Origin of the sequence: Sphingobacterium puteale, from assembly GCF_003627955.1 — a bacterium.
In the GTDB taxonomy this organism is placed as follows: Bacteria; Bacteroidota; Bacteroidia; order Sphingobacteriales; family Sphingobacteriaceae; genus Sphingobacterium; species Sphingobacterium puteale.
In genome coordinates this window covers 57,672-115,342 of record NZ_RBWS01000025.1, presented here as the reverse complement: position 1 = coordinate 115,342, position 57,671 = coordinate 57,672, and the positions used below count along the sequence as shown (strand labels likewise).

Genomic DNA, 57,671 nt, shown 5'->3' with positions numbered 1-57,671 from the left:
TTAACCAATATCGTTGGCATCATTCCGGCACCGCCGCCACTAACATTTACTGCGGCACCGCCATTAAATTTTAGTTCTGAAACATAATAGGCCATTATTTCACCATCGGCGAGCACTTCCGCAAAAGTTGGCCCCTGATCGTTTCCCTTCTGTATGCGATACATTTTTGGGCTTGTTCCGGGGACTACTTCCAATCCTTTTTCTACATAGGATGGTGCATATACTTTCTTTTTGGACTGCCAGTACGCACGATAAACTTGGTCAGGAGTAAATGCCACCTTTTCCTTTTGTTGATTTTCAAATTTAAGTTTATTGTCCTTTACAGATGAAATCTTCCCATACAAGGTGTCAGCATTCATCAACACCAGGTAATCTAGCTTCTTTTGATCCCCCTGAGCCCAAAGTGCCGTCGCTGAGCATAGAAAACACAAGGTGACAGCATTGGATAAAATTGAAATAATTTTCATTAGATATAATATATTAAATTATCTTTCGAAGTATAGGGAATCCTCCCCAATCATACAGATCGTCGGTATTCCCGCCGCCATCACAAAAATTTAACTGATCGCACAGGTTTTACACCAGCATTTTGTCGCATAAATCTACATAAAAATACGAGAATCAATGAAAAGTCCTTCAGCTTTAACATTTTATTTGCATCTCTTTTAATGCTTCAGTTCCAGACAAACGCTATACCCTTCCACAACAAAAAGAAGTCGCATCAAAATATGATACGACTCCTTTGTTGATTAAATGATATGGCGCTTATCCCTTATATTTATTTTCAAATTCCGTGGATGCTTTATTCACGCCATTACCCATGTTTTCAAAAGCCTTATTGATATTATCCAGCAGGGCGGATTCTGTGGCTGCATCTGGAGTCTTGTTTTTGCGCAACTCGATCAGCTTTGGATAGTCTTCGGTAACGATCTTTTTATAACCGTTGAGACCATCGAGTACCGCCTTCTGAAAATTGGCATCGCCTTTGAAATCACCGAGATCCTCCACTTTCTTGATATCTTCATTCAAGGATTTCTCCCAATCCGAACGGACCTGCTCCGCCTTTGCATAATCGGAGGCATTCATGGCAGCATTCATATCGGTGATATGCTTTTCACTTCCATTGATGACCGTGATAATTGAATTGTTGTAAGTTGCGGGATCTTTGGTTCCTGAACCACAACTTGACATCGTCAGTACCGCAGCGGTCAGGATGCCTGTCATAAATTGCTTCATCATTGTTGATATATTTTATAGTTTATTTGTTTTTCTATTTATAAACGCTCCATTCTGCTCATTACGTATTGACCTCGAAAAAACTGCCGCAGCAACCCGATAATCAGCTTACTCAAAGATAGTTGACCTACAGACTTCTTTTTATCGCTGATTTCAGGGATTTATTATCATACTCTTATTACGCAACACAGTTGCTTTTAAAATCTTTTTACCTATATTTGTTGCAACTTAATTGCAATATATAATTTACAAACAACTCAATAATTGATGAACAGGCGTACGGTTTTCACTCTATTACTCACCTATAGTATGTTACATTCCGCTTTTGCACAGGAGAAAGCGGTCAAAAACATTGGACTACGGGAGGTATATGTTGAGGGAAAACGTTATAAACACGCTGCGGAGGGCGTCCTATCTGTGGATGTCTTAAGCAGCGATTCCATACAGAAATACCAGGCAGGTAGTTTGATGCAAACCTTAAGCCGGTTACCCGGCGTCAATGCGATAGGTATAGGTGCCAGTCAATCCAAACCACAGATTCGGGGCCTGGGCTTTAATCGGGTAGCCACCGTAGAAAATGGGATTAAGCACGAAGGGCAGCAATGGGGTTTGGATCATGGATTGGAAATTGATCAATACAGCATCGGCACTGCTGAAATCATTAAGGGAGCCGGCTCATTTATGTACGGGTCGGATGCCATTGGCGGTGTCATCCGACTATCGCCACCAGCCGAACTACAAGGAAATGGACTGAAAGGTGTTGTCAATTTATTGACTAAATCAAACAATGCTACCTATGGTGGATCCCTGCAACTACAGGGCCGAAAAGGCAATTGGGTCTTTGGTGGCGGTGTCACCCATCTGGATTATGCCGACTATCGCGTACCAACTGACACAGTCTATGTGTACAATTATGCGGTCCGGTTAAAGGATCGTCAGGTGCGCAATACAGCCGGACGGGAGACCAGCTTTCAGCTAAGGGGTGGATATAACTCCGAACGATTTTCCTCCATTGTCTATCTAAGCAATTATCATACTAGAATAGGATTTTTTGCCAATGCACATGGTTTAGAGCCACGGGGAGTGAATACCGCCTTGTACGACCAATCCGACCGGGACATTCTCTACCCAAGCCAGCAGGTTAATCATTTTAAGCTCATCAATCGAAATTATATCGTACAGGGCAACCACAAGATCTGGGTGGATCTTGGCTATCAAAGAAATTATCGCCAAGAATTCAACAACTATACCGCACATGGGTATATGCCCCCCGTTTATCCTCAGGATATGAACACTCCCATACATCTTGAACGGCGCTATGATAAAGAGATTGTTAATATTACGCTGAAAGACCAGTTCACCCTGGGCAATCACCGGCTCACCGTCGGGGGGAATGCGGAATACCAGCATAATAAGATAGCTGGCTGGAGTTTCCTGATCCCATCGTACAAACAGCAAGCCCTGGGAGCTTTTATCCATGACCAATATCCGATCAACGATCAAACGATACTCTATGGTGCTTTACGCTATGACTATAGCCATATACATACCTCGCCCTATCAGGACTGGTTTGCATCCATGCTGGAAAACAATCAATCGGTTCATGTCGTCAGGGCAGATGAACTTCGCCGTAGTTTCAATAGCTTGGTCTGGTCGTTAGGGGCAACACGACAAATCGGCTCATGGGAAACCAAACTGAATGTTGGTAAAAGTTTCCGGGTTCCTATTGCACAGGAACTCGCCGCCAACGGGGTAAATTATCATTATTTCAGTTATGAAAAAGGTAACGCATCGCTTTCACCCGAGCAATCTTATCAAGCCGACTTTTCGCTGGCCCGGCGTTCGAGAAATATATACCTTGCTTTCACACCTTTTTTCAATTATTTTGCAAATTATATCTACCTCAATCCTACATCCGGTTATGATCAGTATTATGGAGCCGGTAATCAAATATTTGAGTATGCCGAAAGCAAAGTACGTCGTTATGGAGCTGAACTAAAAATGGAATATCGCCCCTTAACTCACTGGAAAGTAGAATTATTGGGTGAATATGTTCGATCCGAGCAATTATCCGGCAGCAAGAAAGGCTACACATTGCCCTTCTCACCTGCGCCTTCACTTTTGGTCGACCTCAGTTGGTTTCCCAAAAGCAGCACGCATTTTCAGGAGCCTTACATCTCTTTGGATTGTAAATGGACCACCGGGCAAGACCATATTGTCCCACCCGAAGAAAAAACAGCAGGTTACCAAGTCTTCAATTTCAGAGCGGGAACACAGTTGACATGGGGCAAATCAGCGCTGCAATTGCGCTTACAGGTCCAGAATATGTTTAACACCAAATATATGGATCATACCAGTTTTTACCGCCTGATATCGCTCCCGGAACAGGGACGAAATATCGTCCTATCGGTTGGCATACCATTCGGGAAGGAAAACCCAAGCTAATCAACATATTCATCCAATCACAGCACAACTAATTGATTAAAATCATGATAAAAATGAATACACAGACGCAGAAACTGAAACCTTATGCACTTATGGCCTTGATGCTGGCCTTTACCATCGCCTGTAAGAAGGATAAGGAAAATATTGACACCGAAAAACCAACCATTGATCTCAGTGCAGCAACAGCTTTTCCAAAGCAGTGTAGTCCCATCAAACGCGGATCCAGTTTTACCTTCCACGCAAAACTATCCGACAATGTCGCCCTGGGCAGTTATAGCATTGACGTGCATCATAATTTTGACCATCACTCCCACAGTACCGAGGTAGAGGAATGCACATTAGAACCCGTCAAAAAACCGGTCAAACCATTTGTTCTTGTCAAGTCCGTCAATATACCCGGGCACCCACAACAGTATGATGCCCAACTTCAGATCGACGTCCCTGCGGACATCGATCCCGGAAATTATCATTTTATGATTCAGGTGACGGATCAATCCGGCTGGAGCACACAACGTGGAATCAGCGTACGCATCGTTGAATAACGCTTTATTAACACGCAACTATACTTCAATTATTTTATATCATAAATTTTAAATCCAATGCAGATGAAAACTAGAAACATTAACTTCCTATTACTGTTTACAGCACTTTTCTTTGGCTTCCTGTCTTCCTGTAAGAAAGACGATGCTGATGTTCCTGTTTCAACGAAACCCGAGATCGGCACCATGGAAATCGGATCCGACAACAATAAAACCGTAAAAGCAGGCTCGGATCTCCACCTAGAAGGTGATATTATGGCAGAGGCACTCATCGACAAAATTGTTATCGAGATCCACCAGGAGGGCGGAGGTAACTTCAAGTTTGCTAAAGTTTATACCGACGAGAAATATGTGGGCAAAAGAAATGCGACTTTTCATGAGCACATGGACATCCCATCCGAAGCTCCTGCCGGTCAATATCATTTTCACTTTATGGTAACCGACAAAGCCGGAAATACGGCAACTTTGGAGTCGCCATTGACCATACAGGCCGCAGATGTTAAAGCAAGCTATAAACTGATTTTTACAGAAGTTAAAGGTGAAGCACATGGCAATCATTTTCATGACCTTGCTGACAAAGAAAACGTCGAACCTACGACCATCAGCTTCGATGGTACCGGCAAAGCGCTAGCTGGACACGCTCATCTTAAACCAGCAGGAATTTATAAAATCGAGTTCAAACAGTTTGATGCCAGCGGTAAAGAAATTCAGGGGCAGTACATCAAAGACAAAGCGACTGCAGATCATTACAAAGCATTCCTTTCTGGTGCAGCTTTTGTCTTGAATTCAAAAAGCACAAATGAAAGCGGAGCGATATTTCAGACCAGAGAAACAAAATATGAGGACGGCACAATCGTGAATGGCGCTACTGAAACCACGGGTATCATAACCTATTTTACTGCTGGGAAAGACAATGAAGGCGAGAAAGAAGTTTCCTATGTTCTTCGCAAATTCAGCGATTCAACGATAAAGTCAAAAATCACGCGTGACGATTGGAACCTCTCGGATTACGCCGCCAAATTTCCCGGTGATGATGTAGTGAAATTGTCTTTCGAACTCCATGCAGAAGAGGGCGAAGACTAATTTAAAGACAAGACGATTTTATAAAAAACACCTAGTTGCGAACTCTAACTAGGTGTTTTTTTTCTAAATTTTTTATATTCGCTACATACAATTCGTAGTTAACACAAATTAATAACAATTTATGAATGTTTTTTTAGCCCTATTTTTTACAATTCTGATAGGACTAATACTATTGATCTTCTACCAATTCACGAATAAATCAAAATGGGTAAGCTGGATCTTTTTGAGCCTCCTGATTCCTATTTTTATCTTTTGGTTATATCTATTCAATTGGAGAAAGCCTAGCAAAGAGCGTGTAGAAGCATTGCTTGGATTCTGCATTGAAGGTGATATACAAGTTTTACGCGATGATTACGATGACGAACTCCGGGACTACGATTTGATTTATAAAATCAAACTCAACAATAAAGCAATTCGTCAAATTGATAACCATCTACAACAAATAAGTACTTCCTCTCTAAATGATTCGATTTCGAAACCGAATTGGGTAAAAGAAAATCAGATTTATTATTACAACAAAACACAATCCAGACTGTTTTACAAGGTAAAAATTGACATCCGAGCCAAAACAATTGAATACCAGGAAACACAGATCTAAGGAAGATATTCCGTTACAATAAATCTTTCAATCATTAATCCCTTACCTTTCCTAATACATTCCCTTTGGGATCCACAACAAGTTTCCATTCGTTGGATCCACTTTTCACGTCGAATGCATAGGTAACCTTTTGCTCCTCCGTAATCTTTTTGACATCGTCGATACGATAGCCCGGAAATTCCTTTTTCACATGGGCAATCACAGCCTTTGGTAAATCATTTTTTGCAAGTTCTTCCTTATGGCGCACAATTTTACCGTTGCCCTGAATCCAGACTTCGTGGTCTGTTCCGAACAAACCTGTTTCAAATTCGGCTTCATAAAGACCCGCTTTCAGTTCCCAGTCAACCCCTTTTGCTTTCGGGAATTTTTGCTGAAAACTATTTACCACGACAGCAGGCACCTGACTTTGGGGAATATCCTGCGCAAAAGCTCCAATTGTTGAGAATGCAAGAATACCTGCACTTAATATCATTTTAACGTTCATGACTTTACTATTTTTAATGTATTACAAAGTAAAGCCCTGATTCTGTAAAGATTTTGGAATGAAAATTATGCCGAGGGAAAATTCAGTTTAAATATATGCTTGCTTTGGTCATAATGGTATGAAACCTCAAATCCATAGAGATGACAGATGGCCTGAACAATTGCAAGGCCCAGCCCCGTACCCTTTGAAGAAGCATCCGATTTATAAAATCTTGAAAATACCTGTTCAGCATCCAAAGGCCCCTCAACACCTGTATTTGCAACCAGCAGCGCATTTTCAGTGATCGTAATATCGACTTCCCCACCCTCTATATTATGGAACAAAGCATTGCGGATCAAATTTGACACCATGATATTGGCCAGGGAACTATCTAAGCTTAGATTAAGTTCCAGTTGTTGCTGCACCTGTATCGTGATATTTTTAAATGTGGCCATATCTTCAAGTTCCTCGACGATGTTTGTCACAAGCGTATTAAGCGAAAGATCCTCGTTGTTTAAAAATTGCCTGTTTTCAATCTTGGTAAGCAGCAATAGCGACTTATTCAATCGTACCAGCCGCTCCGCAGTGTTTAATACTTCGGCAATTGCATTTGCCTGTTCAGACTGCAGACCCTCTGTCTCAACCATCATTTCAAGTTTATTGATCATTATCGCCAAAGGTGTCTGCAATTCGTGCGAGGCATTTCCGATAAACTGTTTCTGCTGTTCGTAGATTTCCTCATTATGTCGGATTAATGTTGTTACGGCAAGCTGCAAGTCTTTAAATTCCACAATATTCGTATCCATGCTTGGCTTGTCATCCGATTTCCCAAGGCGAAATTTGGTCAGCTGATCTAAAAAATAATACAAGGGGCTCCATAATCGCTCAATAACTACCTTATTGATCAAGACAATACTGACCACCAACAGGACAAATAAAATCAGAACAGAGTAAAACAGGTTTTTGATCAGGTCACTCTCCTCGATCATCGAATTAATAATTGAAAGTTCGTAGTAATGCCCTTTATGCTCAAACGCCGTTGTCAGCATGCGCACGGGCTCCAGTTCTGGTTCGGGATCATCATCATCCTGCTTATACAACATGGTATCTTTGTATACATTCTGCATTTTGATCGCTTGCTGTTCGGGAATTTCACGTACCTTATAATTGTTAATTCCAAATTCCAGATCCGGAGATACAATTGCCTCGGAAGCCAGCTCCTGAATAATTAAGCGCTTTTGATTTTCCAATTCCTCATCAATATTATCGTGGATCGCTTCCAGCATAAACAAATAAAAAATGGTCGACCACAGTGCAATAACCACCAGCACGGAGACGGAGAGATATTTGAGCGTCTGATTAGCTAATTTCATTTTTCCACAAGTTTATAGCCTATTCCATAGACTGCTTCAAAATCCACATTCGCCTGTTTTGTCAAAAATTTCTTTCGAAGATTTTTAATCTGGGAATAGATAAAATCGAGGTTATCTGCCTGATCGGTATTATCTCCCCAAACATGCTCGGCCAATGCACTCTTACTGACCAGGCGGTTTTTATTCAGCAAAAAATAGTTAAGGATATCAAACTCCTTTCTATTCAGCGCGACAGGTTCACCGGCAATCGAAAGATTACGATCATTCAGATCCAGCAGCAGATTGCCCATTGCCAATGTATTTTTGCCATCGCGTTGTTTTCTGCGCAATACCGCTTTAATCCGGGCATTTAACTCGGCGATATGAAAGGGTTTGGTCAGATAGTCATCGGCTCCAAGTTCCAGCCCCCGCAGCTTGTCATCCAAGGAATCCTTCGCAGAAATGATAATGACATTGTCCGATTTACCCTCCTGTTTAAGCAGATCCAAGACCTGCAATCCACTCCCTCCCGGAAGCATGATATCCAGCAAAATGCAATCATAGTCATAGACAGAGACTTTATCCATCGCCGATCTAAAATCGCCTGCAGTCTCTACGATATAATCTTCTTTGACAAGAGAGCCTTTCAACGTTTCCCTCAATTCCGCTTCATCTTCAATTATAAGTACTTTCATTGGACAATTGTTTTTTTAACCAAATCTCACCTCTATCCCTGGTTCAACTTTTCCTTACCCATTACAAATGTATTCCGAATTTAGGAAAGAATTGGGAAAATGACTATTGTTGTTTGCTGCACCATGACGGTCGGTATCAACCGATTTATTTTAATCCATTGCTCCAAATGCTATGGGCTTTTCGTATTTTAGGTCTGAGACATTGTACTATGGATAAACGAAATGCTAATAGCCGGGCACCGGTCATTGGATTGGACGGTTTTCGCAAAGAACAGACCGCCGGCCGGGAAGAACTGCTCTTCAATGAATTACATGGCGAAAAGCTGATAGAAAAACCCCATAAGCACGATTTTTTTATTATCAATTTATTTGATACCGCATCTGGTGTACATACGATTGATTCGATTGACTACCCGATTAAAAATCATCAGGTACATGTGCTATTCCCGGGCCAAATGCATAAGTGGCACGTTTATGCCGGTACAATTGGCTACCAATTGATGATCGAACGCTCATTTTTTGAGCATTTCGCGCCTTTCTTTCGCTTTTCCTTTACCAACTACCAGAACCATCCAGTGATTGACCTTACTAAAGAAGCCTTCTTTCTGCTACATTACGAATTTGAATCGGTCAAAAAAGAGCTGGAGCGTGAGCATTCATTGATTCCCCTGATTACAGCACGTGCCGCCGTGATCGCCGCCATCGTCAGCAGGGAAGCAGAGCATGTATTTACCGAATTTAAAGTCTATCAATCCGTCCCCCGTCTTGCCAAATTTAATATGTTGATAGACGAATTTTTCAGGGAACATAAATTAGTTGCTTTTTATGCCGAGAAGCTACATATCTCCCCCAACTACCTCAATATTCTGTGCAAAAAACATTTGAAAATATCCGCCACCCAGCTCATCCATCAACGGATCTGTGTAGAAGCAAAACGCCTTCTTCAAAGTACGGAATCATCCATTAAAGAGATCACATTCGAATTGGGATTTGCGGATCAAGCCTATTTTTCGAATTTTTTTAAGCAGCAGACGGGTGTAAGTCCAAGTGATTTTCGGGAAAAAAGATAAATCGCACAAGAAATGGCAGAAATTACCCAGTAATACTAAAGGTTTCGATCTATAACTTTGTAGGAGGCGATCCATTGTATGGATCTGTTAGATTGTATCGTAAACAGGAAATAATGAAACCAATAGCGCTTACACGCAAAGATTTTATCCGGAATTCTGCTTTTGCACTTGCCGGAGCAACATTGATCCCAAACATGCTCCATGCAGAAGACCGTAGCCAGTTTACCCAGCAGGAAGTTATAGCTGGGCGTCAAGGCAAAAAAAGTTATACGCTAAAGAATGTTTTATTGGAAACAGGTTTTGAATATGATGGAACTGGCAATGTCATCGCAACAAAAACCGGTCTTTTTACTGTACAGATCGAAGGCAGAAAAATCAAAAAGATTGGCCCCAATAGTACCGATGCCAATGCCATAGATGCAAAAGGCCGTCTGATGCTCCCTTCGTTTAGCGATATGCACATCCATCTGGACAAAACATTTTATGGGGATAAATGGCAAGCTGTACGCCGCGGTGCCGGAGGTGTCAAAGGAATGATCGCACTAGAGCAGCAGCTGCTTCCGGAACTGCTGAAAAACTCGACTTATAAGGCAGAAAAGCTTATTGAACTACTGCAATCCAAAGGAACAGCCTTCGCACGCAGCCACGTCAATATAGAGCCTACATCAAAATTAGATTCCTTGCATCACCTACAACTTGCACTGGAAAATAAGAAAAACAGTTTCGGAGCCGAGTTGGTTGCCTTCCCCCAACATGGGGTATACTACACGGATTCTGTGCCCTACCTCAAAGAAGCTGCAAAAACCAATATTGATTTTATCGGTGGAGTGGACCCCTTTACCATTGACGGTGCCATCGAGAAAACCATGGATTTCACTGTTCAGTTGGCATTGGATCATAACAAGGGAATTGACATCCATTTGCATGAGTCTGGCGAATCCGGATTGAAGACAGTGGAGTATCTGATCAAAAAAGTAAATGAAAATCCTGCATTAAAAGGAAAGACCTACCTCAGTCACTGTTTTGTTTTAGGAAGGCTCGAGAAAGCCAAACAACAGAAAATCGCGGAACAGCTCGGTGCAGCGCAGATCGGCATTGTCTCTACAATTCCTTTTGCTGGCTTGATTATGCCTATCCCAACACTCTTGGAAAACAAGGTCACCGTGATGACCGGAAACGACAGCATTGTCGATCACTGGAACACCTTTGGGACAGGAAGTGTTCTGCAAAAAGCCAATATGGCGGCCCAAGTCTACGGACAGGTTACTGAGTATGGTCTGTCACGTATGTTGAAGTTGGCAACAGCAGGCCCGATTCCATTAGATGACAAAGGGCAACAGCAATGGCCAAAGCCCGGTGACGACGCAAATATCGTACTCATCGATGCAAGCTGTTCGGCCGAAGCTATTTCGCGTATTTCACCGGTGGAATCCCTTATCTATCAAGGAAATATTGTCTACTAGCCTTCTGGCAGATAACGCACTACCCAACAGATCTTCTTTCACCCAATGGGCGGTCAATTGTCTTTTACGGGCTCTTGATCGCTCCCTTGTAAAATATATTATTACTAAAATCGTACGTACGTCATTTCGACTCCATGTCTGGGGCACATGATACCATAAAAAACAGAAAAACCCGACGCTATTAAACGGCGAGCTTTATCCAGCTTATATAAAAAACGAAATTTTTAAACATAAGCAGCAGATGTACAGCGAAATAATTTCCATCAACCTTAAACATACTGTAAAAAAAATATTCCATACCATTTCAGATAAAGCTAGCATGAGATGAATTATCTAAATGAATAAAAAAAACAAATTTAATTTGGAAGTAAACATTTTCTGTTCTATCTTTAGTGTATCGGTGTTACGATACACTAAAACTAAATTATGATCATAGCAAAACAAATTAGCTTTGGCTATACAAAAAAAGATCAGGTCCTAAATAGTTTAAGCCTTGATCTGGAACGCCCGGGGATATACGGTCTTTTGGGCAAAAATGGAGCTGGGAAAACAACATTACTTAAACTATTGGCAGGTTCGCTATTTCCTGATCGAGGCCAGGTATACATAGACAACGTCTCTACACAGGAACGTCAGATCATAAGTCGTCAGCAGGTCTATTATTTAGCTGAACACCTTGAATCGCCTGACTGGTCTGCACACCGTCTGGGAAATATCTATGGCAGATTATACCCGAATTTTGATCATACACGATACTTGTACTACCTTGACATATTTGAAGTGAGCCCCGATACCTCGCACAAATCGCTTTCCATGGGTCAACAAAAAAAGGTCGAAATCGCCTTTGCCCTGGCAACTCAAGTCCCTTACCTATTTATGGATGAACCCACCAATGGATTGGATATTCTGTCCAAAAAGCAATTCCGGAGATTGATCAGTCAATATATCTCCGAAGAACAGTTGCTGATTATTTCCACCCATCAATTTCGTGAGATCGACCGGGTGATAGACCACCTTCTTATCGTTGATCATAAAAAGTTAGTGCTTAATCAATCTCTGTACGATATCGGCCAACAGTTTCTTTTTACCAATACGCCTATGGAAGATGAACAGCTGCTCTTTCAGGATGAAGGTATGTTGGGCAACTATGGGTTATATACCAATCCCTCGAAACGGGACTCTACATTGGATATCGAACTTTTGTTTACCGCAATCCATGGCTGTCCGGATCTTTTAAAAAATATGCAATACTATGAAAACAACGTTTAATTTTACCCGTTTGGGAATAGGTCTACGTGAATTCTATTACCTCTACCGCAAAGATTTCCGTACCATGGCACTTTTGGTATTTATACTCGCTATTCTTGGGAACCTCTATCCGACCAGTATTTTTTATGAACACATTATGCGCGACAGCAAGGAAACTCTCTCCATTGATACCGCCTTTAAACTTATCTCGGGCAAATCTGTCACTTTCAAACAGCTGATATTTATACCCGGACTGCTCGTTATCCCCGTCATATTTCAATATATCAAAAGAATACGGACTATCGTTTCCCGCAATTTGCTCCCTTTATCTGCATGGGAAAATACCATGGTTCCGATCCTAGGCACATTCGTTATGTTGTTGGTATTATTTTCCGAAATATACCTGCTCGATACCGCAATTGCCCAGATTTATCGTCAGATTTTTTTCAAAGATGCCATGGAGCTTTTAGCACAGAACGGGCAGTTATATCCCTATATAGATCCCTACGCTTACTTTAACCCCATACCACTGTCTTTTTATCTATTTTCCTTCAGCAAGCTTATTGTAATCAGCATTGTCGTCATGATTGGCTTGCTTAGCATCTGGAAGATAAATTTCCTGGGACTTGTCGGAATTTTTGCGCTCATTGGCGGCATCTATCTGGTGAATATGTGGCTTTCTGTTCGAACCTATAACTCGGATATTACAGCCCTGACGTACGGAAGCAGTATGATACAAATGATCTATCAGCTCTTTTTACTCATTATAGGTCTATATACTATTAAGCAGCTTTTTAAGGAGGGTCAGGTATAAGGATGCAGTTTAACTCAGAAAAACCGATCTACCAGCAGTTATTTGAACTTATCCAGCTCGATATCCTCGATGGCAAATGGCCCGAGGGCGGGCGGGTACCTTCGGTGCGTGAGCTGGCGGGCATCTTAGAGGTCAACCCCGGAACTGTGATGCGGGCTTATGAACAGCTCCAAGAAGAATTGATCCTGTTCAATCAGCGTGGCCGGGGACTATTTGTTGCTGAAAATGCGAAGGAGCTGATTTTAAAAAACCAACAGCAAGAAATGATTCAAAAGGAGATTCCGCAATTTGTCAAAAAAATGAAACAGCTCCAGATCAGTCTGGAAGATTTTGTAACCGTATTTAATAAATCCTAGATCATGAAAACATCAACAAAACTACTGTTCGGAGTATTTTTCCTGCTCCTGCTCGCGACCTGGTTTCCGCAACTTTTCGGTAAGATCAGATGGAATACAGATCTCGGTAAAACCGGAGACTTCATTTCCGCCCTTTGGGTAAATTCAAACTCGACCATGCAACTAATGGAACAGGTACCACAGCACATTAGATACGTTAAATTCCTAAAAGGTGCTGCTGATCAGAATAAAATGAACATTCTGTCAGCGGATAGGATTAAAATATATAATCCCAATCCCGACAACTTTCAGCTGTCACTTCGGCAGGACACCCTACTTGTCAAACTGATACCGACTGGACCACCACAGGCATTTTTCCTATGGATCCGGCCTGATGTCCAGCTTTTATTTGAAGACTGTAATGCAACCGTTCACCTGGGTAAATCTGCCGATCAAACCATGTACGCCACACGAAAGCCGATATTATTCCGTCAAAACTCACATGTACAGTTCTTTGCTGCCAAAGACAGTACAAAAATTCACCCTGATTTAAATCTTGACATGCAGGCAAGCGGGCATTCCTTTGCTATTCTATATGATTTTGTTATCCATCAGTTTAATGCAACACTCGACAACAGTCAGATCAGTTATGGTTACGTGCAGATTGACCAGATCAATGTGAAGTCCAAAGGGAAAAGCCTGCTCAATAGCATAATCAAAAATACAGACAAGAATATCATCGGAAGCACAAAAATCGAACACCTAAATTAACTTTTCCAATAGCCATCATTAGACCAAAAACAAGATTATGACCAGGATCAGATCAATTTTGAAACAGATTAGACGGGTAAGCATACTACCATTATTATGTATAGCACATTTTAACGGCATGGCACAGGTAAAACCGACCAAACCGCAGCTGAACCTAGATTTCGAGAAGGTCAAAAATGGCCGGCCAATAGGCTGGGGAATAACATCCAACAGTCAGTATGCCGGTCAATTGGACTCAGGTATTGTCCAGCATGGGAAATATTCTGTTTCTCTTACACATTTAGACGGTGAGGGCGGATTCGGCAATATCGGAATCACGATCCCCTACAGTTATCCCGGCAAAAAGATCACCTTGAGCGGGTATCTAAAGACCGAAAATGTAAGTGATGGATTTGCGGGGCTCTGGATGCGCATAGATCCGAAAGTCGCTTTCGACAATATGAATAAACAGCAGATAAAAGGCACTCAGGATTGGACAAAGTACGAAATTACCCTGGATTTAGATCCCACGAAAACCAAAGCCATTGTCTTTGGCGGCATCCTGATCGGAAAAGGAAAAATGTGGATCGACAATCTCAACATTCAGATTGATGGCAAAGATATTGCAACGCTGGAGCCCATCGCCCCAGCAAGAATCCCCGCAGAAGAGGATCACGAATTTGATCAAGGTTCCAACATAGGTACTTTCGAACTAGACCAGAACAAGCAAAAAGCCTTAAAAGATCTGGGACTGATCTGGGGTTTTCTTAAATATTATCATCCTCAGATTGCTGCCGGTAACTACAATTGGGATTATGCTCTTTTTCGCGTGCTTCCCAAAATACTTGCAGCCCATAATCAGCAACAACGCGATCAGGTGCTGACAGCATGGATTCGGTCTTTGGGAACATACGACACGCAGATAGACACTCAGGAGGAGCATAGAGAAATCAAATTAAGGCCTGATCTCAGCTGGATCAGCAGTTCTGGTTTCTCAGCTACGCTTCAACTGGAACTGCAAAAAGTACGCAAAGCCAAAAGAAATGGCAGCAACTATTATATTGAACTTGCAAGTGGCATTGGAAACCCTGTCATCAATAATGAAAACCCATATGCCGGTATGGATATGAAAGATCCCGGCTATCGTATTTTGAGCCTATATCGCTATTGGAATCTTATTCAATACTATTTTCCTTACAAAGAGCAGATCAGAAAGGACTGGAAAACAGTATTGGATGAATTTATTCCAAAAATGGTTGCGGCAGATAACACAAAAGCCTACACCCTAACAACCTTAGAACTGATCGGCAATATTCATGACACACATGCCAATATCTGGAGCAAGAATAAAATTATAGACGAATTCAGAGGTGAACGTATTGCAGCATGTTATGCGGACTTTATTCAGGATAAGGCTGTTATTACAGGATTTCATGATAAGGAAAGGGGAAATATCGCCGGATTAAAAGTCGGCGATATCCTGACCAGCATCAACGGAAAACCCATAGAAAGTATCGTTGCTGAGCAATTAAAATACTATCCGGCATCCAATTTGCCGACGCAACGCAGAGATATTGCCAACAATCTGTTGCGTTCCAACGACAGTACCCTACAACTTACCATTCAGGATGGTAAAAAAGTTTACAACCGATCGGTACCAACCTATCCCATGGACAAAATGCCACTATACAGCAAGTACCGGAATACAGATACCTGTTTCAAAATGCTTGATCGGGATATTGCCTATTTCAATAACGGCAATGCCAAACGGAACTATCTTTCCGACTTAGTTGAGCATGTTAAAAATACCAAAGGATTGATTATTGATTGCCGCAATTATCCATCAGAATTTATTGTACACGATGTCTGCAGCTATTTACTACCTAGGGCCACTACATTTACAAAAATCACCGTAGGTGATATTTCCACACCTGGCCTGTTTTATACGTTGGTTGATCAAAAAACCGGGAACACAAATCCCGATTACTATAAAGGAAAAGTGGTGATCCTGGTCAATGAAATTACCCAAAGTAGCGCCGAATTCCATGCTATGGCCTATTCTACCCATCCTAACGCCCAAGTTATCGGTTCGACTACAGCGGCAGCAGATGGCAACGTGTCACCTTTTTTCTTGCCCGGCGGAATACGGACTATGTTTAGTGGTATCGGGATATATTACCCAAATGGAGATGATACACAGCGAGTGGGAGTTAAATTGGACGTGGATGTAAGTCCAACGATAGACGGGATTAAAGCCGGCAAAGATGAAGTGCTGGAAAAAGCGATCGCACTCATCCGACAGCCATAGCCGTTATCAAGGTTGTATCGCTAACGCTTAAAGAGCCTCATTATACGAGGCTCTACCCAATCGCTGAGGATGTAGGCAACACCCAACATCAGTAGCGTAACTGCAGAAACAAGCGCATATTTATTGACGTAGCCATGGAGCTGGTTGAAAATAATAAAACCGATATGCTGATGGATAAGATATAAGGGATAGGTCAGCATCCCAATTTTGATAAATTTGGGCGAGTTGAGACATTGTAGTTTCTTACAGGACACGAGTAACATGACCATATAAAACACAATGATGGTTACCGCAATTATATAGGGTGAAAAATCGCTATGAAAGGTCCTTGCCAGCCAATGAATACGGCCAATAGCGCCATCGATCGACAAGTACAGGCACCAGGACAATACAATTAAGTGCTTTACAGCCGGTCCCTGCAGAAAAATTTGGCAAAATATGATTCCTGCAATAAAATAAGCGCTCCAGTCCAGAATGAAAAGATGATGGACAGTATCATAAATTTCTGATGGCCCAACAAACAGCCGCAAGCTTGACAATAACAACCAGAAGTAGACAAGATAGTCGAGACTCACCTGTCTAAATTTACTTATGACAAGAAACACCGCGATAATAAGGTAAAATCTCAATTCAACATAGAGAGACCAATACGCCCCATCGATATTTCCCTGTCCAAACAGTTCCTGAATCATGGTCAGGTTGGCCAGGAGCTGTTTGAATGTCACAAGATAGCGCGGCGCCCCAAAAAAATAAACGGTCATAAATGTAATGATCAAACAGATCCAGTACATTGGATACAAGCGTTTAAAACGAGAATAGCAAAATTTGGGCAGCGAACGATGTTTGATGGAAAAGGCGATCACAAAACCGCTGATGATAAAAAAAAGGTCAACACCAAGATACCCATATTTAAAATATTCACCGATCTCATCGAAATGCAGCAGGGACATGTTGCCACCTTTATATCCCCGATATAAATAATGGTACAATACCACCGCAGATGCTGCAATAAAGCGAAACAGATCTATTTGATAGATTCTCCTGGATTCAGACATTTGAGCGCAAATATAGGCTGTTTCATTTATAGTTTCTGCTGACTGCCAAAAAGAACGCCATTAATTTCCTTGTTCACTAGCGCCAACATGGGTTGAAATAGCTGACGGACCAATGAATTTATAACATCATCATGTGACTGCCCCACATTGTATTTCCATCACATCGTGATTAACTTTACTTACGTTACATATCCCTAAAACGAGGAAATTATGAAAAAGAACCTATTCATCGTCTTTATTGCCGTCGCCGCCATATGCTTCGGTCATCAAGCAAAAGCACAAGTAAAACCTACAGCAACTTCTGGTCCAGTTACCGTCAACATCAATCTTACCGATGCGATCTCCATTACTTTGGGCGCAGACCCAACTGTAAATTTTGATTATTTAACAGCTGCCGATTATGCCGCATCCAAAACGGTCACTAAAGCCAGTCATTTTACGGTGATCAGTAATAAGCCTTATAATCTTTCTGTAACCGCAATGGGCACATTTCAACCGGCTGGAGGACCGGATCTAGATATTGTTACAGTTAATGTACCGGCTTCAACGGCCAATGGCGGCACACCCGTTCCCAATGTACCGCTTAGCACTACTGCATCCGCTCTGGTCAATGGTTCTACGGCATCTAAAGGTGCTATATATACGGTTGAATATACCATTTCAGATCCAGCATCGTTGTTAAACCTTACGGGATCGACCTATAACACGACAGTAACTTATACGGCGACGCAACAATAAAAATCTGACTAAACATTTTATTTGTGAGATATTTAGCCGTATTTATTATCCTGATATGCGATACCCTGGTCCACGGACAGGGTATTTCCATTTCACCTTCGCGCATATTTTTTACCGGCGAAGCCGGACAGACCGTCAGTCAGCCCATTACCTTCAGTAATACCTCTACCGGCACACTTTCCTTTGTCGCGAATCTGAAAGATTGGGACCGCGACTCGTTGGGCAGTAAACGGTATTACGCCACAGGGAATAATACCGGGTCAAATGCTTCCTGGCTTACCTTATCTGAGAACACTGTACAGCTCGCCCCGGGGGAAACGAAGGTGGTCAATCTTTCCATGACAATCCCGGATAATATGGCAACGAAACGGCAGCGCCATAGCATGCTTTTCTTTACACAGGTCAAAGAACAAAAAGCAGCACAGGCAAATGGACTCCATATGAACGTCCTGATCGAGGTCGGCATCCAGGTATACCATACGCCGACCGGATTAAAATCCGGCGATCTAGAATTTCTAGCTTTTGAAGATAAAGGCGCCGTTACCGTTCAGCAGGGGCAAGCCGCCCGTCGAATGGAAGTCAAGGTTAAAAATACAGGTCAGATCAATAAAGATGCCTATGTACGTTTTGAGCTGACCAATATAGCAACCGGGGAAGAGACCTCTGTAGACGCACTGCCAATTGCCATGCTTCCCGATTCGGAACAATGGGTTCGCGTAAATCTACCCCATAAACTTGCCCCCGGCCGGTACCTCGCTGTTGCGATACTCGATGCGGGGAGCCAATATGATTTAAAAATTGCGGAGAAAGAAATTACATATTAGTCTCGCTGCGTTACTGTCCGCCTTGAGCCACGGCATCCCCCATGCCGTGGCTCAGATCACTATTAATCTGCCAGAAGCGAACATTCAGGGACGTACCGATTACATCCAAAGTTTTACCGGCGGACAATATTCTTTTACATTACTTGCCCTGCTCCCGACAATCAGCACCAAAGCAATTAACAACACCAGTTTTGTCAGCACAACAGGCGGAACAGTTCCTTTAAACGTAGCGCACCTTAAACTGGAAAAAATCAACAATCTTTCGCTGCTCGGCTTAAGTAATGATGTCACGTTATCAACCGCCGATCAGGTTTTAATCAGTGCGCTGGCTACCGTAAGTCTTTCTGCAGGCCCCGTTATTATCAACTCACGTTTCGTTACCGCCAATCAAACATGGGTTTCAGGCATTTACAAAACTACGCTATCGCTTACTGCCTCCGGTATTTTAGGCGGTACCATCACGCCCCCCAGCCAGGATTTCTCAATCAGTGTTCCGGCTTTTATAAGTCCACCGGCCAGTATCGGCACCACCAGCATTCTGGTCAATGATCTGAGCTATTATCGCGCTGCCAATGGCATCAGTAGCAATACTGTCATTCCCCTATCGACCACTGTCCCCTACATCCCAAGCATCAAAACAGGGAATACACAATTTAACTTTAGCACTACTGCAGCTTATAATGCACTACCGGTCACTTCTGTTTCGACTGTCAATACGACTTTAACAGGAACAGCAAATACAACAACGGCGGCTTTATCCACAACGGATCAATCATTAACCAATACAGCCGGTATTGCTGTGCCCACAAACAACAGTCAATCGTTGACCTATACCTATAGCATCGGATTAAATCAGCTGAAAACAAATTTTATACAGGCAGGCACTTATTCCGTCCCATTGACCTACACCTGGAACAAATTAATGTCAGCCTATCCCATTGGCAGCCTACTGGCTCAGTCAAACGGAAACCTGTCTATTGTGGTGAGCGACCTTGCCGAAATCGTTGCCAATCAGCAGGCTGTTAACCTGTCTTTTACAACCGCCAACGACTATAAAAATGGTGTTAACGTCAATATGTCCAATCATCTAAAACTTAGCGCAACAAGCTCCTATAATCTTTACGTACGCGCCACATCGCCAAGTTTTACCTCAGGAGCCAACAGTATTCCTTTAAATGTACTGAACATCGGTCCGATGGCAGGTCAGAGCGGCATGAATACCGTAACACTTTCCACCACGGCCCAGCAGCTGATCCAGAATGCCGATCCCGTGATAGACCGTAATCTCAACATGCTTTACAGTATCCCCGCCAGCGCAACAGGTATGCTCCTCAACAAGCCGGCCGGCGCCTATACGGCCAATATTATTTTTAGTTTCGTCGCTCCTTAAAAGCGCTTAACACCGACTTTTCTGCGTTCATCCCGATAGTTAAAATCAGGAATTATGTTATCCTTATCTGCTTTTACTTCGATTTCACAATTTTGATTTTCGATCGAGAAAGGCATTCCTTCGGTAACAACAGTTATACTGTAATTTCCCAATGGAAGATACAGCACATAATCGCCGTTTTCTGAACTTAATGTACTGTAGGTTTTCCCCCGGCGATCTGCTGCGGAGATTTTTATTCCGCCAAGTTGCGGCCTTGTTTTCAGATACCTATTCTCAACAACCTTAATGCGTCCTTTTAAAGGTCTCGTTTTAATGAGCGGAATTTCCAGCCGCCGGTTTTTTGTCATCAATACATTTATCGGCCCCTGCGAAACCCAGCCCTTACTATTCTCCACCTGTATGCTATAGGGACCGGGCTCCATATCAACAAATTTGACCCGTCCGTTCCCGTCTGTCTGTGCCACTTCCTTTCCGGCCCGCACCAGCACGGCCCCGGCTCTGGCTTCTCCGACATCATGGCTACCGTTATTGTTGTCATCTTCGAAAAAAGTCAGTTCCAGCTTATGACCTTTCTGTCCGGCCCGTCGGCCAAAATTCTTTTCTAATCCCAGGCGGATCTGCCTATTGTCAAACGAATAACGGTTCAGCGGGTTAGGGTCAGGCGGTAAATTCGGATCCACAAGAAACAGCGATTTTCCGCTTATTGCCGTATAGAATAGGTCAGCCGTCAGATTCCAGTTGTCTTTTATCTGCCAGCGGACATTGCCATTCACCGAAAGATTATTACTTCGGGAGAAGCCATAATAGCTATACATGGTCGATAGCTGTACCTGAAGCTGGTTATTAAAGGCGTAAAATTGCGTATTTGGGCCCAACGAGTAAATGCTGTAATTCAAATTTGCGCTGGTAGCCAAAAGATCACTTAAGTAGTACGGGTTGATCTGAATAAATGTGTTAAATCCGAAAAACGTATTCGTGTAATTACCATTGACACGGAGCGAATGAAATGGCGCAATAGGTCTATTGGAGGTATTCCTATAAGTATATCCATAATCCGTTTGCAGCGAGAACCGGTGGTTCGCGGTAAAAAAATTGAGATCGGCTACCGTGCGAAGGGAATTCGACTTCCAGTTTACCGGATCAGTTGCAATCCCTCCCCAATGCTGGTAGGTACCCTGTTGGACCATAAAATAAGGCCTGAGTTCAAGTTGTAGTTTTCCAAGGCTGGTATGGTACCCCAACTCATAAATCTGTATCCCGGAAGCATTATGAAAAAAATAGTTACTGTCTCCGGCAAGGTATTTTGGACTATTATCCATATAACTGATCCGGGCAGAAAGGTTTCGACCGTTGGCCAGTGACATAGTAATACGCGAATCTGTCTGGGTAAGACCTCTGCGGAGTCCCACATAGTACGGTGAACTATAATAATTGACACTAGTAAGCTGGTAGTTGCCAAAAGACTTATTGTAATTTATGCCCCCTGCTACCGCTAGCCTATTATTTCCACTTTCAACCTGTTCGATGCTTGTTCCCCCTTCCAGGAAAAGGCTATTATTATTGCCCAGATCAATAAAACTTTTACCACTGAACAGACCACTGCGGACGCCGCGATAATCGTTGTTGCTATGTAAGAAGGCAATGCTGTTCTCCTGATTTTTTTCGGTCTGAATGGCATATTTAACGCCAACAATTTCCCCGCCGGGAACCTGATTATCCATTTCTGTAAACAACATGTAATTGTTCTGGATCGCATAAAGGCTGAGGGAACGTCGTTTATCGAATTTGTAAGTCCCTTTTATACCGCGTCCATTGATAAACTGATCGAGATTCTCATAAATATTCCCCAGTTTCACCCCCCACTTTTCGGTATCGTAATCCAGATAGGTATCGTATAGGTTAAAGGTACGTTGATCTTGATAATAATCGAGATTCATTCGGTAGCTCAATCTATCTTTGTTGTTCAGATCAATTTTTCCGTCACCCTGTAACTGATAAACCGAAATATCCTGCCCCAAATTGATATAACGCAAGGCCGCTCTATTGTCCAGAGGCTGATTTTGCACATTCATATTGGAAAAGAAACGCTTTACGCTACCCACTGTCATGATACGGATACGACCGGAAGCCAATACGCTACCGCCACCCTCGACGGCCTGAATATCAACATCGAAATCCGTATTTATATTTTTCTTCCGCAAACGGGCTGTAAAAGTCAGCAAAGACTGTCCTCCTGCGACCAATGTGAACGGCAGGGTTTCACCGATGATCTCCAGATCGGGAGAAAGATTGGGAAAACGCAACTGAACGGTCAGCGGTACCAATCCCCGGTTGACGGCCCGTACCAAAAATTGCGTCTGCCCCGTGGTCTGATCCAGGTAATATTCCGGCTGTTCGGTCTGTATCAGGAAAGACTGTTCCCTATCCAAGCGCGTATAAAAGGACTGGCGGTCCTGTATTTTTACTGTGTGGTCATCCGATTCCAATCCGATCGTAAAGGCCTGTGTTCCCTGAACAATGGTCTGGCGATCGGCCATATATTTTAGCGGAAAAATTTTCGTTTCCCTGGGCTTTAAAAGAATCGATCCGGGTAATTTTATCAGACCCCGGAGAGCAGCCGTGTTATCTGCACCGGATTTTAATTCAATCGGTCTATCGGTATGGTTGGTGATACTTAACTTATTGGAGAATGTCCGTGAAGATGTAATATGGATCGTATCACGTTCAAAATAATAGGCAATATCGTACTGTTGCTGACCTCTCGCCCGGGACTGGAGAAGAACAGTATGGCAGAAAAGAAACAGGAAAATCCAGCGGTTTCTTATTGGCATAGCATACGATTCAAATATCCATAAAAGTCAGGCTAAATTCCATGAGATTAAAATATACACCGTCACATCTTCATGTAACGAAATCTTAGGCTGTCAATTGGGCGATCAGCTCTCCTTTGCTGTTGATCTGAAGCTTTCGGTAAATTCGTTTGATGTAAATCCGCACCGTATCCAATGAAATGGTATATTTTTGAGCGATCATTTTGTAGCTCAACCCCTCGATGATCCCATTGGCAATCTGGAGTTCCCGTGCAGTAAGCAGGTCTTCAATTTTTTTTGATTTAAAACTTTGCTCGATCAGGGCTCTATTTACGCCCGGACTTACAAAGGATCCTTCGTTTAAGGTAATCTTAATTGCAGCAAGAAGCGAATCCATGCAGGTTTGTTTCAATAGGTATCCGACAGCACCGTGTCTAAAGCAACTACGTACAGTCTTGACATCGCAGGTGTTGGTTAATATCACAATTTCAGTTTTGGGAAAAATACTTTTCACATGTTCGACGATCAGCGGCTCCTGGTGTTCAATATCCAGGATCAGCACATCCGGTGCGGTCATGGCCCGGTCCACCCGACCCTTGCCGATATCAAAAATAACTTCGATCTGATTTGCCGCTACTTTATTCTTGCTGTTAAGTACACGCTGGGTTTCTTGTCTTGCGTGTTCGTCACTATCTATGATGCCTACAGTAATCATATGTTTGTTATTATTCCGTATTATAATCAGTCATATGCGCGCTGATATCATGTTCTGAGCACAACTCATGTCAATTCGAATCATGCGAGCACAATTTAGATCAGATTCTATCGTATTTGTATCACTTCAAAAACAACTAATAAAAAAGAATTGTTTTATAAAAGAAAAAAACCATAAATATATTAGAAATTTTTTTCGACATAAGACGACAAGCCTATTGGCAGTAAAATCGCGATAAGGAATACATAAGTGCACAGGGAAAGCGGATTGAGACTTTTCATAAGGTATAATTGCGTTTGTATAAAATGGATTATATGCAATTATAGCTATTTTTGAAAGAAAACCAAAGGTTCTCTTTTTAATTTTATTGAATTACGGCAAAAAAAATATCCTGTAGAAGATTCCGCGTAAACAGGATCCATACCACAGGACTATTTTATAAATGGTTGTCGGTGATGAACATCGTATCAAGTGATCATTTAACAATATGTTTCAGATACTCACCATATCCAGATTTGCACAAAGGCTCAGCAATAGTAAGCAACTGCGCCCTATCAATATAGCCCATGCGATAGGCAACCTCTTCAATTGCACCTATTTTCATCCCCTGACGCTCTTCGATCACCTGGACAAACTGTCCTGCCTGCATTAAGGACTGTATAGTCCCCGTATCCAGCCAGGCGGTACCGCGATCAAATATGCCGACTTTTAATTTGCCCTGGCGCAAATATTCTTTGTTGATATCCGTAATCTCCAGCTCTCCCCGCGCTGACGGCTTGATACTTTTTGCAATTGCCACGACATCGTTGTCGTAAAAATAAATCCCGGGAACAGCATAGCTGGATTTTGGCTGATTGGGTTTCTCTTCGATAGAAACTACATTTTTCGCAGCATCAAATTCGACTACGCCATAACGTTCAGGATCCTGTACAGGATAAGCAAATACGACACCGCCATCAGGATCTGCGCAGGATTGCAATAGTTTCGATAGCCCTGATCCATAGAAAATATTATCGCCAAGAATTAATGCGACCTTGTCGTCACCGATAAACTCCTCCCCCAATATAAAGGCCTGCGCGAGGCCATCGGGGCTTGGCTGTTCCTTGTATTCAAAGCGACAGCCCAATTGGGAGCCATCTCCCAACAACTTTTGAAAGTTTGGTAAATCCTGTGGAGTCGAGATAATCAATATCTCGCGGATACCTGACAACATAAGCGTAGACAATGGATAGTATATCATTGGCTTATCGTATACGGGCATTAATTGCTTACTCACGGCGAGCGTTAAAGGGTGCAAACGGGTTCCCGATCCACCGGCTAATATAATTCCTTTCATTTTTATCCAGCTATTCGTATTGAGACTTTCGTATTTAAAATTTGGCTGTATAAGCCTTCAGCTTAATAATCTTTTTCTAATTTTTAATTTCCTCGGCCAGCATTTTAGCCAGACTTAGCTTCCAATCCGGTACAGCTATGTCAAAGGCTGCCTTAATCTTCGATTTATCAAGCAGTGAATACTTTGGCCGTTGCGCAGGTGTAGGGTAGGCACTCGTCGGAATTGGCTTTACCTGACAATCAAACGAACGGAAATCCCGTATTGCTACAGCGAAATCATACCAGGATATCTCCCCCTCATTGCTGTAGTTATAGATTCCGGCTTTCCAGTCCGGTGCATCAGCGATTTTCAAAATCGCCATCGCCAGATCTTTTGCATACGTCGGGGTACCGATCTGATCATTGATCACATTTACCTGATCGCGTTCGGCCATTAGACGACACATCGTCTTGACAAAATTCTTCCCATAAGCAGAATACACCCAGGATGTCCGGATAATAATCGACTCGGGACACCATTTCTGAATAGCCCGTTCCCCGGCAAGTTTGGTCTGTCCATAGACATTGATCGGTGCTGTCGGTGCATCTTCGTTTAGCGGAACAGCAGAATTACCATCAAACACATAATCCGTTGAAACCGCGATCAGCTTGCTGCCATGGAGGCGACAGTATTGTGCAATCTCCTCACAGGCTAAATGATTGACCAAATTAGCTGTTTCATATTCTTCTTCGGCTTTATCTACGGCCGTATAAGCGCCCGCATGAATAATTAAATCGGGCTGATACATGGCCAAAATATCCTGGATCAGGATAATCTGATCCAAAGGTAATTGTTTACGGTCCAAAAAGTAGCACTCTTTTTCGGTATCATTGACCAATAATTCATACAATTCAGATCCTAGCTGTCCGGAAGCGCCGGTAATGACGATTTTCATCAAAATCTTTTTTATGGTTTAAGCATCCTGATCTGTTTATCCCCTCCGAGCAGGAGCATGTATGTCGGTCAGCACGCTATTGTTATATTACAATTTATTGGATAATGCGACGAAGCTTTGTGCCTCTTTGTCTTTCTGGGACAAGATCATCTGTTCCGCTGGAATTTGCCAGTCGACCGCCAGCTGCTGATCTAATGGATGTACACCATCTTCCGCTTCTTTGTTATACTTATTGTCACATTTATAAGCGAATACCGCATGCCCGGACAATACTGAAAATCCATGTAAAAACCCACGTGGAACAAATAGCTGCTTTTTATTTTCCGCGGAGAGCTCCACGGCAACATACTGCCCATAAGTAGGGGAGCCGGGCCGAACATCAACAGCGACATCCAGTACGCTGCCCTCCAGTACACGGACCAATTTTGCCTGTGCATGGTCTCCGGCTTGCATATGCAATCCCCTTACAACACCAAATTGAGATTTCGACTGGTTATCCTGCACAAAATGCGGATTATAACCTAAGATGGTAGCCAGTCTGTTTTCATTATAAGATTCAAAAAAATAACCTCTTTCATCTTCGAATACCACAGGCTCCAAAATAAAACAACCGGATAGTTTCGTTTCTGTATATTTCATATTTAAGCGCCGTGATATTGATTATTATAATAGTGCTGATAGTCTCCCGTAGTCACATGATCCAGCCATTCCTGATTGGACAGGAACCAGTCTATCGTCAGCGACAGGCCCTGCTCAAAAGTTACTGACGGACTCCAGCCCAGCTCTGCATTTATTTTACTTGCATCAATCGCATAACGCAGGTCATGGCCCGGACGGTCTTTCACAAAGGTAATCAGGGAAGCTGCCGTCCCCTGTTCCCGACCTAATTTGACATCCATTTGTCGGCAAAGCTCCTTGATCAGGTCTATATTCTGCCACTCGTTAAAGCCCCCCACATTGTACGAATCGCCATCTTTACCTTCATGAAAAACCAGATCAATCGCTTTGGCATGATCGATCACAAAAAGCCAGTCGCGCGTATATTTACCGTCTCCGTATACAGGCAATGGCTTATCGTGTAAAATATTATGAATGCACAACGGAATCAGTTTTTCAGGAAAATGATTGGGTCCATAATTGTTGGAGCAATTGGTCAGCACAATCGGCAGTCCATAGGTATCGTGATAAGCACGGACAAAATGGTCCGAGCTCGCTTTGGAAGCCGAATATGGTGAGTGAGGATCATATTTGGTGTCTTCCGTAAAAAAACCGGATTCTCCCAGCGCGCCAAATACCTCATCCGTAGAAACATGATGAAAACGTTTTCCCCCAAAATTATCCTTCCAGATTGCATGGGCAGCATTCAACAGATTTACTGTCCCGATCACATTGGTCATCACAAATGCTGTCGGATCTGCAATAGAACGATCGACATGGGATTCTGCCGCCAAGTGAATCACACCATCCGGCTGATATTGTTTAAAAACAGCATTCATCGCTGCCTGATCCGTAATATCCGCTTTGACAAAGGTATAATTCGGACGATCCTCGATATCTTTCAAATTTTCAAGGTTGCCGGCATATGTCAGGGCATCCAAGTTAATAATCTGATAATTTGGATACTTTACAACAAATTCACGAACGACATGGGATCCGATAAATCCTGCGCCTCCTGTGATTAAGATCTTTTTATTCATATATCTTGATTATAGACAGCGTACCGTTCGAGTTAATCTGTCCAACATTATTACCTTAATTAAATAGTTCGCTAAAATTAGGTTGATTTTTGCGAATTGGCAAGTTTTAATCGATGGGGATAAGCATAATATACACAAAAGTCCCGTCAATGGGACTTTTGTATATATTATGCTAAGATTGCTTTACCTAAGTTTATGCTTTCTTAATAAGCGAATAAACGGGGACATCATTTATATACTCCTGTTCAATCGTGCTATCCAACGCTTCGTACTCTGAATTTTGAGATTTAAATTCCGGAACAATACGCTTCATCGCTGCCACCAATTCCATAAAATCCGGCAGATGCTGATCTGCATCCACAATCTGCTGGCAGACCGCATTGATCCGTTCAGCCTTCAGGATAAGTTCATCGTGTTTTACTTTGGCAATCATAATTTTCGGATGATGTGTTTTTACCGTATTTTCATTATTGGCCAAAAGCTCTTCATAGATCTTTTCCCCCGGGCGCAGGCCTACGATCTTGATGTCAATATCTTCGGGATAGCGGTAACCTTTCAGTTTGATCATCCGTTTGGCCAGATCCATTATTTTAACGGATTTGCCCATATCGAAGACAAATATCTCACCGCCTTTTCCCATGACACCGGCTTCCTGTACTAGCTGACAGGCCTCAGGGATAGTCATAAAGAAACGCGTAATTTCGGGATGTGTCAGGGTCAATGGGCCACCGCTTGCCATTTGTTTCTCAAAGAGCGGTATGACCGAACCATTTGATCCGAGCACATTACCGAATCGAGTAATGATAAAACTAGTTTCGGCCCTTCCGCTGCAGCTACTCACATAGATTTCAGCCATTCGTTTTGTTGCCCCCATCACATTTGTCGGATTGACAGCCTTATCCGTCGAAACCATCACCATTTTCTTTGTACCATACTGCATGCATAGATCAGCGACATTCTTACTTCCAAGTACATTTGTCTGAATGGATTCGTAGGGATTGGCTTCCATCAATGGCACATGTTTGTACGCCGCAGCATGGAAAACAAGATCCGGCTTATATTGTGCAAATATATTTTGCATAAAAGCGTAGTTGCGGACATCCCCCACAATGCAATGCAGATGTTCAGGTTGTGTCGCTTTTATCGACTGTTGGATATCGTATAGTGCAGATTCCGCCTGATCCAATAGGATCAACTTTTTATAATGACGTCTTGCGATCTGTCGGGCTAGCTCCGAACCAATGGATCCAGCCGCTCCCGTGACCAGGATCACTTTACCGTTCATTTCTTCTTCAATCTCCGGGTGATCCAGCTTAATGGGCTTGCGACCGAGCAAATCTTCAATTTTTAAAGGGCGTATCTCCCGTTTTGCGCCGGAGTTGAGCAAGATCCTTGCCGATGGCATAATTTTAAGTTCAAGCCCGATATTCTGAAACCAGTCCGAGACATATTCCAACCGTTCGGGGTCATTGTTTTCCACGGCAATGATTACCTGCGTAATTTCGTGTTTACTGATATACTCCTTGGTAATTTCGGTAATATCCTTTATTTTCAATCCTGCAAGGCGTTTTCCGATGCGTGAAACCTTATCTTCTACAAAGGCGACAACCTGGTACTTGATCCGGGGATCTTCTTTCAACAAAGAGAAAGACACCAGCCCGGGACGTGAAGCTCCAAAAATCAACACATTTTCTCCTTTTCTTGCGGGCAGGAACAGATACTCAAAAATCGTCCGGTATACCACGCGCGCCCCTACCATGATCACCATTAAAATACAGGCCTGCATCGTTAATACCCCGTACGAAAGACGAAGGTAATCATCCTCTACTGTCCCCTTTTCGAAAACAGCTCTAACCACCAGGGTCAACAACATCAATGTGATATAGGCAGAGGTGACCGTTTTAAATATTTTTATGGTATCCCGAATTCCTGTCTGACGCACGATTCCCCTAAAGGTATTATAACACAAAAACATAGCGAAGTACACTGGCAGTACGAGCACAAGTTTCTTCAACATAAGTGCCACATCAAAGACACCTTTGAAATTATTGACTACGTAGTTTGAAAATATATAGCTCGCCAATACAAACCACATATCAATGAGCAAAATGACCCACCGAGGATTATCCTTTCGCAACCGTTTTCTTAAATCCCATAGAGATCCCATCATAGCTTCCTTCTCTTTTAGTTTATTTCTTTACCGTCGTATTTATTTTGAAGTCCGTACAACGCATATGGCTTATTTCAATTTCATAAAAGATGACCAAGATACTTAAAATTTAACAATCATTTGGACCTTTTTACTAAAATAACAATAACGACGGGTGCCATGTACGCGCTATTCGCATCATCGTGGAGTAAGCAACTATTATACCGAAAATATTACAAACAGCAATAAAAATTAAAAAATCCTCAACATAAGGCTTTTCAAATTTATTATTATTCAACAAAATTCATTCTTCCTTGCATTTTATCCTTCTTCATAAACGCTAAAACTGGCATATTGTTTGTAAAACATCCTATAAAACAGACAAAACCATATACTTGAATCAGCTATTATGAATTTTTTTACCAAAATATTCAACTCTAAAAAGTCGCCAGCGGTCCGACCTTTGGCCCAGCTGGAATTTTTGGAAGTAGACATGCACAATCACCTTTTGCCCGGTATTGACGATGGGAGCAGTTCAGTAAAAAATTCAATAAGCTATATTCAGGCCTTACAAAAATTGGGATTGAAGAAATTTATCTGCACCCCGCATATTATGGCCGGCGTACATCCCAATACCAAATCTACGATTGAAGCGGCACAGACGGCCTTAATCAGCGGTCTTAAAGACATCGGAAACGATACTCCGATTTTTGCGGCGGCCGAACACATGATTGATGACGGCCTGGCATCCCTTGTTCAACAGGATGAACTTTGCATTATACCCGGCGGTTATGTGCTGATCGAGATGTCTTATCTGTCCGAGTCCAAAGCATTATTTCATACCATTCGGGATATTCAAAAACTGGGCTACAAACCTATTTTAGCGCATCCCGAACGTTATAATTATTACCATAACAATTTCAATATTTACAAGCAGATCAAGGACGCGGGCTGTTTATTGCAACTCAATTTACTTTCCCTCAGCCGATACTATGGCGTTGATGCAAAAGCAATTGCAATGACTTTATTAAAATCCGGCATGTATGATTTTGTGGGCACGGACCTGCATCATGAGCGACATCTCGAAGCACTACAGAAAATCGCAGAAAAATATCCGGTGCGTGAAATGTTAAAAACTTCGCCGATCCAGAATCAAAGCTTGGCAGATCATTTCAACAACAGTAAATCCCAGGGCATTGCCGGCTAAAAAAATACAGGTTACCCCGCACCATTAAACAGCAAATCATCTGATAATTGACCTTTTTTGGCTTCACTTTTAACAACGATTGACGAATTACAGGATCAGCATTCCTCCCGCTTGCAATAAAATTATTGCATTGGCGGGTGACGATCGGTATAAACACATAAAAATGCAGGTATCCTATGACACCTGTATTTTTATGATTTTCATAAGGCGTGCAGGGTGTTTGACTAACACAAAAATACAATGTCAAATAAGGCGAAAAGTATGAATTTCGGTCTAAAAAGTATAAAAACAGGAGCGAATAAACTTATCCTTGCCAGCGCTTTCGGTATTCTTTTGGAGTTACGCCGGTTTCCTTCAAAAAAAACGTACTAAAATTATTTACATTGGTATAGCCCAGTTCCCAGGCGATTTGCTTAATACTGAGCGAAGACTCCACCAATGACTTTTTACTCACGCGCAACAATTCGCCAGTAATCACATCTTTTGGTGTAATTCCAAGCACTTCATTTGTTAAACTGGTTAGTTTTTTACTACCTATATTGAGCACGCCGGCATAATACATCACCCGTTTCTCCTTTTTTACATTTTTTTCTACGAGATCCTCAAAGCGGCGTACCAAATCCATATTATACCCCAACAGCTCACCCGGCCCTTTTTCTTCCATGTAAATCGCTGCGAGCAAAACCACTTGCTTCACAATATTATGTGCCAGGTCACGATAGATAGCCTGGTTATAGTTTTGTTTGGAGAGCTTGAGCTGCAGTCCAACAAACTCGTAATAAGTCGCGTATTCCTGAGGGACATTTAGCACCTGATAGGTATACTGTCGTCTGTCAAATGATTTAAAACTACGGATAAATGAAGCATCGATGTCTGTACGTGCAAAAAAATTCTCAGAAAAGTAGATAATTAAAAAAGCACGCCGCTCTTCCGGATCAAATGCAATTTTAACTCCCCTTGGCACCAGAACGAGACTGTATTCGTCTACCTCAACCATTTTTTTATCAATCTGAATCCGGCAGCCACCTGCCGACACAAAAAGGACGGTATAATTGTCTGTTGCCATTGCATCAGCAATAGCCGAAACCTCCCGCTCTATTCCGATCACACGATGAACTCCAAATTCCATAATTTCCAATTATCCGAAAATAACACCCTGAAAAATCAGCAGCGTAGGCCAAGCGAATTTAATAAATAATTTGGAACGAAAAAAAACGCCTTCCCAAAAAGGAAAGGCGTCTCCGTTAAACTTATTATTCAAATAGATCTTTCAGTATCTTAATTTCGTACACAACGCACCTGCACAGCATCACCGGATCCAATTCCATTAATCTGACAGTCCCAACCAATACTTCCTTTGGATCCACCCATTTCAAATTTTTTGTATCCACCGCCATTAGCCGTAATCAAATAATAAGCTTTATTATTCTCACCGTTTAATGTATTAGACGTGCTATATTGACCAGCAAATAACATAAATAAATACTGATCTCTTGCCGCCCCAGGATGATTATATACACCATAGAACATTCCCATCTTGCCCCCAGCGTTACCACTAAATGTATCTACCCATCTAGCTGCCGCATCGCTACGTTGATTTTCAGCACTATTGGGGTTTGTCCTTTGGATCAATGCACTAGCCTCCTGCTCAGTTGGCAATCTCCAAGTATTACCATCCACCAATTTGCAAGGGTCACCTGCCGCACCATTTCGCTCTCTTGAAGGAGTTTGGTAAATCCAAGGATCCTTTGTATTGGATGTCGGAATAAATTTAGGCAACACATAATCAGCAAAGAAATAATCGCCGGCTGCATTATTCGCTTCTGCAAAGCCATACTTGCCCGTATTTGGGTTGTAAACTAAATTTCCAAGTCCCCAAGTACTACCACCGATATTTACGTCAATTGGCCTTTTCAAAGTGATATCCAACTGATATTTCACACCAGGTTTAAGGTTCCATCCCCCTTTGGTTAAATTCTTTGCAACACTTCCAGCGATTGAAACTCCAGACAATACTATTGTTCCATTTGTTGTAGCAGCGGTTGTGATGTAGGTAGAATCCGAATTGATTACTGTTCCATTGGTATTTTTAAGATTGAATGCTACCGGATTTGCAGCCCCAATAAAGGTCAATGCACCATTTGTAAGCGACACATCAACAGCTGCACTGGAAGGAGCAATTGTTGCCCCCGCAATACTGCTTACTGAGCCCAACTGCGAGGCGTCAAATTTCAGTGTCACCTGTGTAAATAAATGCGCCAGATCAGCATTCAATAGATTCTGTCCATCTTTAACCTCAAATGGAACCTGAGCTAACATAAAGTCCTTATCGGCAGTTAGACCAGCGAAATTCACGGTGTTCAGCTTCGATCCAGGGGCAATTGAAGGCAACGTCTTATTGGTACCGGACGCATAAATTACGAAAGTATATTTTCCTTTTTCAATTGCAAAATCCTGCGTACCATTTCCCTGTGTAAAAGATTTTGTTTCTTTATAGTCACCCGCTGCATCAAAAATTGCAACATAATAAACAGTACCTTGTTTCAATGCTTTCTGATCAGTACCTGTCGAAACGGTAGCCGCACGGTTAGATGCTTTTAATCCCTGCGCCGCTGCGGTTTCAGCGGTCAACGTCGCCACCAATGTATATTGATTGTCAAACGGAATTTCTACTGTTTGTGCAGCCGAAGCATAAGAACGACCAACTGAAGCCGCTTTTACCGGACCTTCTGGCGCAAACGCCTGCCCTATATCTAAACGTACGCTTGATCCGTCCGGAATGACCACGCTATTATTATCTTTACTACATGATGAAATAAAAATTACGCATGCCAAAAGAGAAGATAAACCGAATTTTGTCGTAAACCTGTTCATAAAAATGATTGTTTATATCACTATTAATTTAATTATCCTAAATACTACCACTCTACATCCTGACTTTGCGTCTCTGTCTGCCAAGATTCGGTCATCGGACCACTAACAGAACCTTGATTGGAACCTGCAGCAACGCTGTATTCCAGTTCTACATGTAACGCATTCACACAAGGAGTTTCATAAGGAAGACGGCCATTTAGGTTAGCCAAATTTTTTGTGTTCGTTTTCATTTTTTATATTTTTAATGTTCTAAAGCAATTTATGTTTGTGTAATTTATACACACTACAAAAAATATTCTATCTAATTAATAAACAGATATTTATCATAGAATAATATGACACTTCCAAATCAAAAGTTGCACGAAAGTAGATAATATTCGAAAGGGACCAAAGAGATTCGGATGATGATTATTTTCCTGTAGCTAAAGCACTACAAGCCAACTTAAAAACGACTATTTGAATGACATTTACATGAGAATTAAGGTAAGATCCTCGAGAACTCGGCCACGGGAAAGAGATGGCCGCAATTTTTAGAACGGATTAGAAAATGAGGTTTAGCTATGAACCGAAATCGAGGAATTCAAAGCATATTAATTGCTTAAACACTTTAATTATTATGAAAATAAAAAACAAAGAACAGCAAAAAAATACAGGTCGATATATATTTTTCTAAAACAACAAATACATACCATAACCATTGCTTATCAATAAATACACAAGAAAGCAAGCCGCTCTATATTTTAGTTTAAACAGAAGTGATTAGTATTAAGAAATTGATTAGCTATATTAAAACATTCAATATACACCAAAGAAGAATAATCAAGCACGTGGATACCGAAAATATAGACTACCGAGAACTAACTATTCAAACATGTTAATTATAAAACAAATAATCACCGATAAAATATGAATGAAATTTAAAACAAAACACAAACTTCTTTGTTGAAGCAGAGTATCACTGTCATGTGATGCAATAAAAAGTATTAAAAAACACCGCTATTTTACATTAAAAGACAGTTATATAAAAAAGAGACAGACAATAAATCGATGAAAAGGAAACATGTTTAAATATCAAATGAATTTTATGTTAGAAAATAATTTACAATTTTTTTTTGCACAAGTTGATATTTAATCGTAATATTACAATTCAAAATATATTGTACTTAGCCAAACTAGGAAAAAGTAGTAAACATATATAAATTTATAAAGGCATTAATAGGAATATTATATCAAATTGGCACCGCGATAACAACAACATTTGTCTGTACGCAGAGACAAATAGCTTATCAAAACGTCAATTTCTAAATTTTTAACAATGATAAATTAAATTGTCCATTAATTTTTAAACCCCATGTTAGCAATAGCATGGATTATCCAAATAATATTATCATGAATAAGAACGCAAAAAAAATGTACGTTGCTCCGTCCATTAAGGAGCACGTTATCGAGCTTGAGCAAGGCATTGCTGCAGGTTCACAAGCTCAACCGGGTTCGACTCCACAATCGAACGGCTGGGGAGCTGGAGTAGATGAAACCAATAACGGTGAAGCATCTTAGGAAGTATTGTAATTCATTAACAAACAGAAAAGCACAAAATGAAATTTCTACAAAAAAGGGGAGCTTACTGGGTTGTCGCAATGGCAATACTTGCAATACCCGGTTCGTTAATAACGAGCTGCTCCAAAGATTCAAAAACAGAAATTGTTGACACGAAAAGCGACAAATTGACCATCGCTGTAGGCGGGATTAAAACCAACAATGATGAGGGTGTAAAGCGCATGGGAGTTTCCTCTTCCACTAAAACCACACCGCCAAAAATTTATTCTTTTTCCGATGTTGACATGGCGGTCTCCATAGACAATACAGTTCCTGTAAAAACCAGCAATACTAGTGCAGCGCGATTAAATGGTACGGCAGCCGATGCTGCTCCCGGTGTTACGGAGAATATGGAACAAGATACAAAATATGTCGTGTACATCTACTCTGGAAGCACATTAGTTGCAGCCAAAGAATTGCAATCCGGTTCAGCAGGCACTATTGACGGGCTCGATCCTGCGAGCTCTTATACTTGGGTAGCACTCTCTTACAACTCAAAAGATGACGCACCGTCATTAACGCCAGCTAGTGGAGCAATCGCACTTCCGCAGAATAAGGATATCTTATACGCTTCAGGCACAGTTAACTTAGCAACTAGCCCGAGCATCAACATCTTATTCAATCACGCATTTTCTCGCATTGGTATAGAACTAAATACCATCGGTGTTTTCGGTAATATGACAGGGACGCCGACGTTATCAGTGTCAGGTTTGAATTTAGCGACAGGAAGTATCAATCTACTGACCGGTGCAGTTACTGCGGGCGCTACATTTACACCAACACTTAGCTATGCGGACTTCAAAAATATTGACCCATTGTACAATGACGCTAAAATTGCGTACGTGTATACTGCTTCAACCGCAGCACAAAGCGCTATCTCCGTACAATTGCAAAACTTAACCGTCAACCATGTGGACGGAGGTTTACCTCGTACCTATTTCGCTTCAGCTACAGGTTTTAATTTTTCGGTCACACCTGAATTAGGGAAAAGTCATCATTTGTTGCTAAATGTTGTCGAATCACCACTGATCACTGGAACTGGCACTAATGCTGTAAAATGGAGCCGTTCTAACTTATATGATAGAGGCGGTACCGATCCTCTCCGTAATTTTGCTTTCTATGCGACAAATGAACAAAGAAGTAGAGCTGATGGCTATTTTTCTTATGGATCTTTGGTAGCTGCAAGATTCCCATCCACTGCTGCACAAAAAGGAGACCCATGTACAAGAGTATATCCTCAGGGATTTTGGAAACAACCTACCGGCACTCAAGTATCAACATTAACTTCTTCAACAGGAGTATTAAATAATGTTTTGAATCTTGTAGGCACATTGTTGGGAGCTGCGGATCCAGCACCGGAATCTTCCGTTGGAACAAATGGTGGCAATCACGCACAATATGTGATTACCGGAGGTGGAACAACTGGCACAAACGCCTTCGGATCTTCCACTTCAAATTTAAACAATATGCGCATTTTCTATAATGGACAAATTGTTAATACAGCCTTACTTTCACAGATTGGTTCTAGTGGACAAGGATTATTAGGATTAGGACTATCAACACTTAATGCCGATCTATTGGGCTTCAGAATTATTGGAACGAGTATAGACATTCTTGGCGACAGCTATAATACCTCAGCAGCATTCTGGACGGATTCCCCCGTATTAGCGGGTCCTCTTTTAGATCTTTTAGGCACAAGAGTAGGTTATTATGGATATCATGCCTTTACAACAAGACGTACCTTCCTTGGCGCACCTTTTGGAGATCCATTTGTAAAAGCTTCAACAACAGCTGAAGCCCTAAACGTCGAGCTAGTAGGTTTAGACCTATTACGGACCACATTTAAAAACGTTCGTTGCGTACGTACCAACTAAAATAATAAGGTATTTTTTACACCTCATATCAGATGGCGGCTAGGCAATACCTAGCCGCCTTTTTAGTGTAGCCCATTCTCTACAAAATACTTTTTTCACACTTTTTAACACGATTAACGTCAATTTTCACACGAAAAGTTCCAATTATATTTTCTACTTTTGAACCATCAAGTCATTTTTTTTGCGTTCGACTTGATAATATTAATGGATAAAATGGAACGAAGGCGTTCGTTCCATTATTTTTTTTACACCTGAAAGCCAGCTTATTAGCTCAAAATCCACATCACCTATTGCCAGTCTCTGCAACATAAGAAGCTGACGATTTATCCCTGAAACTTCTTAACTTATCAGCAGCCTGCCATTTGATCGAGGTGACAGCATGGACAATTGATGCGATGTGCTACAGGACATCATTTAAGAAAAAAATGGGAAAAGTTACGGACAATGCATTGGCCACCTTGATTTCATCACGGATTACGGAGATTATGAATCAGACAGGACTCTCGCTCAACGGTCTTGCAAGCTTCGCCGGTTTAACGGCAGGACCGCTGCGCAGTCATTACAATAAAACGCTCACCATCCCCGTCGAACATGTCGCAAAAATATGTCGGCCATTCTCCATTCCGCTCGCAGATTTTTTCAATCCCAAGATAGCGCTGGTCATAGCGACCGAAAATCTTCCAGGCTTAAGGATCTTTAAAGAAACAACATCCGCCCAGAAACAAAACTTCCTGCTTAAGCAGAAAATCAACCCCGCAAATGAAGCTGTCAATGAGGACCTGAGACGGCAGCGCGAACTGATCGCCTATGTTGTTTATGCATCGGATTATTTTACCGAACCGCGGACACTCGAACAGATGGTCGATGATTTTCAGGAAAATTACAAAATCAATTTTAGCACCGAAAGGATCTATAGCTTGTTACGCAAATATGTGGGGCGTGAAGTCTTGCAACGAAAACCTTTACCCAGGCCCAAATGCAAAGGTAGCATCAGCAGAAGGCCCTTCTTGTATTTTAAGCCCGAGACCGAAACTCAATAGCTATAAAGCAGTTATTGAAACACAGGTATTTAGCTGATATTGAAGCGGAAACGTTATCAGTCCCAGCCCATTTATTCTGATAAAGTGCATAGCAGGCGGAATAGCAGACCTGCTTCCGTCAGCTTTCCCAATATCGATGTGTTCGCTGATTACGCGCATCTCAAATGGCCCCGGGACGGTAACAACCAAAGAATCCAAAGAAATCGCTCCACCGCCAGCCGATGAAAAATAAACATGATCCGGAATATGACAGACCGAGATAAAATCCCCCATCCGAATTGTCAATGAAGCTTGTTGCGCCATAGCATTCCTGCTATTGAACAGCTCAAAAAACAACATAACCACGATCAAGCATAAGCGATCAACTTTCATATGCCATAATTTTCTTAGACTTTCATCTGAACTAACTTCCCCGCAGCATACGCGGAATATGACCGGTCTGCTTTTTCACAAAATTCCGGAAGTTGGATTCATCATTAAACCCCATTTCATAGGATATCTGTGAAATGGAAAGATTGGTATGCTTGATATACCTTACAGCCTGCTGCACCAAAACGGACAAAATCATTGATTTGGCAGTTTTTCCGGTGGTCGCCATACATATATCCGTAAGCTTACGCGCAGTAACATGAAGCTGATCGGCATAAAATTGCACATAGGTATATTCCCTGCAATGTTTATGAATCAACATTGAAAAATGATTTACCAGTCCAATATCACTTGTGTTCTTTTGCTGCAGCATCTGACCGCCGGCCGATACCTCATGATACACATCCAACAAAAGCGATTCCACACAGTGATGTGCAACAAGATCAAATATATAGTTCCCCTGCATGCTGGCCCTGCCGAGCCGGATCGTAATATGCTGATTAAAAACATGTTCAGCAAAGCAAGAATCATGATAGAGAACCGGACGTTCCCCAAAGAACACGGGTGAATGAATAGTGGCGGTATCCTCGACCGAACGTTCATAAAATTCAGCAGTGAAACGGAGCACATAACCTCTGCCCACACGCAGATTTGACATGTCGATGGATCTACCCGGACCAACAAAAATCATCTGGTCTGCCCTAAGATGATATTTTTCTTTCTCAACGAAAATATCAATCGGCTCAAAGGTCTTGACTATCGTAAAAAAATCCCCGCCGGTTTGTTCGAGGTCCTGGTCGGGGATGCTCCTAAAACCAAAAAACCGGAAACCGACGGTCGTGATATTGCCTAGTTGATCAGGAATTTTCATGCGAAATGATTGAAATATTTTTTCTAACAACCAGAGGCCTCTCATATGGAGCCCCCATCATTCCATAACCGCAAATTAATCCCAGCATCTGTTTCGGATCACGTTTTGAAAACACCTGCAGCGCTCCATTCCTCTTAAAATCATTTATTTCAATCAGACTATCCGTAGCAGTATATCCGAATACTTTGATGGATGGAAATCGACGGCTTATTTCACGTACCGTATCAATCCCGTTCATAACGGGCATATGCAGATCCAAAATACAGATCTGGGGCAATACTTTGCAAGAACCGAGATAGCGCAGCAATTCGCTCCCGTTATCTGCCATAAATTGCAAGTCGAACAGATCAAGTTGCGTCGAAAGCAGCTCAATAATTTTTTGCTGAAGCCTGCAGTCATCCGCAAAGACCAACTTAATCTTGTTTTCCATGTGTGCTTATTTTTTACATTAAACTATAGTACATCACTACAAATCATCAAAAGATTAAGAAGGAAGTATTTTCATTTCCAACAATTTAATGTCCGACACTTTGTTACAATCGGGTTTTATTTTTTCCACGTCTCTTCCGGCAGAAATTTTATAAAAAGAATTCTCCGGTTCGACAAGTATTACCTCAACTTTTGGTTGTATATAATTGCGCTTGGATTTCATCATTATGCTACGATAGGTTTTTTAAACATTTTCTAAATAACCACTTGGGCTAATAATATTAGTCTAATTCAGACTAAAAAAAATATGTTATCACCTGGTTTTCAATGCTATAAATTTTAAACATTTTTATACCATACCCATTCAGCTAATGATTGGGTATTTTTTTTAATTCCATGGTTATTTTAACACAATCGTTTGCACGCATTTAAAATAAAAACGGTATATTTGAGTAAGTGAAATTGTAGTCTGAATTAGACTAATTCGTATATACTATTATCTTTATACTCAGATATTAGTAAAAAGTGTACGCGATGATTTTCAATTTTACCCTGTTGAGTATAGGCTCAACATCCCAGATTGCCCTAAAATTTATTGATGAACAACAAAAAGAGTTTGTCGTAAAAACAACCTTAAAGATCAATCCCAATCGTTGGAATCAAGATAAACAGCGCCCGGAAAACATTTACCTAAAAATCTATAAAAAGCTTAACGCAAAATTAGATACAATCAAAATTTCGGTATCCAGTTACCTGAAAGAGGTCGCATCTAAACAACGTAAATTTTCACTCAATGTTTTGACCCGGCTCATAAAAAAATGTTGCATTATAAAAGAAAGCCCTTATGAACCCGGAAGTCTGTTAGAAGCAACGGACAACTTTATCCAGAACCGTCTGCACCTCATATCCGGCAATACACATCGGCGATACAAGGTCTTTTTCAGTATGCTGAAGCGCTTCGAAGGTTTTCAGCAAAAAAACCTGATGCTCAACGAAGTAAATAGCAATTTTGTGAAAGATTTTATCAGATTCGGAGAGTTGGAATCCTACAGTTCCAGTACCATTTATCGGACTATATATTTTGTTCGCACTGTCCTGAATTTTTTAGAAAAAAGAGGAATACGCACCTTCGTTTACGAACTGGAACTCCCAAAAATTAAAAAATATAACCGGGTCATCAGTCTTACCGAAGATGAGCTCATCCGTATCAAAGAAACTGTTGTCCCCCCGGAACTGAAGGCAGCCAAGGACTGGCTAACCATCAGCTGTTACACCGGACAACGCGTTTCAGATTTCATGAATTTTAACCTGGACATGATGGAAATCCTGGACGGAAAACCCTGTCTTTCGTTTACACAGCAAAAAACACAAAAGACAATTCTGCTTCCCTTACATCCTACTGTCGTACATATTATGTCTGCTAATGGAAACGACTTCCCTTCAAAACTTTCCGCTCAGAAATACAATGAACAGATTAAGGAAATCGCGCGCCTGGCCGGTATAAATAGCCTGATCAAAGTTCGCACCCGAACTGGTTTCAGGTCGACAGAAAAACTGATACAAAAATGGGAGGCCATTACCAGTCACATCGGCCGACGCAGTTTTGCCTCCAATTTTTACGGGAAGATACCGACACCATTACTTATGCAAGCAACCGGACATAGTACCGAACAGATGTTTCAGCGCTATATCAGCAATACGGACACCGAAAGAACCCGCTCTTTGGGTGCTTATCTGGACGAAGTTTATAAGAGTAAATTTTTAGTGTAACGTTTGATATTTGGGTAAGACCAAAAATTATCCCTTATGAAACAAAACGGAACCTGTTAAGATCAGTGGATTTATACGATACCAATATATTGTATCATATTTTAAGAAATAATTTATAATTTAAGCTGACAGCACATGAATTCATAAACAACAAACATATATTTTCTTCGTCATTTGTCTTGCATACGACAATTGTACAAAGCAGTTAGGAGTGTTTAAAGCTGATAAATCAGGCGAAAAAATGAGCTGATCGCGTTTTCCTTTCCTGCTATCGGAAAGCCGACCGCCATACCGATGGCCAATTTATTGCTCAGCCCCAATTTAACCTGTGGCCGAAGTGTTGTTTCCAACAGGCCTCCGGCAACTTCCTGATTCACCTCAAGGCCAATAAAATGGTCGGTTTTTGGCAAGGTATAATGCAAGGAAGTATTGATCTGCCAGTTCATTTCGGTTGTACGTGATTTATAATGATAAGCTATTTCTGGCCCGGTATAAATTAATGTATGCCAGTTGGTGTGCCAGCTTTTCGCAGCTACAAAAAAGGGATTGAACGCAGTACCTCCATCCACGAAATTAAAAATCTGTGTATAGCCTATGGCCAATGTTGTCGCCTGTTTTTTGGAAACATAAAAGGAATACTGGGATGACAGCCTTAACCTTTCGAGTTCATTGCCCGAGGAAACATCGGCCGTTTTACTTTTTGAATAGGCAAAATCGGTTTCCACCTCTAGCCCCAGACGGTCCATGGGTGCAAACTCATATTCTGCCAAATAGCCATACTCATCTGTCCTATCCATTTTTTTGATATCAGCCCCCACATTAAACTCCTTCTCCCCTTTTCTTGCGCCCAGATCACGAACAAGATCATTATATAGTGGCTCGGCATGGTGCACCTTATCCGGCAACGGCCTATTTTCCTGCGCACTGACCGAATCTGTCAGCAAAATAATTCCTATTATCACCAAAAATCCAAATCGTTGTATCGCGTGTCTATCGTAGTTCATACCACAAATCACAGACACAATTATGGAAACAATTGGGAATCTCCGGTCTTTATGTTATTCGATCTTTAATTTCGTCCGCAGGGACAGATCCAGCGCCGCCTTATGTAACATCAGTGTAATCGTTTTATAGCTGACAAATTCTTTGGTGACATACATATACCCTTTAAAATCGTTGGCTTTCCCCCATGAATTTTTAACAAGGTAATATTCTTTACCATGCTGATCCTTGGCTAGCCCTACGATATGCATCGCGTGATCATCGGTGGTCTCCCAATTGTCGAAGGCCTTCTGCCGCTCTTCGGGAGTCACTTTCCTTTCGGGCATCGGCTTGACAAACATGGCCTTTTTCTCTTCGCCGGACATACTGTCGAAGGGTTTTTCGGGAACATAAGCAATACCATAAGGCCATGAGAACCCCTTTTCAGACACATCCGTTGTCCAGGCAATGGTAAAGCCCTGTTGCAATGCCCTATCTATAATTTCCGTTAGATCCTGCATCGGCACATTATAAAAACGGTCAAATGACCAATTGTCCGGCACCATTAGCACAAAAGGCTTGTAGTACGGCTGATCCGTTACAGAAGCAAAACCAATGTAATCATCAGGATCGATGCCGATCACCTGATCCGCAAATGATCGCGCCGTATAGGTTTTGCCCTTAAAGTCAAATTGTTGAGGTACCTCCCCAAGATGAGCATCAAGTGTTGCGCGGTAGGCCTGCTCCCAGTTTGGGGTCAATGGCCTGCTCTTTATCAGCACTTTGAGCATGGCGTTCAGCATGGGTGTCATTTTCTTAAAATCATTATAGGTTTGTCTGCCACGTAAGCCTGTGTAAGCAGCCCCCGGCATCGCACCATACTTGCGAAATACATTCAGAACATCATGTAATTGTCCCCCTTCGCCCATCGTCAGACCTCCGTGGAGACGCACAAAATTATGCGCCCTGTCCACATAGGCCTGCCTGGCGGTATAAACCTGTGAAATTTCGACCGGCTCTTTTCCCATTCGGATCATCTCCGACTCCAGAAATGAATTACCGGTATAAGACCAACAGGTATTCGATGCGCCCTGTTGTTTTACCGAGGTGCAGCCAAGATTGATGACATCCGTAAAAACATATTCCGTTTTAATTCGCTTATACTTGTTTTTAATGAACATCTTACGTCCATAGTTGACCAGCAATGCCCCGATAACCAGTACAAACAGAATAATGACAGGCTTTTTATATCTTTTCATAAACTCTATTAACGTCCGCCACTGACAATTGCCATAAACCGGGGCCAGAACTGCTTTAAAAAACTGTAAATCATCAGACCAAAAACAATGATAATAACGGGGCAGAAAAAGTACAGAAACAGCAATAAGACTTCAGACTGTGGCTTGAGTAACTTAAATAAAAACTTAATAACAAACACCAAAGGTAAACGATGGTAGGCAAAAATAAAAAAGCTGCTATTGGCCAGGAACCTGTTTGTACGCCAGCTTTCTTTTCCTATAAAATGAGCAACGACTGACACCGTAGCAATAAGACCTATGCTAATTCCCGCACAGTATAAATCAACCCACCAGCTTTTGTTCAGAAATAATAACTGTGCCACAACAAGCAGGACATACAAAGGCACGGCGATCGATAGCATCGGCCGCATACCACTGACAAAGTTTTTATTGTTGATGCTAAAATACGCCCCTGCAGTGAAGAAAAAGAAAGAAACCGTACTCAGCCCCGGCAAATAAAAAAAGGGATTAAAAATCCAGAGCAATCCCAATATAATTACGGCATAAGTCCGCAGTTTTTTAATCAGGATATAGAATATAGGCGAAAACAGCACTACAACTATCAGATCACGGATAAACCAAAAGGGTGAATTAACAGGCAACGATTTCTCCGAGTGCGGGTTAACCTGAGAGGTATCCCAAAAGGACCAGAGCCAGTCCAGCAGGCTATAATCCGTTATTAATTTGTTTCTTCCTGAAACTAAACTGCCCGACAAAAATGACTGTGCAAGCAAAAGGAATAAGATGACCAACAGATTCCAGAAAACATAAGGAACCAACAGCGAACGGACACGATTTTTCAATTTCTGCAGGTAGATTTCCATAGAAAAACCAGCTGTTTTATAGAAAAATAAAAAACCTGAAATAAAAAAGAAAAGCGGTACACAGACCTCGAAAATAACTTTGGAAAATAAGAAAAAGATATGCGAGAACAGGGGGTAGTCAACAAAGCTGATCTGCTTTACGCCCTTCATAACAATATCTGAAAAATCTGTATGGATAAATACCACACCCACAATCAGCGGGAAACGCAAAAAATCAATGGTCCTCGACTGCAGCTCATCGCCAGACATTTTATAATGATAATCTTTACCCATTAGTTAGATTTACAGGATACATTTGTGCCATTAATTTACACATTTCTAAGTAAATATCAGGCATCTGGTTTTCGGTTCGACAGATCTACCCACTGATCACTAGCAAATCTACCATTCAAATAAAGCGCTTAGAACAATATTTCATGTACCAAAAGCGTTACATAGTTACTAAACCACATCAATAAAAGAGACTACTATGCAGCTAAAATCGTTTAAACTATAGCAATAAATATTAATAAAAGGTTAATACGTCATTCTGTTTTTTATTGTTCAGAAATCAACCAGACCAGCGTTAAAAATGAGCTCGATTATTTCCTGTTTTCTTCCCATTTCAATTGTACTATCCCCTTTCCTTGCCTCCGCACAAGACGCACTGCTAAGTGGCTCCATTCGCGATTCCGTTACTCAAACACCGCTACGCGGAGCCATTATTACCATAAAGGACGGCATACGCACGACCACAGACCAGCAAGGACATTATCAGATCACGGTTCCTAAAGGTATTCACCTGGTAACGGTAAGTTACACGGGCTATCGGCAACAGGTAGCGACGCTCGAATTACGGCAGACACTTGAAAAAAACTTTGCGTTACAGCCCCTTACCAAGCGAATGGACGAGGTCGTCGTATCAGCCAAAGAAAAGGGCGAAGCCATCGACGATCCACAGATGAGCACGGCTCATCTCAATATGAAGGATATTAAAGATGTCCCCGTCATCTTTGGCGAGAAAGACCTCGTTAAAACCATACAGTTGTTGCCTGGTGTACAGAGCAGTGGTGAAGGCTCTGCCAATTTTCATGTGCGCGGTGGTGACGGTGGACAAAACTTGATCCTCCTTGATCAGGCTACCGTGTATAATGCTTCGCATCTCCTCGGATTTTTCTCTACCTTTAATTCGGATGCGATCGAGGATGTACAGCTCTATAAGGGCGGCATACCGGCCCAATATGGCGGACGTCTATCTTCTGTACTGGATATTTCCATGTTGAATGGCAACAAAAAGCAGTTCTCCGGCGAAGGCGGCCTGGGTATAGTTGCTTCGCGGCTCAAACTGGAGGGCCCAATTGCAAAAGACAAGAGCTCCTTTCTATTCAGTGCCCGCCGTTCCTATGCCGATTCCTTTTTAAAACTGGCGAAAAGCAAAGACATGGATAAGAATAGTCTGTATTTCTATGATCTGAATGCCAAGCTCAGTTTTAGTCTGGGCAAGAAATCAAACCTATATCTATCAGGCTATCATGGCAAAGACAGATTAAAGTACAGCGACCTATTTCATCTTTTCTGGGGGAATACTACAGCAACGGCACGGTTGAACCACCGCTTTAACAATAAAATATCCAGCAACACCTCACTTATCTATAGCGGATTCAATTATCAGGCCGGTGTTTCCAGCGAGCAGATCGATTTTCAGATGGTCTCCAACATCCGGAACGTCAATGCTAAGCAGGATTTTTCCTATTATGCGAATGTTAATAATACCATCCGGTTGGGGGTAAGCGCACTGGCACAGTCCATCCGGCCGGCCAATCTCTCTTCGGGCAAAAATCAGTCTGTCAATCCGACGGCCATTGAAAGCCAGCGCGGTATTGATCTCGGTGGTTATATCTCCCACGAATGGAAAGCTACCACCAACCTGTCGTTACAGTACGGTATCCATGTCCATGATTTTATGGTCCTGGGCAAACGGACTTTCTATCAATTTGACAAAAACGGACAGCCTGTTTCCGAAAAACGGGATAACAGCCAGATTGCCAAACACTATATCAATCTGGAACCACGTCTTTCCGCCAGTCTGATGCTGGATGAACGCAGCAGCTTAAAAGCCTCGTACAACCGCATCGTGCAGAACCTGCATCAATTGACCAATACCACCGCCAGCCTGCCCACCGATCGGTATGTACTCAGTAGTCTCCATATCAAACCACAGCGCGTAGACCAGGCTGTCCTTGGTTACTTCCGTACTTTTGTGAACAAGCAGTACGATTTTTCGGTCGAAGCCTATTATAAACGTCTGGGCAATCAAATTGACGTACGCAATGGGGCCACCTTACAGGCGGATGCCTATTTCGAAGGGGAGCTGCTCTTTGGTATTGGTCGGGCTTACGGCCTGGAGGGGCACCTACGCAAGAACAGCGGCCGTCTTAAAGGCTGGATCAGCTATACCCTTTCCAAAAGCCGACGTAAATTTAACGGAATCAATGACGGAAAATGGTTCAATGCTCGGCAGGATCGCACACACGACTTCGCAGTTGTGGCCAATTATGCCCTTTCGGACAGCTGGACAGTCAGCGGAACATTTGTCTTCAACACCGGAAATGCCGTTACCTTTCCAAGCGGAAAATACCTTGTCAACGGCAAATCCATGTTCTACTACACCGAGCGAAACGGTTACCGCATGCCTGACTATCACCGCCTGGACCTGTCAGCGACTTACGCCTCCAATCAAACCGGCAAACGCTTTCATTCGAGCTGGACAATTGGCATATACAATGCCTACAACCGCAAAAATGCTTATACCATTGACTTTCGGGAAAATAAGGACAACCCCAATCTCACCGAAGCTTACAAAATTGTTTTATTCGGAATCATTCCTTCCGTCACCTGGAACTTTAAATTTTAGACCTTATGAATGTTAAACTGTCTTTTATCCTATGCGGTCTGTTGTTGCTGATTTCTTCCTGTGAGGAAAAAATGGACCTTGATCTCAATGAGGCTACCGCACGCATTGTTATTGATGCCCAGCTATCCGATGCCAGTTCAGTCCAGCGGATACGCATTTCACGATCTGTCGGATTCGACGATCCCATCAATACTTCCGGGATCAAAGGAGCAACGGTATGGGTCAAAGACAATGAAAATAGGAACTACTCCTTTCAATATGAGAAAGACGGCTATTATATCCATCGTACCTTTAAGCCCCTTTCCGGCCGGACCTATACGTTGCTTGTTGAGGTCCAAAAGCAGCAATATGGCTCTACCTGCCGGATGCCCACCTATGTTGCCGTGGAGTCAACCCATATTTCCGAAAAAAATCTCGGCGGAGAAAATTATTATTTTGCGGCACTGACCTTTAAAGATCCGGCTAAAATTTCCAATTATTATATTTATACCCTCTCCACCAATGGCGGTCCCTTTCGTTTTGCACGGGCAGAGTCCGACCAATTTAACGACGGACTGAAAGTAACCCATTATATAACCGACCAGGAGGAAGACCTATCCCTGGGTGACACAATTACAATACGCCGCTATTGTGTGGACCAGAAAACCTATCAATATTGGAACGAGTACCAAAGCAACAATCTCAGCAACGCCGCACCCGGGAATCCGAAATCCAATATTTCCAACAACGCATTGGGCTATTTCTCTGTTGCGGCAGCAAAGGAATATCAACTACGGATCGGACAATAGCCAGAATCAGGGAGCCCATCGCATGCGCAAACTATTCACGGTTGTCACTCTCCTCTTTGCGTCCCTCCGCGATCAGTTCATTGATTTCGCTCATTTCTCCCTTTTCAAGTTCTTCGATATCTTCCGCCTGCTCATCCGAATAGCGATCTATAAAGAAGGTACAGCCCATGGGAAAGTGATCAGAACCTACCGAAGGATAAATAAACAGCTTGTCTATGAATACATTTGGACTATGAAACAGCAGATCCAGCGGAACCCTGAAAAACCAATAATTGGCATGAAAGGTCGATAAGATGCCACGTCCGATCCGTGCATCGATGAGCTTGCTTGTTTTTTTAAACAGGACTGAGGACCTTGCCCAGGCCACATTGTTAAAATCGCCCGTCACCACTACCGGCATTTTATAATTGCGCACCTTTTTCGCCACGCTGAGCAGATCACCATCCCGTTCCTTGGAGTTCTCTTCTTCCGTAGGACTTGGTGGCGGTGGATGCACCGCAAAAAATATAAAACGGTGACCGTCTTCTGTCTCCAATTCAGCCTCGATACTCGGAATATCATCAGCGACAAAGTAGTGCACCCAACTTTTATTGACCTTGAGCTTGGTGTAAAAATGCATGCCATAAGTATTATCCAAGGTCACTTTGACCACATTAGGATAGTCTGATTCCAATTCACGCAAGGCATTTTCCCAAACCGCATCACTTTCCATTGTCACAAAAATCTGCGGTTGCTCTTTCCGGATCAGATCTATAAAACGGTCGTACTCTTTATTGAACTGCAAGATATTACAGGATATAATTTTAATACTATCTGAAGCGTCTTTCCCCTTTTCATATATTTCTTTCCGCCAAAATTTGGTGTAGCGCACCAAGATAAATACGTGATAGCCAATCAACAGCGCCTGAAGAATCTGTATGCTCCATATCCAGGGAGCGTCCGCAACAAGATAAAATCCCCAGGCCAGTACCGGTACCTGAAAAACCAGCAGCTGCAATTTCACAAATTCGGCCACACGAAAGACCCAGTGCTGGCACCGGATAAAAGGAAGCAAGCTAAGGAGAATCAAGAGTCCCGACAAAACAAAAAATATGATCTGCATATTAATTTCAAAATTATATCACAAAGATATGGCCTGGACAAGACATTTCCGTATCCAATCACTGACCGGCAGGAAGATCCCATAAAAAGGGTTACGCTTTAATTTCTTTCGCGGTGTAATCGACACGTGTTTTGGACAGGGCATCCGGAAAATTGGACTTGATATAGTCGATCATCTGTTCACGTATGTAACAGCGGAGATCAAAAGCTTGCCCTGAATTACGGCAGCTCATCAAGCAGCGTATCTCCATGGTCTGCTCCCTAATATCAGTCACCTGCAAGACATTCACTTGACCATCCCATAAGGGATGCCCGGCGAGCAAGACCGTCAACTTCTCCCGAAGCTGCTGCACGGGGATGGTAAAATCGGTGTAGATAAAAACCGTTCCCAATATCTCAGCTGTAGTCCGCGTCCAGTTCTGAAAAGGTTTCTCGATAAAATAGGTGATCGGCAGTACCAGACGACGCTTGTCCCAGATATTGACCACCACATAAGTGAGGTTGATTTCCTCAACCTTTCCCCATTCCCCTTCTACCACAAGCACATCGTCCATTCGTATGGGCTGTGTAAATGCGATTTGAAAACCCGCCAGCAGATTCCCAAGTGATTTCTGTGCCGCAAAGCCAATGATAATACCGCCGACCCCCACACCGGTCAGCAATCCTGCACCGATCTTTTGCATGCTTTCGAAACTTAATAATACAATCGCCAGTGCGACCACAATAATGATGGTCACCACCACTTTGCGGATAAAAACGATCTGTGTCCTGACCTTCCGCTCACGTAAGTTATTCTCCTTGTTGACATCAAAGCGATGGTACAGATAATCTTCAAATACTTTGATCGCCTGAATCAAAGCCAAGGCGAAAAAGCTGACTAACAATATCTCGTTGATTTTGGTCACCACCTGTAAAGTTCTGGCATTAAAATGCGCAAAAGGAAGTAAACTGTTAAAGACCAGCAAGGGAATAAAAACACTCAATATCCTGTTGAATCGGCGAATGAATGAACGGAACAGGGAATAAGAAGACTGCTCGATCGCCTGCCTTCGCAACAGGGGTATAAACAACATTTTTATGAGAATACCGATCAGGAATGAAAATAGGATTAATGCCATATTCCAGAGCCATACAGGCCAGTTCTGTGAAAGTTGGATTAATACTTCGGTCATAACGTTATAATTTTCTATTGCACTACATATAAATTACTACTATGTATAACTGTTGGGCAGAGGTAACGTTTGTTTTATTTTGAGAAAATACCATTTGCTATCACAAATGGATCACCTAAGAGCATAAAATTAGATCAAGATTCATCTTTGGTATATTTTTTGAAACAAGCAGGTCTGTTATATAATCAACACGAAATGGAGGTGCCATAATTGATCATGCATACTATTAAAGGTACAAATCCGTTTTATACAGATGGATTTAACAAAATAAAATAAAACTATCCACAAAGAATTAGAACCAAACACACATCAAAAACTATGAGCAAGAAAAAAGACAATTCAAGATGGCTTAACGTGGCTATATCCTGGGGAGCGAGTATCGTTATCATCGGGGTACTGTTCAAAATCCTCCATATCGGCGGCAGCACCGCCAACTATATGATCGGTATCGGACTCGGCGTGGAAGCCCTCCTTTTCTTTCTGATGGGTTTCAATCCCCCTGCACCAGAACCTGACTGGAGCCGTGTTTATCCTGAACTGGATGACAACTTCAATGGAGAGCTACCTGTCAGGGGTAAAACCGTAGTGGCGCAGCCTGCAGGACCTTCCGCTACTGCCGCATTGGACAAAATGTTTGCGGATGCTAATATCGAACCGGCGAGTATTGAAAACCTGGGACGTGGATTACGCGATTTCAGCGAGAAGGTATCGGCCATCAACAAACTGTCTGACGTTTCGCTGGCAACGGAAGAATTTACACAGAAACTGCGCACCGCAACATCAAAATTTGACCACCTGAGCTCTGCTTTTGAAAAAGCTTCGGAAAACCTTGTAGCGATGTCAAATACCTCCGGTGATACGGCAAATTACCACGATCAGGTGAAAAATCTGACAACTAATCTTGGTCAGCTCAATGCCATGTATGAGCGTGAGCTACGTGACTCCGCATCACACCTGCAGTCCATGAATAAGTTTTATGAGAACTTAAGCTATACCATGCAAAACTTCAACGAATCACTGGATGACTCCAAAGCATTTAAAGAAGAAGTGGGCAAACTGGCGAAAAATCTGAATGCATTAAATGCGATTTACGGCAATATGCTGAGTGCCATGAACCAGCCTCGTGTATAATTTATCCTTGTATTACTTAAATCTGAAAAAATGGCATTAGGAAGAGAAACGCCAAGACAGCGGATGATCGGCATCCTCTATCTGGTCTTGCTTGCTTTACTGGCACTCAATGTACCGGATTCAATCTTGGATGCATTCAAAAATATCAACAACAGTCTCGAAACATCCAAGTCAAATGTCAACACCGCTGTACAACAGCTATTCGCTGCATTTGAAAACACCAAATTAAAGGAGGAACCCGCAAGGGCCAAACCTATTTACGATAAAGCAAAAAAAGCACAGGCTATTATTGGCGAGCTCGACAAATATATTCTGTCCCTGAAAGAAGAATTTGTCAAACAGGGCGGCGGATACGATGAAGAAAAGGGAGACCTTGTCAAACGGGAAAATGAAGATATCTCTCCCAATCTGATGATCAATGAGAAAAAAGGAACGATTCTGAAGGACAAGATTAATGAAACCCGTTCCAAGTTATTGGCATTGCTGACACCTGAAGAGCAAAAAATGGTTTCTTTTTCCCTTGAAGCCAAGAATCCAGAGAAGTCGGTGAATGGCAAAAGATCCTGGGAAGAGATCAATTTCGGCAGTGGCACGCCATTGACCGCAGCGATGACCATCCTGACAAAGATCCAGACCGATGCACAAAATGCCGAGTCTGATGTGGTGAAGATCATTCTGGGCAAAATGGATCAGGCTGTGGTCAATCTGGACAAATTTGCTGCAGTAGCCGTTGCTCCCACGTCTTATTTGGTACAGGGACAGCCTTACAAAGCCGAAGTCTTTTTAACCGCATCCGATTCCAAGTCCGAACCGGCTATCTCTGTCAACGGTTCGGCATTACAGATTGTGGACGGCAAAGGGGTATACTCCGTACCGACCAACCGCGAAGGTATTTTTAGCTGGACCGGAGTGATTAAAGTAAAACAGACAGACGGATCATTTAAAGAATACCGCACACCACAGCAGACCTATCAGGTCGCCCGTCCTTCGGCCGTGGTATCACCAGATAAAATGAATGTGCTGTATATCGGCGTCAATAATCCGATTTCTGTTTCTGCTCCGGGCACACCTACCGATAAAGTGCGAGTAAGCATGAGCGGCGGAAGCATATCCCCTGCGGGCGGCGGCAAATATAATGTGCGGGTGAGCTCACCGGGCACAGCGCATATCTCTGTAGCTGCAGAGGTGGCTCCGGGAAAAACACAGACTCTGAGTTCGACCGAATTCCGCGTCAAGCGAATCCCGGATCCGATTGCCAAATTTGCCGGTAAAACAGGCGGTTCTATGGCAACAGTAGCGCTGAAAGCACAAAATGCACTCTTTGCGAAACTGGATAATTTTGATTTTGACGCTACATTCAAAGTGACCAAGTTTACCATGATTATCGCCAAACCCCGTGCAGATGCGATCGTACTGTCTACCTCAGGCGGTCAATTAAGTTCAAGCATGTCCTCGGCCCTGAATGGCATCGTGCCGGGAACACGTGTGATCTTTGACAATATCGTTGCCGTAGGTCCGGATGGGACTTCCAGACAACTCAATGCCGTCGCATTAACGGCAAACTAGTAAAATCACCCCTACCTTTATACTTAACGCCTGTTCTATTCGTAGAGCAGGCTTTTTTTGTGTGTTACCAACAGTTCAGGACAGTGGAATAAAAGTTTAATTGCATTATTGTACTGTAGCTCTTTCAGATCCTATTTTCTGCTTAAAACTATCTATCCATTATATGGAATTGCCGTAACCTGAAAGAACCTATTAACCAATAATTAAAGTAATCATTTACTTTCTCGAAAAACCAATTATAAAACAAATTGAACTGTATGAATTACCAATTTTTTACGAGATCGCTACTGAAAAGAAGTATCAAATTGCTGTGCCCGTTGATTGCACTTTCCCCCAGCCCTTTATTCGCAAATCCGTTTACAGCAAGCCCAATTTTGCTGAGCAGTAAATTTGCCGGCATCACAGGGCGTGTACTGGATCCGGACGGCAAACCCGTCTACGGTGCTACGATTTTGGTCAAAGGCAGTAAAGCCGGGGTCAAAACCGGCGAAGACGGTGTGTTTCATATCAATCTGCCTGCCGATAATCAGGTCATTATTGTCAGCTACATTGGCTATAAAGTGCAGGAGATAGACATGACCGGAAAAACAAACATCACCATCCGGCTTGAATCCAATACGAGTATTGATGAAGTCGTCGTGGTGGGCTATGGTACAAAAAAACGCGGTGAGGTACTAGGCGCTGTGGCTTCGGTCGATCCCAAAGAAATCCAGGATATCCCGGCAGCAAATATTGCGGCAGCCTTAAGAGACCGCGTTGCAGGACTGGGTGTCAGTGAATCATCCGGTCGGCCGGGGGCAGCAGTTACGTTAAACGTCCGGAACGCCTTTGCCTCCGATCAGGCCAAGTTGCAGGGTGTGACAAACGAACCCTTATATGTCATTGACGGAATCATTTCCACATCCGATGTTTTTGAAAATCTGGACGCCTCCATGGTCGAAAATATATCGATCCTAAAAGACGCCTCAGCAGCAATTTATGGGGCATCGGGAGCAAAAGGCGTTATCCTTGTTACCACTAAGCGAGGACAGGCCGGCAAGACACAACTGAGCTACAACGGTTATATGGGTATCTCAGATGCCACCGTTAAGCCCAAAATGCTGTCGGCCTATCAGCATGCCAAATTATTGAACGAAACCTATGCCCTTAACAATGCGCAGCCTACTTTATTCTTTTCAGATGAAGATCTCGCCTATCTCAAAACCAATCCTTACAAAAGCTGGTATGACGAATTGTGGAAATCTTCCAGGATGGAGCGCCACAATCTGTCTATTTCCGGTGGCAGTGAAAAAGTCACCTTCTTTGCAGGGGGCAGTTACCAAAAGGAAAATGGCAATTATGCCGGCATGAGCCAACAAAAATATTCCTTTCGGTCGGGATTCAATGCTGAAATCATCGATGGACTGAAAGCAGATGTGGCTTTTAACGTCAACAATACCAAGACCAACAGCCAAAATAGCCTGTCCGATGACCGCGACCAGAATTTCTATCAAACCCTGATCACGACCCCGCAATGGGTGCCTATTCAGATCGATGGTCTGCCCGTCAACTTTAATAACATCAACGCCAATAGCAACACCAATCCATTGGCCATTATTAATTCAGGTTATTATCAAAAGCAGAACAATACAAACTATAGCATCAATGCCTCGCTAAATTATGCTCCGAAGGCCTTGAAAGGTTTTAATGCACGTATCCAGGTGTCGCATTCCGGCACATCATCCAGTGGTCAGGAATACCTTCCGGCCTATAATCTATACGAATTTGTGCGGAGCGGCAACAACAATCAGCTCTACACCAACACAGTAGACAAAGTTTTCCGTATGGAAGGTAATAAGACAAGGATCATGCCTTCCTTGGGCAAGGGAAGTAGTTACCAGGGGAATATCGTGTTACAATATGCCAATACCTTCGGCGATCACAGCATGGCCATTATGGCTGGTGCAGAGCAATCAGCCACTAATACCGAAGGCTTATCAGCCTATTGGACCAACCAGCAGCTTTTGAACCTGGATGAGTATTGGGCCTTTGACCAATCTACCTTCACAAACAATAGCCGCACGATTGACGAAGCAGTAAAACGTTCTGTCTTTGGCCGCTTCAATTATGACTACAAGAAAAAATACCTCGTGGAGGTGATCACCCGCCTGGACGCATCCTCGCGTTTTGCAAAGGGCAATATATGGGGATTGTTTCCCACAGTCGCGACTGGTTGGGTAGTCAGCGAAGAAAACTTCTTTAAAGACCTGAACTACATCAGCTATCTAAAGGTGCGGGCCAACTACGGGCTTGTGGGCGAGGATCGCGTCAACGCCCGCCTATGGCAGGACCGCTTTAGTGTAGACCCGGTCAACACGGGCTACCTTTATGGCGAAACTCCAGTCGCATCGCTCAACCCTACCATCATTGCCAACCCTGACATTTCCTGGGAAAAACACCGCACGTTTAACTTTGGTATTGAATCGCGCTGGTTTGATAATAAACTGAGTTTCGGATTCGAGTATTACTTCCGCGATTCCTACGATGTATTTGACAAAGGGAATGACGAGAATTTCCCGATGTATGCCGGATTCAAGGCACCGGTGGTTAATTATCAAAAACGCAAAGGCTGGGGAACTGAATTCTCCCTGGGTTACCAAAATACATTTTCCAATGGGCTTAAGCTATCCACCAACATGAATTTTGGTTACTCGGGCAGCTATACCACGCAGATGTACTTCAATAAGTTCCAGCTTTATGATTTCTCCTATCCCGACTGGAAGGTCGAAATGGGTACCGACTCCCGCAAATACAATACCGGCAATTATGGACTGATCTATGTGGATATGCTGCGTACACAACAGGATGTGGATAATTTTCTGGCTAAAAACCCCAACTATACCATCGACGGGAAAGTGCCACAGGTCGGCTGGACAGTATACGAAGATACCAATGGCGACGGAAAAATTACCGAGAAAGATCTCACCACCATGTTTGAGAATACATCGCCTATTTTCTCTACGGGTGTTACCATCGGTTTAGCCTATAAATCTTTTTCACTGAACACCAACTTCCGTGCAGTTTTTGGCGGCAAAGCGTTTTATGAATCACAGGCTATGACTGCCCCTACCGATAAAGTCAATGTACCCAGCTTTTGGGAAGACCATTGGTCATTGGAGAATCCCGATGGCAGATTCCCCCGTTACGATGATGCGGCCATGATGAAAAAGTGGAATTCGACATTCTGGGCAGAAGACGGGACAACCATCCGCATCAATAATATGGTGTTTAACTGGGCTGTTCCCAAAAATTTTACCGATAAGATCAATGTTCGCTCGCTCAAGCTGATGCTTTCGGGCAATAACTTATGGACGATCGTCGCACCGTTTAAACATCGTGACCCTTACGCTACGTCCTTATACAACTATCCGACCATCCGGACACTTTCCTTTGGTTTAAACTTTGGCATTTAACATACAAAGACATGAAAAGACATTTTAACTATATCATAGCCCTACTGATAGCATCCAGTACAGTCCTTACGACCCAAAGCTGTAAAGATGATTTTTTTGAGCTGGTCGATCATGGAGGTCTTGACGCCCGCATCTGGGACAACGAAGGCGCAATAGAATTCTATTTGGCAGGCACTTATGCCATGATTATGCCGACCCATCCCCATGAGGTCACGACCAATGACATGCAGATGCACTATGCCAGTGATGAAAACTATTTTTCAGGGGCCAATGGTCCCAGCAAAAAAGTACTGGGACTGAGTGGTGAAATTACGCTCAATGATGTGAAATACATTGCAAGCAAATACCAGGGCACCAATGTGGGCGACAACCGTTATTTTGACATCGC

At 42.5% G+C, this 57,671-nt stretch carries 49 protein-coding genes (2 of these 49 cut by a window edge); 25 read left to right on the top strand and 24 right to left on the bottom strand.

The window, feature by feature from the left end; genetic code table 11:
* Together D7322_RS25205 and D7322_RS25200 are read right to left on the bottom strand one after the other, a co-directional pair.
* Positions 1-467, bottom strand: the 5' portion of a protein-coding gene (locus D7322_RS25205) for a hypothetical protein (protein ID WP_121126947.1). It extends 268 nt beyond the left edge of the window; only the first 467 of its 735 coding nucleotides appear in the window; the start codon lies at positions 465-467; its stop codon lies beyond the left edge, outside the window.
* A gap of 298 nt (positions 468-765) precedes the next feature.
* Positions 766-1,239 (bottom strand): LIC11966 family surface protein, encoded by a 474-nt coding sequence (locus D7322_RS25200; RefSeq protein WP_245971463.1) that lies wholly within the window; start codon positions 1,237-1,239, stop codon positions 766-768.
* 306 nt (positions 1,240-1,545) lie between these two features.
* Between D7322_RS25200 and D7322_RS25195 the strand changes: the two genes are divergently transcribed.
* The 4 genes from D7322_RS25195 to D7322_RS25180 all read left to right on the top strand — a co-directional run bounded on the left by D7322_RS25195 (position 1,546) and on the right by D7322_RS25180 (position 5,901).
* Positions 1,546-3,681, top strand: a complete 2,136-nt coding sequence (locus D7322_RS25195) for a TonB-dependent receptor (RefSeq protein ID WP_183078843.1) — start codon at positions 1,546-1,548, stop codon at positions 3,679-3,681.
* A gap of 53 nt (positions 3,682-3,734) precedes the next feature.
* The gene (locus tag D7322_RS25190) at positions 3,735-4,223 is read left to right on the top strand and encodes a DUF4625 domain-containing protein (RefSeq protein ID WP_121126944.1); all 489 of its coding nucleotides are present in this window, start codon (positions 3,735-3,737) and stop codon (positions 4,221-4,223) included.
* 63 nt (positions 4,224-4,286) lie between these two features.
* Positions 4,287-5,303, top strand: a complete 1,017-nt coding sequence (locus tag D7322_RS25185) for a DUF4625 domain-containing protein (protein ID WP_121126959.1) — start codon at positions 4,287-4,289, stop codon at positions 5,301-5,303.
* A 121-nt stretch (positions 5,304-5,424) separates the two neighbouring features.
* Positions 5,425-5,901 (top strand): hypothetical protein, encoded by a 477-nt coding sequence (locus D7322_RS25180; RefSeq protein WP_121126943.1) that lies wholly within the window; start codon positions 5,425-5,427, stop codon positions 5,899-5,901.
* Between the two features lie 34 nt (positions 5,902-5,935).
* Here the strand turns inward: D7322_RS25180 and D7322_RS25175 are convergent, their stop codons facing one another.
* The 3 genes from D7322_RS25175 to D7322_RS25165 form a co-directional block, all read right to left on the bottom strand.
* Entirely contained in the window at positions 5,936-6,385 is a 450-nt protein-coding gene (locus D7322_RS25175; protein ID WP_220700171.1) for a PepSY-like domain-containing protein, read from the bottom strand.
* 65 nt (positions 6,386-6,450) lie between these two features.
* The gene (locus D7322_RS25170; protein ID WP_121126942.1) at positions 6,451-7,737 is read right to left on the bottom strand and encodes a sensor histidine kinase; all 1,287 of its coding nucleotides are present in this window, start codon (positions 7,735-7,737) and stop codon (positions 6,451-6,453) included.
* Complete coding sequence (locus D7322_RS25165) at positions 7,734-8,411, bottom strand: response regulator transcription factor (protein ID WP_121126941.1); 678 nt, start codon at positions 8,409-8,411, stop codon at positions 7,734-7,736. Before D7322_RS25165 ends, D7322_RS25170 begins: the two co-directional genes overlap by 4 nt.
* 209 nt (positions 8,412-8,620) lie before the next feature.
* Here D7322_RS25165 and D7322_RS25160 point away from each other — a divergent pair, with 209 nt between their 5' ends.
* The 7 genes from D7322_RS25160 to D7322_RS25130 all read left to right on the top strand — a co-directional run bounded on the left by D7322_RS25160 (position 8,621) and on the right by D7322_RS25130 (position 16,399).
* Positions 8,621-9,481 carry a helix-turn-helix domain-containing protein gene (locus tag D7322_RS25160; protein ID WP_121126940.1) on the top strand — a complete coding sequence of 287 codons (861 nt, stop codon included), beginning with the start codon at positions 8,621-8,623 and terminating at the stop codon, positions 9,479-9,481.
* A gap of 113 nt (positions 9,482-9,594) precedes the next feature.
* On the top strand, positions 9,595-10,944 hold the full coding sequence (locus tag D7322_RS25155) for an amidohydrolase (protein ID WP_121126939.1): 1,350 nt from the start codon (positions 9,595-9,597) through the stop codon (positions 10,942-10,944).
* Positions 10,945-11,370: 426 nt separating this feature from the next.
* On the top strand, positions 11,371-12,213 hold the full coding sequence (locus D7322_RS25150; protein WP_121126938.1) for an ABC transporter ATP-binding protein: 843 nt from the start codon (positions 11,371-11,373) through the stop codon (positions 12,211-12,213).
* The gene (locus D7322_RS25145; RefSeq protein WP_121126937.1) at positions 12,197-13,006 is read left to right on the top strand and encodes a hypothetical protein; all 810 of its coding nucleotides are present in this window, start codon (positions 12,197-12,199) and stop codon (positions 13,004-13,006) included. The genes D7322_RS25150 and D7322_RS25145 overlap by 17 nt, the downstream gene beginning before the upstream one ends.
* Positions 13,007-13,008: 2 nt before the next feature.
* Positions 13,009-13,362 carry a GntR family transcriptional regulator gene (locus tag D7322_RS25140; protein WP_121126936.1) on the top strand — a complete coding sequence of 118 codons (354 nt, stop codon included), beginning with the start codon at positions 13,009-13,011 and terminating at the stop codon, positions 13,360-13,362.
* Positions 13,363-13,365: 3 nt separating this feature from the next.
* The gene (locus tag D7322_RS25135; RefSeq protein WP_121126935.1) at positions 13,366-14,112 is read left to right on the top strand and encodes a hypothetical protein; all 747 of its coding nucleotides are present in this window, start codon (positions 13,366-13,368) and stop codon (positions 14,110-14,112) included.
* A 37-nt stretch (positions 14,113-14,149) separates the two neighbouring features.
* Entirely contained in the window at positions 14,150-16,399 is a 2,250-nt protein-coding gene (locus tag D7322_RS25130) for a S41 family peptidase (protein WP_121126934.1), read from the top strand.
* Between the two features lie 20 nt (positions 16,400-16,419).
* Here D7322_RS25130 and D7322_RS25125 read toward each other — a convergent pair whose 3' ends face one another.
* Complete coding sequence (locus D7322_RS25125; protein ID WP_121126933.1) at positions 16,420-17,454, bottom strand: acyltransferase family protein; 1,035 nt, start codon at positions 17,452-17,454, stop codon at positions 16,420-16,422.
* A gap of 210 nt (positions 17,455-17,664) precedes the next feature.
* Here D7322_RS25125 and D7322_RS25120 point away from each other — a divergent pair, with 210 nt between their 5' ends.
* From D7322_RS25120 to D7322_RS25110, 3 genes are read left to right on the top strand one after another with little or no spacing between them, the layout of a single operon-like run.
* Positions 17,665-18,192: a hypothetical protein gene (locus D7322_RS25120; RefSeq protein ID WP_121126932.1), complete on the top strand. Its 528-nt coding sequence runs from the start codon at positions 17,665-17,667 to the stop codon at positions 18,190-18,192.
* A gap of 23 nt (positions 18,193-18,215) precedes the next feature.
* Positions 18,216-19,016, top strand: coding sequence for a fimbrial biogenesis chaperone (locus D7322_RS25115; RefSeq protein WP_121126931.1), 801 nt, complete (start codon positions 18,216-18,218; stop codon positions 19,014-19,016).
* The gene (locus tag D7322_RS25110) at positions 18,991-20,406 is read left to right on the top strand and encodes a hypothetical protein (protein WP_121126930.1); all 1,416 of its coding nucleotides are present in this window, start codon (positions 18,991-18,993) and stop codon (positions 20,404-20,406) included. The genes D7322_RS25115 and D7322_RS25110 overlap by 26 nt, the downstream gene beginning before the upstream one ends.
* On the opposite strand, the gene D7322_RS25105 is transcribed toward D7322_RS25110, so the two are convergent.
* From D7322_RS25105 to D7322_RS25075, 7 genes are all read right to left on the bottom strand, one after another.
* Positions 20,403-23,237, bottom strand: coding sequence for an MSCRAMM family protein (locus D7322_RS25105; RefSeq protein WP_121126929.1), 2,835 nt, complete (start codon positions 23,235-23,237; stop codon positions 20,403-20,405). The genes D7322_RS25110 and D7322_RS25105 overlap by 4 nt on opposite strands.
* A gap of 85 nt (positions 23,238-23,322) precedes the next feature.
* Positions 23,323-23,931 (bottom strand): LuxR C-terminal-related transcriptional regulator, encoded by a 609-nt coding sequence (locus tag D7322_RS25100; RefSeq protein WP_121126928.1) that lies wholly within the window; start codon positions 23,929-23,931, stop codon positions 23,323-23,325.
* Positions 23,932-24,406: 475 nt separating this feature from the next.
* Entirely contained in the window at positions 24,407-25,267 is an 861-nt protein-coding gene (rfbA, locus tag D7322_RS25095; RefSeq protein ID WP_121126927.1) for a glucose-1-phosphate thymidylyltransferase RfbA, read from the bottom strand.
* 76 nt (positions 25,268-25,343) lie between these two features.
* Positions 25,344-26,201 (bottom strand): dTDP-4-dehydrorhamnose reductase, encoded by an 858-nt coding sequence (gene rfbD / locus D7322_RS25090; RefSeq protein ID WP_121126926.1) that lies wholly within the window; start codon positions 26,199-26,201, stop codon positions 25,344-25,346.
* Positions 26,202-26,288: 87 nt separating this feature from the next.
* Positions 26,289-26,840 carry a dTDP-4-dehydrorhamnose 3,5-epimerase gene (gene rfbC / locus D7322_RS25085; protein ID WP_121126925.1) on the bottom strand — a complete coding sequence of 184 codons (552 nt, stop codon included), beginning with the start codon at positions 26,838-26,840 and terminating at the stop codon, positions 26,289-26,291.
* Positions 26,841-26,842: 2 nt separating this feature from the next.
* Entirely contained in the window at positions 26,843-27,898 is a 1,056-nt protein-coding gene (gene rfbB / locus D7322_RS25080) for a dTDP-glucose 4,6-dehydratase (protein WP_121126924.1), read from the bottom strand.
* 193 nt (positions 27,899-28,091) lie between these two features.
* Positions 28,092-30,068, bottom strand: coding sequence for a polysaccharide biosynthesis protein (locus tag D7322_RS25075; RefSeq protein WP_245971461.1), 1,977 nt, complete (start codon positions 30,066-30,068; stop codon positions 28,092-28,094).
* 388 nt (positions 30,069-30,456) lie between these two features.
* On the opposite strand from D7322_RS25075, the gene D7322_RS25070 reads away from it, so the two are divergent.
* Positions 30,457-31,254, top strand: a complete 798-nt coding sequence (locus D7322_RS25070) for a tyrosine-protein phosphatase (RefSeq protein ID WP_121126922.1) — start codon at positions 30,457-30,459, stop codon at positions 31,252-31,254.
* A gap of 304 nt (positions 31,255-31,558) precedes the next feature.
* On the opposite strand, the gene D7322_RS25065 is transcribed toward D7322_RS25070, so the two are convergent.
* From D7322_RS25065 to D7322_RS25055, 3 genes are all read right to left on the bottom strand, one after another.
* A complete protein-coding gene (locus D7322_RS25065; RefSeq protein WP_121126921.1) occupies positions 31,559-32,383 on the bottom strand; it encodes a helix-turn-helix domain-containing protein in 825 nt (274 codons plus the stop codon).
* Between the two features lie 149 nt (positions 32,384-32,532).
* Positions 32,533-34,128 (bottom strand): FimB/Mfa2 family fimbrial subunit, encoded by a 1,596-nt coding sequence (locus D7322_RS25060; protein ID WP_121126920.1) that lies wholly within the window; start codon positions 34,126-34,128, stop codon positions 32,533-32,535.
* Between the two features lie 44 nt (positions 34,129-34,172).
* Positions 34,173-34,358, bottom strand: coding sequence for a hypothetical protein (locus tag D7322_RS25055; RefSeq protein WP_108635179.1), 186 nt, complete (start codon positions 34,356-34,358; stop codon positions 34,173-34,175).
* Between the two features lie 1,180 nt (positions 34,359-35,538).
* Here D7322_RS25055 and D7322_RS28640 point away from each other — a divergent pair.
* The 3 genes from D7322_RS28640 to D7322_RS25040 all read left to right on the top strand — a co-directional run bounded on the left by D7322_RS28640 (position 35,539) and on the right by D7322_RS25040 (position 38,638).
* Positions 35,539-35,685, top strand: a complete 147-nt coding sequence (locus D7322_RS28640) for a hypothetical protein (protein WP_183078842.1) — start codon at positions 35,539-35,541, stop codon at positions 35,683-35,685.
* A gap of 38 nt (positions 35,686-35,723) precedes the next feature.
* Positions 35,724-37,598 carry a fimbrillin family protein gene (locus D7322_RS25045; RefSeq protein ID WP_121126918.1) on the top strand — a complete coding sequence of 625 codons (1,875 nt, stop codon included), beginning with the start codon at positions 35,724-35,726 and terminating at the stop codon, positions 37,596-37,598.
* 425 nt (positions 37,599-38,023) lie between these two features.
* Positions 38,024-38,638 carry a hypothetical protein gene (locus tag D7322_RS25040; RefSeq protein ID WP_121126917.1) on the top strand — a complete coding sequence of 205 codons (615 nt, stop codon included), beginning with the start codon at positions 38,024-38,026 and terminating at the stop codon, positions 38,636-38,638.
* Here D7322_RS25040 and D7322_RS25035 read toward each other — a convergent pair whose 3' ends face one another.
* Genes D7322_RS25035 through D7322_RS25025 form a run of 3 tightly spaced genes read right to left on the bottom strand, consistent with a single transcriptional unit; the run spans position 38,639 to position 40,308 of the window.
* Positions 38,639-39,010: a hypothetical protein gene (locus tag D7322_RS25035; protein WP_121126916.1), complete on the bottom strand. Its 372-nt coding sequence runs from the start codon at positions 39,008-39,010 to the stop codon at positions 38,639-38,641.
* A 31-nt stretch (positions 39,011-39,041) separates the two neighbouring features.
* A complete protein-coding gene (locus D7322_RS25030) occupies positions 39,042-39,878 on the bottom strand; it encodes a helix-turn-helix domain-containing protein (protein WP_183078841.1) in 837 nt (278 codons plus the stop codon).
* A complete protein-coding gene (locus D7322_RS25025) occupies positions 39,865-40,308 on the bottom strand; it encodes a response regulator (RefSeq protein ID WP_121126914.1) in 444 nt (147 codons plus the stop codon). The genes D7322_RS25030 and D7322_RS25025 overlap by 14 nt, the downstream gene beginning before the upstream one ends.
* 533 nt (positions 40,309-40,841) lie before the next feature.
* Between D7322_RS25025 and D7322_RS25020 the strand changes: the two genes are divergently transcribed.
* Positions 40,842-42,077: a tyrosine-type recombinase/integrase gene (locus D7322_RS25020; protein ID WP_121126913.1), complete on the top strand. Its 1,236-nt coding sequence runs from the start codon at positions 40,842-40,844 to the stop codon at positions 42,075-42,077.
* Between the two features lie 215 nt (positions 42,078-42,292).
* Here the strand turns inward: D7322_RS25020 and D7322_RS25015 are convergent, their stop codons facing one another.
* Genes D7322_RS25015 through D7322_RS25005 form a run of 3 tightly spaced genes read right to left on the bottom strand, consistent with a single transcriptional unit; the run spans position 42,293 to position 45,453 of the window.
* Positions 42,293-43,081, bottom strand: coding sequence for an HAEPLYID family protein (locus tag D7322_RS25015; protein WP_121126912.1), 789 nt, complete (start codon positions 43,079-43,081; stop codon positions 42,293-42,295).
* A 54-nt stretch (positions 43,082-43,135) separates the two neighbouring features.
* Positions 43,136-44,317 (bottom strand): C1 family peptidase, encoded by a 1,182-nt coding sequence (locus D7322_RS25010; RefSeq protein WP_121126911.1) that lies wholly within the window; start codon positions 44,315-44,317, stop codon positions 43,136-43,138.
* 8 nt (positions 44,318-44,325) lie between these two features.
* Positions 44,326-45,453, bottom strand: a complete 1,128-nt coding sequence (locus D7322_RS25005) for an acyltransferase family protein (RefSeq protein WP_220700170.1) — start codon at positions 45,451-45,453, stop codon at positions 44,326-44,328.
* 298 nt (positions 45,454-45,751) lie between these two features.
* Here D7322_RS25005 and D7322_RS25000 point away from each other — a divergent pair, with 298 nt between their 5' ends.
* Together D7322_RS25000 and D7322_RS24995 are read left to right on the top strand one after the other, a co-directional pair.
* The gene (locus D7322_RS25000) at positions 45,752-48,073 is read left to right on the top strand and encodes a TonB-dependent receptor (RefSeq protein ID WP_121126910.1); all 2,322 of its coding nucleotides are present in this window, start codon (positions 45,752-45,754) and stop codon (positions 48,071-48,073) included.
* Between the two features lie 5 nt (positions 48,074-48,078).
* On the top strand, positions 48,079-48,861 hold the full coding sequence (locus D7322_RS24995) for a DUF4249 domain-containing protein (RefSeq protein WP_121126909.1): 783 nt from the start codon (positions 48,079-48,081) through the stop codon (positions 48,859-48,861).
* A gap of 31 nt (positions 48,862-48,892) precedes the next feature.
* Here D7322_RS24995 and D7322_RS24990 read toward each other — a convergent pair whose 3' ends face one another.
* Positions 48,893-49,963, bottom strand: coding sequence for an endonuclease/exonuclease/phosphatase family protein (locus D7322_RS24990; RefSeq protein ID WP_121126908.1), 1,071 nt, complete (start codon positions 49,961-49,963; stop codon positions 48,893-48,895).
* Positions 49,964-50,054: 91 nt separating this feature from the next.
* Entirely contained in the window at positions 50,055-51,134 is a 1,080-nt protein-coding gene (locus tag D7322_RS24985; protein ID WP_121126907.1) for a mechanosensitive ion channel family protein, read from the bottom strand.
* Positions 51,135-51,452: 318 nt separating this feature from the next.
* Between D7322_RS24985 and porL the strand changes: the two genes are divergently transcribed.
* The 4 genes from porL to D7322_RS24965 all read left to right on the top strand — a co-directional run.
* Complete coding sequence (porL, locus tag D7322_RS24980) at positions 51,453-52,265, top strand: type IX secretion system motor protein PorL/GldL (protein WP_121126906.1); 813 nt, start codon at positions 51,453-51,455, stop codon at positions 52,263-52,265.
* Positions 52,266-52,295: 30 nt separating this feature from the next.
* Complete coding sequence (porM, locus tag D7322_RS24975; protein ID WP_121126905.1) at positions 52,296-53,831, top strand: type IX secretion system motor protein PorM/GldM; 1,536 nt, start codon at positions 52,296-52,298, stop codon at positions 53,829-53,831.
* Between the two features lie 257 nt (positions 53,832-54,088).
* On the top strand, positions 54,089-57,283 hold the full coding sequence (locus tag D7322_RS24970) for a SusC/RagA family TonB-linked outer membrane protein (RefSeq protein WP_121126904.1): 3,195 nt from the start codon (positions 54,089-54,091) through the stop codon (positions 57,281-57,283).
* 11 nt (positions 57,284-57,294) lie between these two features.
* Positions 57,295-57,671, top strand: partial view of a RagB/SusD family nutrient uptake outer membrane protein gene (locus D7322_RS24965; RefSeq protein WP_121126903.1) — the 5' end (the start) only. 1,483 nt of this gene lie beyond the right edge of the window; 377 of the gene's 1,860 nt are visible here — the first part of the coding sequence; the start codon lies at positions 57,295-57,297; the stop codon falls past the right edge of the window.

Excerpts from the sequence above, each read along its gene's own strand:
- D7322_RS25025 (WP_121126914.1), bottom strand. The coding sequence starts at position 40,308 with ATGGAAAACAAGATTAAGTTGGTCTTTGCGGATGACTGCAGGCTTCAG.
- D7322_RS24990 (WP_121126908.1), bottom strand. The coding sequence starts at position 49,963 with ATGCAGATCATATTTTTTGTTTTGTCGGGACTCTTGATTCTCCTTAGC.
- rfbC (WP_121126925.1), bottom strand. The coding sequence starts at position 26,840 with ATGAAATATACAGAAACGAAACTATCCGGTTGTTTTATTTTGGAGCCT.
- D7322_RS25130 (WP_121126934.1), top strand. The coding sequence starts at position 14,150 with ATGACCAGGATCAGATCAATTTTGAAACAGATTAGACGGGTAAGCATA.
- D7322_RS25100 (WP_121126928.1), bottom strand. The coding sequence starts at position 23,931 with ATGATTACTGTAGGCATCATAGATAGTGACGAACACGCAAGACAAGAA.
- D7322_RS24985 (WP_121126907.1), bottom strand. The coding sequence starts at position 51,134 with ATGACCGAAGTATTAATCCAACTTTCACAGAACTGGCCTGTATGGCTC.
- porM (WP_121126905.1), top strand. The coding sequence starts at position 52,296 with ATGGCATTAGGAAGAGAAACGCCAAGACAGCGGATGATCGGCATCCTC.
- D7322_RS25150 (WP_121126938.1), top strand. The coding sequence starts at position 11,371 with ATGATCATAGCAAAACAAATTAGCTTTGGCTATACAAAAAAAGATCAG.
- D7322_RS25055 (WP_108635179.1), bottom strand. The coding sequence starts at position 34,358 with ATGAAAACGAACACAAAAAATTTGGCTAACCTAAATGGCCGTCTTCCT.
- D7322_RS25185 (WP_121126959.1), top strand. The coding sequence starts at position 4,287 with ATGAAAACTAGAAACATTAACTTCCTATTACTGTTTACAGCACTTTTC.
- D7322_RS25005 (WP_220700170.1), bottom strand. The coding sequence starts at position 45,453 with ATGGGTAAAGATTATCATTATAAAATGTCTGGCGATGAGCTGCAGTCG.
- D7322_RS25125 (WP_121126933.1), bottom strand. The coding sequence starts at position 17,454 with ATGTCTGAATCCAGGAGAATCTATCAAATAGATCTGTTTCGCTTTATT.
- D7322_RS25155 (WP_121126939.1), top strand. The coding sequence starts at position 9,595 with ATGAAACCAATAGCGCTTACACGCAAAGATTTTATCCGGAATTCTGCT.
- D7322_RS25000 (WP_121126910.1), top strand. The coding sequence starts at position 45,752 with ATGAGCTCGATTATTTCCTGTTTTCTTCCCATTTCAATTGTACTATCC.
- D7322_RS24995 (WP_121126909.1), top strand. The coding sequence starts at position 48,079 with ATGAATGTTAAACTGTCTTTTATCCTATGCGGTCTGTTGTTGCTGATT.
- D7322_RS25160 (WP_121126940.1), top strand. The coding sequence starts at position 8,621 with ATGGATAAACGAAATGCTAATAGCCGGGCACCGGTCATTGGATTGGAC.
- D7322_RS25170 (WP_121126942.1), bottom strand. The coding sequence starts at position 7,737 with ATGAAATTAGCTAATCAGACGCTCAAATATCTCTCCGTCTCCGTGCTG.
- D7322_RS25040 (WP_121126917.1), top strand. The coding sequence starts at position 38,024 with ATGGGAAAAGTTACGGACAATGCATTGGCCACCTTGATTTCATCACGG.
- D7322_RS25075 (WP_245971461.1), bottom strand. The coding sequence starts at position 30,068 with ATGATGGGATCTCTATGGGATTTAAGAAAACGGTTGCGAAAGGATAAT.
- D7322_RS25010 (WP_121126911.1), bottom strand. The coding sequence starts at position 44,317 with ATGAAAAGATATAAAAAGCCTGTCATTATTCTGTTTGTACTGGTTATC.
- D7322_RS25180 (WP_121126943.1), top strand. The coding sequence starts at position 5,425 with ATGAATGTTTTTTTAGCCCTATTTTTTACAATTCTGATAGGACTAATA.
- D7322_RS25200 (WP_245971463.1), bottom strand. The coding sequence starts at position 1,239 with ATGATGAAGCAATTTATGACAGGCATCCTGACCGCTGCGGTACTGACG.
- D7322_RS25175 (WP_220700171.1), bottom strand. The coding sequence starts at position 6,385 with ATGAACGTTAAAATGATATTAAGTGCAGGTATTCTTGCATTCTCAACA.
- D7322_RS25070 (WP_121126922.1), top strand. The coding sequence starts at position 30,457 with ATGAATTTTTTTACCAAAATATTCAACTCTAAAAAGTCGCCAGCGGTC.
- D7322_RS25045 (WP_121126918.1), top strand. The coding sequence starts at position 35,724 with ATGAAATTTCTACAAAAAAGGGGAGCTTACTGGGTTGTCGCAATGGCA.
- D7322_RS25020 (WP_121126913.1), top strand. The coding sequence starts at position 40,842 with ATGATTTTCAATTTTACCCTGTTGAGTATAGGCTCAACATCCCAGATT.
- D7322_RS28640 (WP_183078842.1), top strand. The coding sequence starts at position 35,539 with ATGTACGTTGCTCCGTCCATTAAGGAGCACGTTATCGAGCTTGAGCAA.
- D7322_RS25140 (WP_121126936.1), top strand. The coding sequence starts at position 13,009 with ATGCAGTTTAACTCAGAAAAACCGATCTACCAGCAGTTATTTGAACTT.
- D7322_RS25145 (WP_121126937.1), top strand. The coding sequence starts at position 12,197 with ATGAAAACAACGTTTAATTTTACCCGTTTGGGAATAGGTCTACGTGAA.
- rfbA (WP_121126927.1), bottom strand. The coding sequence starts at position 25,267 with ATGAAAGGAATTATATTAGCCGGTGGATCGGGAACCCGTTTGCACCCT.
- D7322_RS25060 (WP_121126920.1), bottom strand. The coding sequence starts at position 34,128 with ATGAACAGGTTTACGACAAAATTCGGTTTATCTTCTCTTTTGGCATGC.
- D7322_RS25105 (WP_121126929.1), bottom strand. The coding sequence starts at position 23,237 with ATGCCAATAAGAAACCGCTGGATTTTCCTGTTTCTTTTCTGCCATACT.
- D7322_RS25195 (WP_183078843.1), top strand. The coding sequence starts at position 1,546 with ATGTTACATTCCGCTTTTGCACAGGAGAAAGCGGTCAAAAACATTGGA.
- D7322_RS25015 (WP_121126912.1), bottom strand. The coding sequence starts at position 43,081 with ATGAACTACGATAGACACGCGATACAACGATTTGGATTTTTGGTGATA.
- porL (WP_121126906.1), top strand. The coding sequence starts at position 51,453 with ATGAGCAAGAAAAAAGACAATTCAAGATGGCTTAACGTGGCTATATCC.
- D7322_RS25120 (WP_121126932.1), top strand. The coding sequence starts at position 17,665 with ATGAAAAAGAACCTATTCATCGTCTTTATTGCCGTCGCCGCCATATGC.
- D7322_RS25035 (WP_121126916.1), bottom strand. The coding sequence starts at position 39,010 with ATGAAAGTTGATCGCTTATGCTTGATCGTGGTTATGTTGTTTTTTGAG.
- D7322_RS25065 (WP_121126921.1), bottom strand. The coding sequence starts at position 32,383 with ATGGAATTTGGAGTTCATCGTGTGATCGGAATAGAGCGGGAGGTTTCG.
- D7322_RS25190 (WP_121126944.1), top strand. The coding sequence starts at position 3,735 with ATGAATACACAGACGCAGAAACTGAAACCTTATGCACTTATGGCCTTG.
- D7322_RS25030 (WP_183078841.1), bottom strand. The coding sequence starts at position 39,878 with ATGAAAATTCCTGATCAACTAGGCAATATCACGACCGTCGGTTTCCGG.
- D7322_RS25165 (WP_121126941.1), bottom strand. The coding sequence starts at position 8,411 with ATGAAAGTACTTATAATTGAAGATGAAGCGGAATTGAGGGAAACGTTG.
- rfbD (WP_121126926.1), bottom strand. The coding sequence starts at position 26,201 with ATGAAAATCGTCATTACCGGCGCTTCCGGACAGCTAGGATCTGAATTG.
- D7322_RS25135 (WP_121126935.1), top strand. The coding sequence starts at position 13,366 with ATGAAAACATCAACAAAACTACTGTTCGGAGTATTTTTCCTGCTCCTG.
- rfbB (WP_121126924.1), bottom strand. The coding sequence starts at position 27,898 with ATGAATAAAAAGATCTTAATCACAGGAGGCGCAGGATTTATCGGATCC.
- D7322_RS24970 (WP_121126904.1), top strand. The coding sequence starts at position 54,089 with ATGAATTACCAATTTTTTACGAGATCGCTACTGAAAAGAAGTATCAAA.